We start from the raw sequence: 55978 nt of genomic DNA, 5'->3' as shown, positions 1-55978 counted from the left end.
CCGACGACGACCGCTCCTTTCATGCCGGCGGCCTGGTGGGGCGTACAGGCGTATTTCACCACGCCCTGGCCGTCGAGTTCCAGCGCGTAGGTGTCGCCCTGCGACCCCTGCATCGGGCTCTCGAAGTCGTGGGTCTCGCCGGAGACGTTGTGCTGGCCGCCCTTGCCGGTCCACTCCCAGACGACCTTCGTACCGGGGTCGACCCGGACCGCCGCGGGACCGAACGCGAACGGGCCGCCGTTGCCCTCGGCCCCGACTTTGATCGTCACTTCGTCCTGTCCGGTCTTGTCGACCACGCCGTCGTAGTTGCTGACGCCGTCGAACCAGCCCTCGAAGTCGGGCTCGACGAATTCGCCGCTCGCACCGCCGTCGCCGGCGCTGGTCTCGTTCCCGCTACCGCCCGCGGTGCCCGTGTCGGCCGACGACGACTTGCTCGGGACCGTCACCTCGGCGTCGCCGACGATCACGGCGCCTTTCATCCCCATCCCCTTGTGCGGGACGCAGGCGTACTTCGAGACGCCCTCGCTCTCGAAGGTGTGGCTGAAGGTCGCGCCGGCCTCGGTGATCATGTCGCTCTCGTAGCTACCGTCCTCGGCGACGACGTTGTGCGGGGTGCCCTCGCCGGTCCACTCCCAGATGACTTTCGTACCGGGGTCGACCCGGACCGCTGCGGGCCCGAACGCGAAGGCGCCGTTGTTGCCCTGGACGCCCACTTCGACGGTCACCTCGCTCTTCCCGGTCTCGTCGACCACGCCGTCGACGTTGCCCGTGTTCGAGAACCACTCACTCAGGTCGGTCGACTGCGCGGTCGCGGGCGCTGAGCCGGCCGTCGCGAGGCCCCCCGCCGTCGCCCCGATAGCGAGGGTCTTCATGACAGTGCGCCGTCCCTCGTCGATGCCGTCGTCGGCGTTCATACCTGCCCGTAGCAACCTCATCTAAAAAACCACCCCAGCACGTTCCCGGGAACTGAGAAGCGCGGAGCGATTTCCTGAACATGTTCGCTCCGATCTTCTACCGTCGGGAATCCGCGGCCCGCATATACGTGCTCTCGACCGAGATTCAGGTGAAGCCATGACCCAATCAACGGCCACCCGTCGAACGTTCCTGAAGACCAGCGCCGCGGCGGGCGCCGCCGCGGTCGCCGGCTGTGCCGGCGAGATTCCCGAGGACAAGGTCACCTACACGGAGGCCGACAGCGGCCCGCAGTCGCTCGACGCCCCGAAGACGCCGACCGTCGACCGCGTCGCGGCGGACCCGACCGATATCCCCGCCCCCATCGACCGCGACGAGCCCGCGACGATCGAGGCGGAACTCACCACGAAGGAGGTCACCGCCGAGATCGAGGACGGCGTCACCTTCGAGTACATGACCTTCGACGAGCGGATCCCGGGGCCGATGATCCGCGCTCGCGTGGGCGACACGGTCGACCTGACCGTCCACAGCCACGAGGACAACCGGATGCCCCACAACGTCGACCTGCACGCGGTGCGGGGGCCGGGCGGCGGTGCCGAGGCGACGACGGTCGCGCCCGGCGAGACCCAGCGCGTCCGCTTCAAGGTGACCTACCCCGGCGCGTTCATCTACCACTGCGCCGTCGCGAACATGGACTACCACATCTCCTCGGGGATGTTCGGCATCATCCTCGTCGAGCCCGAGGAGGGCCTGCCCGAGGTCGACCACGAGTTCTACCTCGGCCAGCACGAGGTCTACACCGACGGCGAGACGGGCCAGGAGGGCCACCACACCTTCGACATGGGCGCGATGGCCCGCGAGGACCCCACCTACGTGCTCATCAACGGCGAGAAGTACGCCATCACGCCCGACAAGTACGCCGACATGACCGTCGAGACCGGCGAGACCGCGCGCGTGTACTACTGCGTGGGCGGCCCCAACCTCGCCAGCTCGTTCCACCCCATCGGGAGCGTCTGGGACGAGGCATACCCGCAGGGTGGCATCGGCGGCCAGCCCCAGCAGAACATCCAGACGACGCCGGTGATGCCGGGCAGCACCGCCATCACCACCATGCACTACCCGGTTCCCGGTCCGATCAAGCTCGTCGACCACTCGCTCTCGCGGGTCGCCCGCAAGGGCGCGCTCGCCGTGATCGACGTGCAGGGCGAAGAGAATCCCGAAATCTTCGACCCGAACCCCGACGCCTGAGGGGTCGACGGGCCGTTGGAGTGGGTGTTTCGTCGTGAGCGGCGTTCGACGGTGTCGCTAATTCTCGTTTTCCGACGTGGCGCGCGCTGTCGCGCGTCTCGTCGCGCGACGGACTCGTGCGAGGGATGAGTAGCGCAGGAGCCTGCGACGAGCAGCGAGGGACCGAAGGTCCCTCGGGCCATGTGGGCGACGCTCGGGTCGCCCGCAGACAACGCAATCGGTTGGGGAGGGTGTGGCCGTCTGCGGTGCTGTGGCGGTGCAGTCGCGGTCCTGGCGGACTGAAAGGGCGAGGCGGGATCGCGTTCATCTAGTCGCCTGAGCGGGCGACTATCCGCGTGGGCGGTGCCGAGAGCGCGGATATCCCGCTCAGCGACCGCGAGCGCGCCGAGGGCTTTCAACGCTCAGTGCGCTCTGCGGTAGCGGTTCCAGTCACTCCTAGCGAGCGAACCACAATCCCCGGCCCACGAAGTCCCATAATCAGAACGCCCAAAACCCACCGTCCGGAACTGTAAATACCCGTCCGGACGTCACGTCGGTCGACACAATGGACGCCGACCCGACGATCTACGACGAGCGGCTCGCGGCGGAGATGGACCGCGGCGAGTTCGTCCTCGCGGTCGTCACCGCGACGAAACCGGACTTCTATAAGCAGGCGCCGGTGGTCGCCGCGGCGCGCGAGCGCGGGCTGCCCTGTTTCGTGATCCACACCGGCCAGCACTACGACGACCTGCTCGGCCACGGCCTCGAAGAGTACGATCTGGAAGACGCCATCGCGGTCGACCTGGGCATCCGCGGCGACCTGAGCGAGAAGACCGCTCAGACGATGCTCGCTGTACGGCAGGTCGCCGACCGACTGGAGGAGTGGCCCGACACGACGGTCCTGCCGCTGGTCCACGGCGATACCCACGCCGCCGCCATCTTCCCGCAGGCGTGGCTGTTCGCGACGAACCAGCAGGTCGCGCACAACGAGGCCGGGCTGCGCGGGATGGCGCCCGACTACGACGCCGTGCCGGCCGCGGGAGCGACCCCCGGAAGCGACGCCGGCGACTATCCCGACCCGGAGGCCCTCGTCGAGGAGCAGTGGTCGGGCGAGTGGTCGGTCGACCGGACCGAGCCGTTCCCCGAGCAGTACGACACGTTCGTCGGGTCGGCGGCCGCGCGCTATCACTTCGCGCCAGTCGAACGCAACCGCGAGCACCTCGAAGCCGAGGGCTACCCCCGGACGGTCGACGGGCGCGAGCGCATCCCCGTCGTCGGTAACTCCGTCGTCGACGCGATCCAGATGAAGGAGGGCCACGACGGCGAGAGCGTCTTCGACGTCTATCCCGTCCTCGAGGAACGCGACGACTGGATCCGCGTGGACATCCACCGGCGGGCGAACCTCCTGCCCGGCCGCTTCGAGGCGCTCGTCGAGGGGGTCATCGCGCTCGTCGAGGACGGCCACAACGTCAACTTCGTCGAGCTGACCGCGACGAAACACGCGCTCGAACGCCACGGCTACCGCGACCGGCTCCGGCGGTTGGCCGACGAGCGCGAGAACTTCCTCTTCACCGGCCTCTGGAAGAAACACGCCCACGTCTACGAGTTCCTCGAATCCGGACAGTGTCTCGCCGAGCTGACCGACTCCGGGAGCATGCAGGAAGAACTCAACCACATCGACGAGGCCTGTTGTCTGACCGCGCGGTTCAACACCGACCGCCCGGAGACCGTCTTCGAGGCGAACACCAACCTGCTCGTCCCGCCGGTCTCCGGCGAGTTCGTCCACGAGATGGTCACGCACGTCCTCGAATCCGACGTGCGCGAGCGCCTGCAGTCCGGCCCCGACCTCTACGGCGAGAACGTGGGCGAGCGAATCGTCGACTTCCTCGCCAAGCGCCGCGACGAGGGCGTCTTCGAGTGGTCCCACGAACGGCAGGGCTTCGACGGCGTCGGCGGCCAGACCGTCGACTACCTGTAGCGGAACGGCGCGAAAAACTACTGGGAAAGCGGCGTTAACTCCCGTACTCTTCTTCGAGGTACTCGACGATATCGTCGCTCTCGGGCATCCCCTCGACGTCGTTCTCGGGGTCGACGAGGACGGGGACGCCCGTCTGGCCGCTCACTTCCTCGACTTCGGTCCGCTCGTCGTGCGAGCGCGGGACCATGTGCGACTCGTACTCCAGGTCGAGTTCGTCGAGCTTCTTCGTGACCTTCGCGCAGTAGGGGCAGCCTTCGAGTTCGTACAGTTCGAGGTTCGCCATCACCGACGGTTAGGAGTCGACGGTCAAGAGACCAACGGTAGCGGGGATCGAGGCGACAGGCCCGGTCCGTGCCGAATCGTCGAGTTCGACCGCGTTCAAAGCCACTTTGAAGCTTACGGGAGTGGTATTTGTCCGTCGACCGATCGGAGGAATGCAATGGCAGCCAGACGCCCTGACCGGTCCCCTCCGGACCGCCGTTCCGACCGACGCATCGCCCGCAGACCGCCGACCGACTCCGGTTCGCCCGTGGGGGTGGTCGCGTGACTGCCCGCCGGCTGCTGGCCGCGCTCGTCGTCGCGACGCTGGTGACCGCGCCGATGGCCGGCGTCGTCACCGCCGACCGCGCGGATCAGGCTCCCTCGTTCGAGGAGTCCATCTTCACCGCCCAGCAGGGTGACACGGCCGAGATCGTGATCAACACGACCGGCGCCGACGACACCGCCCGACTCACTATCGGCGACGCCGCGGAGGCCAACTACGAGGTCCGCGCGACGGTCACCGACGCCGACGGCGACGGGACCGTGACGGTCCGCTTCGACACGGGCGCGGCCCACGAGTCCGACCCGTCGTCGTACCTCACCGTCGCCGGCGACGACGCGATCGAGAACCGCACCGAGGTCGCCGGCGTCGACGAACCGCTCGACCCGGCCTCGTACGACCTCTCGCTGGGCGACCCGGACGACCCGCCGTCGATCGCCTCGCTGGCGCTGCTGGCCGGTGACGACGGCGACCAGTCCGACGAGAGTGACGGCGACACGGCAACGCCCAAACCGACGCACAACGGGACGACCCTCGACACGACCGACGGCGAGGTCCGCGTCGCACCGGCCGCCGAGCAGACGATCTCCGGCGAGACGACGCTCGACGCGGGAACGCCCATTTCGATCCGGGTCGTTTCGGAATCGCCGTCGTCGCCGTTCCTCGTGACGGCCGTGACGGAGGTCGACGACGACGGCACCTTCGAGGGAACGTTCGACTTCAGCGATATGTCGTCCGGGACGGAAATCTCAGTGGACGTCCGCACCGACGACCGCTTCCTCGCTCGCGGGACGGGGACGATCACGGACTGTGAGAGCGACTGCCCGACGAGAACGGCGTCCGGTGGCGACGACGGCACGCCCGCGTCGGCGTCGCTCGATGCCGACGAAATCGACGTCGAGAGCGTCGTCGAAGTCGAACAGGGTGCGGTCGCCCGGGTCCCGATCACGTTCGGCGACGCCGACGCGCTGACGATCACCGTCGGCGACGAGGAGTCCGCCAACTACGAGACGACCGCGACGATCCGCGATACCAACGGTGACGGCCGCGCTGTCTTGGTCTTCCGGACGAACGCCACGGACGACTCCGACCGGCCCGCGCTCGCGGTCGCCGAGGCCGGCGAGACCCGCCCGGCGAACGTGACGAGCGAGACGACGCTCGATTCGGTGCTCGACCCCGCGCCGTACTCGATCGACGTCTTCCCGGGGACGGCCACGGACGACCCCGAGGCGATCGGGGCGATCTCCGTGACCGCCGCTGACCAGAGCGCCGGGAGCGACGGCAGCGCCGGCACGGCGACCGACGACGAGCCGCCCGGACCCGGCGACGCGACCGTCGCGGCCGCCGACAGCGGCTCCGGTTCGTTCCTCACCGGCGTCGGCGCGCTCGCCCTCGGCGGCCTGCTCGCGTTCGGCGCCATCGCGATGTTCCTCGGCTTCGTCAGGAGCTGATCCGCACCGCCGAGCGTCACACGTCACTCCCGCTATTTTCGTTTCCCTTCTCCGCTTCCCGTTTCCTGTTTCCCCTTCCCCATCACTGCTTTCCCGTTTTCCTGCTCCCACCGCCCGCCAGCGGCTTTTGCTGCGCTCCTGCCGCAGGCTTTCCGGCGCTCCGCTGTCACATTTCACCTGTCGCTACTCTCCCTACCAGTCGCCATCGAGCAATCGACGACCGCGCCGCTTCCCCCGAGGCGTGCCGCTGGCTGTCTCGGAAGCGTTAGGAAGCGCACTCACGCTCTGACGACCGATTACCAGTCGAGCGCGAGGGCGACGAGCGAGGCGACGGCGAGGCAGGCGAAGAAAAAGAGGACGCCGGGTTCGACGACGTCGAAGACGAGCCAGGCGAGCGAGCCGGGTTCGCCGACGGTGGCGTTCGGGCTGGCCGGGACGGCGCTGCCGCCCTCGACCGTGGGGCGGGCGATCCGCTCGGCGCCCCACTGGACGAGGAGGGCGGCGACCGACAGCATGCCGAGGCCGCCGACCACGTCGGTCAGCGAGCGCTGGACGCGCGGGCGCATCTCGCGGTTGCCGACGATCACGAGGGGATCGCTCGCGGGGCCGTAGACGGTCATCTCGTTGCCCTTCTCGGAGTACCGGGTGTCGATGGCTTCGACGAGGCCCGCGTCTTCGAGGTTCGAGACGTGGTAGTGGACGTTCTGGACGGACGTGTCGATGCGGTCGGCGATCTCCGAGGCGGTGCGGGGCCGCTCGAACAGCGCGCGGTAGACGGCCCGCCGCGTGTCCGTCGCGAGCGCGTCGAGGACGTCGTCTGTCTCCTCGCCCTCGACGTCTAACACCCGCAACTGCTCGTCGCTCGTCGCCGTCCGGTCCTGAATGCGATCGATGAGCCCCGACATCTCTCCGTACGTATCGATCGACAGGCCGGTACTATAGCCCTGTCCGTAGGTTAAATTCTGCTTTGAACGGTCTCGACGGTAGCGTCAGCCCGTCGCGTTCGCGGGGAGACCGACCGCCTGTCGCGGTGCGACCAGCCCGTTCCCCGCGACGGCGTCGGTCCCGTTCGGCCCCACGTCGACGGCCGTTCGTTCGAGGCGGTGTTCGACTCGCTCGGGCGTGAGTCCCGGGCGGTCGTCGAGGACGAGTGCGGCGACGCCGCCGACGTAGGGGGTCGCGGCGGACGAGCCGACGAGGGGTTCGTCGTACCCCCTGATTTCGTGTCGAGCGGGCGCGACCAGGTCGACTCCGAGGCGGCCGTCGATCGTCGGGCCGCGGGAACTGAACGGCTCGATACCGCCGTCTGCGGGGTCGTAGGCGCCGGCCCCGATGACGCCGCGGCCCGTCGCGGGCGCCACGATGCTCCCCTCCGGCTTCGCGCGCTGGAAACGGTGGGTCGGCGAGGCCAGCCGGAGGTGCGCGCCGGTCTCGTTCCCGGGGCCACGGACGGCGACGTAGTAGGTGCCGCCTTCGAGCCGGGCGTTGATCCGCGCGTTCGGCACGTCGTCGCCCCTGTAGGGCTGCGAGCGGGCGACGAGTCGTGACTCGTTGCCCTCGGCGCGGTAGAGTTCGGCCGTGTAGGTCTCGTTTTCGTGCGCGCGGTCCCAGGAGAGCCAGATCCGCGTCCGGCTGCCGCGGCCGGCGACGTAGTTGCGGGTCGTCTCGCCGAAGCGGAGTCGGCCCTCGTCCACGTCGTCGTAGCGGCCGTGCCAGTGGCCGCGGGCGAGGTTGCCCGTCGGCGCGACGAAGACGACGCCCTGCCGGCGCGCCCACTCGCCGAGCCGCGCGACGGCCGCGCTCCCGTCGCCGGGCGTCCCGTAGAACGACACGGGCGCGACGATCACGTCCACGTCAGCGGTGACCAGCCACGTCACCGCCTGGCGGAAGTCCCGCGTCTCGTCGAAGGTCGCCAGATACAGGTCCGCGTCGGGAGCGGTCTGGGAGAGCACGGCCGCCGTCGCGGTGCCGTGGCGGTTGCGGCCGCCGTTGGAGACGGTGGCTCCGTTCCCGAACGCGCGGGCCGCGACGACTCGCTCGGCGATGGCCGGGTGGTCGGTGTCGAAGCCGGTGACGCCGACAACGCCGACGGTGACGTTGTCGCCGGTGACGCCGGCGGCGTGGAGGCGCTGGAGGCCGGTGTCCGACGGTCGCGACTCCTCGTCGGCGGTCGCCGGCGCGCCGGGGACCGACAGCGCGATGGCGCCGATGGCGGCGGTCAGGCAGAGGAGGGCTGCCGCCACGGCCCCGAGCGCTCGGATACGGGCGGTCATGCGGGGGACTGATCGGGAGTCCGACCGGCGTCGAAAAAACGGTATCGGTGCGATTACGCGGTTTCCGCGGCGTCGTCGGTTTCGCCGTCCTCCTCGACGGGCTGGACGGCGTCGTCCGCTGGTCGGTCGATCTGGAGCGCCGAGAGGACGAGGTACCCGCTCGCACCGACGACGAACACACCGGGGATCAGCACGGTCAGCACCGGGTGTACCTCCTCGTCGTAGGCTGCCAACTGGTTGACCTGGATCACGAGCACCGAGAGCGGGATCACGACGAACGCGGTACACCGGCGGACCGTCCGCTGGAGGGCTTCGTCCGGCATCGATAGTGCGTGCGGAGCGACGCGGGAAAAACGGTCGGATGCGATACGCGGTGACGACGGCTTACTCGTCGAGGAAGTCCGGTTCGAGGCGCTTGTCGGCGCGCTCCTCGCGGAGGTGCTCGCGGAAGTCGTCGGGGTCGACGTCGCGGGCCTCCCGTTCGGCGCGGTCGCGGACCGAGACGGTCCCGGACTCCTCCTCGTCCGGGCCGACGATGAGCATGTAGGGGACGTTCTCGTCGTGGGCGCGGCGGATCTTCCGCTGGAGCGTGTCGTCGCCGTCGGCGACCGAGATGCGGAAGCCGTCGTCGTCGAAGTCGTTCTTCAGGCGGTGGGCGTAACCGAGCACGTCCTCGTTGAGCGGGAGCACGCGGACCTGCTCGGGCGCGAGCCACAGCGGGAACCTGCCTGCAAAGTGCTCGATCATGACCCCCATGAACCGCTCGAAGGTGCCCAGCAGGGCGCGGTGGATCATGACCGGCGTGTGTTCCTCGTTGTCCTCACCGACGTAGTTCAGGTCGAAGCGCTCGGGCTGGACGAAGTCGAGCTGGACCGTGCCGACGGTCCACTCGCGACCGATGGCGTCCTCGGCGTCGGCGGCGATCTTCGGCCCGTAGAAGGCGCCCTCGCCGGCCTCGATCTCGTAGCCTTCGCCGAGCGCATCGAGCGAACTGCGGAGGTCGTCTTCGGCGCGCTCCCAGAGTTCGTCGTCACCGAAGGCCTCGTCGGGCTGCGTTTCGAGCTTGAAGGTCACGTCGAGCCCGAAGTCCTCCAGCACGCCGTCGATGACCTCCAGCGTGCGGGTGACCTCGCCCTGGATCTGGTCGCGGCGGACGAACGCGTGGCCGTCGTCCTGCGTGAACCCGCGGACGCGGAGCATCCCCGAGAGTTCCCCGGAGCGCTCGTTGCGGTAGCAGGTGCCGAACTCGGAGTAGCGCTTGGGCAGCTCGCGATAGGAGCGCCGCTGGCGCTGGTAGAGGTGGACGTGGTTGGCGCAGTTCATGGGCTTCAGACCGTACTCGTCGGCGTCGTCGTCGTCCGTCCGAGCGCTGGCCTGCTCCCAGTGGAACATCTCGTCCTCCTCGCAGAAGTGCTCGTAGTGACCCGAGGTCTTCCAGAGGTCGGTCTTGTTGAGTTCCGGCGTCCAGACCTCCTCGTAGCCGAGTTCGTCGTTCTTCTCGCGGATGTAGTCCTCGAGTTCGCGACGGATGGCCATCCCGTCGGGGTGGAAGTGGACGCACCCCGGCGAGTGCTCGGGGATGGAGAAGAGATCCATCTCCTGGCCGATGCGGCGGTGGTCCCGGCGCTCGGCCTCCTCCTTGCGCTCCCAGTAGTCCTCGAGGTCGGACTCGGACTCGAAGGCGGTGCCGTAGACGCGGGTGAGCCGCGCCTCGTCCTCGTCGCCGCGCCAGTTGGTGGCGGCTATCTCTCGCAGGTCGATGGCGCCGATCTCCCCGGTGGAGGCGACGTGTGGCCCGGCACAGAGGTCCTCGAAGTCGCCCTGGCTGTAGAAGGAGACGGTGTCGACGCCGTCGCCGTCACCGGAGGCGTCGCCGTCCGTTCCTCCGGCCGTACCCGCACCGCGTTCGCCCGCGGCGAGGTCTTCCAGAATCTCCTCCTTGTAGGGCTGGCCCGCGACGCGCTCGCGGGCCTCCTCGATGGAGACGTTCTCGCGGACGATCTCCAGATCTTCCTCGACGATGGCCTCCATCTCGGCGACGATGTCCTCGAAGTCGCCCTCGTCGATGTCGACGTCCTCGAAGTCGTAGTAAAAGCCCTCCTCGGTGGGCGGGCCGGTGGCGAGCTTCGCGTCCGGATAGTGCCGGAGGATCGCCTGCGCGAGGACGTGGGCCGCCGAGTGGCGCAGCACCTGCAGGTACTCGTCGGCCGAGGGCGTGACGATCTCGATGGTCGCGCCGTCGTAGACGGGGTCCTCCTTCGAGACGAGTTCGCCGTCGAGTTTCCCCGCGACGGTGTCGGAGCCGAGGCCCGGACCGATCTCGTAGGCCACGTCTTCGACTGTGGCGCCCGACGGAACGTCGAGCGTGTTTCCATCGGGCAGTTCCACCGTGACTGAAGATTCCTGTCGTGACATGTCATCGACCTCCGGATCGCCACGCGTCGCTTGCCAGCCGATTGCGAGCGTGAGAACGTGGCAGTGACTGGTTATGGGGCGGGAAGCCCGCGTGTAAAGCAGTCACCTGCCATCTTGGACTCCGCTAACGCGTAATCGGATAAAAGAGTTGTGACGTGCGCCGACTGACGAACGACCGTGGGAGAGAATAACACGCCCGAGATCGGTCGATCCGGGATCGACCGACGGGAGACGTGTGACGGGAAAACGTATCGCCTTCGCTGGCGGGGATGCCGAATCGGTCAGCCGTCGACGTCGACGTCGTCGGGGGCGTCGGCGAGCAGGTCGGAGGCGGTCACCAGCGATTCGAGTTCGAGGTCGTGGTCGGCGAGGTTCTCGGCGGCGCCCTCCTCGCGGTCGACGACGACGACGACGCGGTCGACGACGGCGCCCGCGTCGCGCAGCGCTTCGGCCGCGTCGACGGCGCTCTGGCCGGTCGTCGCGATGTCCTCGAGGACGACGACTTCCTCGCCCTCCGTGAGGTCGCCCTCGACGAGGTTGGCGGTGCCGTACTCTTTTTTCTGCTTGCGGACGATGACGTAGGGGTTGCCGGACTCGACGCTGGTGACGGCGACCAGCGGGACGGCGCCCAGCGCGACGCCGGCCAGTTTGGTTTCCCCGACGCGTTCGGCGAAGGCGTCGGCGATCAATTCGAGGCAGTGGGGGTCGGTCTCGAAGACGTACTTGTCGACGTAGTAGTTCGAGGTGCCGCCGTGGGAGAGCTCGAACTCGCCGAACTTCACGGCCTCGGCGTCGCGGAGCGCGTCGATGAGTCCCTGCTTGTCCATACCCGTCCCGTTGGCGCCCCGGCGTTTATCGGATTCGGTGTCCATCTGCGGGCAGGAATGTCGCCTCACCCCTGCGGCGCTGGGGTGCCCCGACGTGGACCCGTGATATGCGTCCGGAACCACTATGCGGCCGGACCGCTGAGTAACGCCCGATGAGGGTCTTCGGGTCAAGCGGCGTGCGGGGCGTGGTCAACGACGACCTCACGCCGGCGTACGCCACGGACGTGGCACAGGCGGCCGGTTCCGTCTGGGCAGTGGACGGCGGCGTCGACCGCGTAGCGGTCGCGCGCGATACGCGCGCGACAGGTGGAATGCTCACCGACGCCGTCGCGACCGGCCTCGCCAGCGTCGGCCTCGACGTCGACCGCCTCGGCGTCCTCGCCACGCCCGGCCTGCAGGCCTACGCGGAACGGGAGGGGATCCCCGGCGTGATGGTCACCGCCTCGCACAACCCGCCGGAGTACAACGGCATCAAACTCGTCGGCGCCGACGGCGTGGAACTGCCCCGCGAGCGCCTCGAAGCCATCGAGCGCCGCCTGCTCGACGAGACCGTCCAGCGCGTCCCCTGGAACGAGACCGGCGAGAGCCGCCCCGTCGACGGCGTCCGCCGGGCCTACATCGAGGGCCTGCTCGCCGCCGTCGACCGCGAGGCCGTCGCCGCCGCCGACCTGACCGTCGCCATCGACCCCGGCCACGGCGCGGGCTCGCTGACCAGCCCCGACTTCTTCCGCCGGCTCGGTTGCTCGGTCAAGACCATCCACGCCCAGCCCGACGGCCACTTCCCCGGCCGCGACCCCGAACCCGTCGCCTCGAACCTCGGCGACCTCCAGCGGTTCGTCCGCACCACCGACGCCGACCTCGGCATCGCCCACGACGGCGACGCCGACCGCGCCATCTTCGTCGACGAGCGCGGCCAGTACGTCGAGGGCAGCGCCGCCCTCGCCGCGCTTGCCGCCGCGGCGATCGACGAGGGCGACACCGTCGTCTCCGCCGTCAACGCCTCTCAGCGACTGGTCGACGTGGCCGACGAGGCCGGCGCCGACCTCACGCTGACGCCCATCGGGAGTACCTACATCGTCTCGCGCATCCGCGACCTGCAGGCCACCGGCGAGACGGTTCCGGTCGCCGGCGAGGGCAACGGCGGCATCCTCTTCCCGGGCTACCGCATCGCCCGCGACGGCGCCTACACCGCCGCGCGCTTCTGCGAGTTGCTGGCCCACCGCGGCGAACCCGCGAGCGAGGTCATCGCCCGCTACGACGACTACGTGAACGTCCGCCGCGACGTCGAGTACGACGGCGAGCGCCAGCGCGAGGCGATGCTCGACGCCATCGAGCGGACCGCCCGCGACTCGGTCGCCGACCTCGACACCACCGACGGCTACCGGCTCGACTACGGCGACGGCTGGGTGCTCGCCCGCCCCTCCGGCACCGAGCCCGTCATCCGCGTCTACGCCGAGGCCCGCACCGCCGACCGCGCCGACGACCTCGCCGACCAGCTCTACGGCGCCCTCTCCGGGATCCGGGTCGATTGAGAACGGTCCCCAAACCCCTTCGTTTCAGGTGGAACGAATCGGTTGACACTTTTCGCCGCCTGTGCGCGCGTGGAGTGATTCGAGCCGTCACTGAACCACGATCACCGCCAGGCATCCGTACGGAAAGACGGTCGCCGCCAGACACCGCTCACCGAACGACGGTCACGGTAACGGGGGCTTCGCCGACGACGGTGGTCGCGACGGTCCCGAGGAGTCGCCGGCCGAGGTCGGATCGATCGCCGCCGTGGCCGCCCATCACGACGTGGTCGACGTCGCGTTCGTCGACGGCGTTTAAGATCGTCTCGGCGGGGTCGCCGGTCTCGACCACCGTCTCGACGCGCCGGTCTGCTTCGGCGGCGCGCTCGTGGGCTCGTTCGACCAGTCGCTCCGCCCGTTTGCGGGCCTCGGCCTCGCGCTCGTCGTCGGGTTCGAGGACGCCGCCCTCGCTCATCGAGGCGTCGAGCGGCGTCACGACGTTGAGGACGGTGACCCGACAGTCGAAGGTCTCCAGCGCGTGGGCGAGCGCGCCGTCGGCGAGCGGCGACCCGTCCAGCGGGACGAGCACGTGCGAGGGTGCCATACCGGACAATGCGGACGGAGTCTCAAGTAACCACGGCGGATGCGAGCCCAGGTCGCGAGAAGGCCACGGTTTCGCCGCCGCCGTCGCACTCTTTGGGTTCGGTCGCCCAACTGCGGGTAATGCGAGCCGCAGCCTTCACCGAACTCACCGGTCCAGACGGCGTCGACGTGATCGACCGACCCGACCCCGAACCCGAAGCGGGCGAGGCGGTCGTCGACGTCGACGCGTGCGCTATCAATCGCCACGACCTGTGGATCCTCGAGGGCGATTCGGCGATGGTCGACGCCGACGACCTGCCGTTCGTCACCGGCCTCGACGTGGCGGGCACCGTCCGCGAGGTGGGCGAGGACGTCACGGGCCTCGACGCGGGCGACCGGGTGGTCCTCTGCCCGAACGAGACCTGCGGGACATGCCGCTTCTGCCGTGACGGCCCGGAGAACATGTGCGAGAACTTCTCGCTGTACCACGGCGGACTGGCGGAGCAGGCCCGCGTGACGGCGGACCGACTCGTCCGTCTCCCGGAGGGCGTGGACGCGACGACGGCCGCCGCGCTCCCGACGGCGTACATGACCGCCTACCGGATGCTCGAGCGAGCGCAGGTCGAGGCCGGCGACGCCGTCTTCGTCCCCGGCGCCACCGGCGGCGTCGGCGTCGCCGCGGTCCAGCTCTGTGACGTCCTCGGCCTCGACTCGATCGGCACCTCGCGCTCGGCGGACAAGCTCGACCGCGTCCGCGAGGTCGGCCTCGACCGCGGCGTCGTCTCGGCCGACGTCGACGAGATCCGCGAGTCCGTCGACGGACCGGTCCACGCCGTGATCAACCACCTCGGCGGCGAGTTCTCCGAACTCGGCCAGTCCGTGCTGCGGCGCGGCGGCCGGATGGTCGTCTGCGGCCGGACCGCCGGCGGCACCTCCGAGTTCGACGTCGCCGACCTGTTCCTCGGGCACAAGCACATCGTCGGCTCGACGATGGGCACCCAGACCGATCTCGAACGGCTGGTCGAGTTCGTCGCCGACGGCGAATTCGCCCCGGTGATCGACGAGACCTACTCCCTCGAAGAGACCGGCGCGGCCTTCGCCGCGATGCAAGAGCGCGAGAGCGTCGGGAAGCTCGTGGTGACGCCGTAGTGCACGAGTAGCGACTGTAGACGCTCGAAGTCGATAGAAACGGGAAAACCGCTCCGTTATGTCATAGTCCTGGGAGGATTCGAACCTCCGTCGTAGCCCCCAGAAGGCTACATGATTGGCCACTACACCACAGGACTTCACTCATCTATACCGCGGTGTCGTATTTCAGTGTTGCGGACTCTACTGTGCTGTGCTACCGCATATCAGCCGCGTTCCCGCGGCCGCTATCTGGCGCGGGCGGTTCGAAGTGTTCCGAATGTGACAGGTCGCCCAGCGGATGACACGGTGTTCGACTTCCGCGCAATTGGAGACTGAAAGTGAAATCGAATCCACGACACCATCTGGAAGATGCCCGCCGATCCGGCCAGATACTCCGCTCGGCTGTCGACGTAACGGCTGAATGACAGCTACAGCGAGACGGTCTCCAGCGTCTCGGAGATCTCCGCGACGTGTTCGTTGAACGCGTCGACGAAGCCCGGGAAGTCGTCGGCGTGGGCGCGCAGGTCGTAGGCCGAGGGGGGCTGGTACTGCGAGAGGATGTAGACGCCGCCCTCGCCGCCGACGCGGAGGTAACTCGCGCGTCCTTCTTCCCACTTGAGTTCCCAGCGAGAGCTTCCGACGCGGGCGGAGAAGGTGCCGTAGTCGCCGCCCTCGGCGCGGTGGAGCTGCTGGGCCATCCGGTCACAGGCGTCGCGCATCCGCGAGAGGATGCGCTCGCGTTCCTCGACGACCGAATCGACGGAGGCGATCTCGGGCAGCTCGTCGGAGACGTCGTCGAGGACGCCGTCGAGCGAGCGGACGTACTCGTTGAACGCATCGACGAAGGCGTCGTAGTCGGTCATCGCCTCGGCGAGCGCTTCGGGTTCGGGCGGCTGCTGGGTCGAGACGACGTAGGTGTCGGCGCCGCGGCCCTCGTATCGGAGGTACTGTACGTCGCCGGCTTCGTACTTGAGCGTCCACGTCCCGCGGTCGGTCTCGAACTCCCGCTGGCCGTAGTCGCCGCCCTGGAGGCGGGCGAGTTCGCGGGCGATCCGGCCGGCGTGGTCGGTGACCTCCGCGACCACTTCGTCGCGGCGCTCGGCCGCCGCGTCGGCGCCGACCACGTCCGCATCGAGGCCTGCTGTCATCGACGGATCGAGGGGCGCGAGGGGCATAACCCCCGCGCTCTCGACGCGCTGTCTCCACATCTGGGACGCCGGCCTCCCCATGGATCGACATTTACTTTCGAGGGTGGGACCGAGAGTCGCACATGTACGTCGGACGCTTCGTCGTCGTCGCACCGGAAGTCGGCGCCTACCGTGTCTCCTCGCGCTCGTTCCCGAATCGGGAGGCCACCGGTCGCGAGCCGGGCACGCTCACCGTCGGCCCGACTGACGACGCCACGGAGACGGACAACCCCTACGTCGAGTACAACTGCCTGCGGGAGACCGCCCGCGGCGCCGTGATCGGCAACGGCTCGCACGTCGACCCCATCGCCGAGAAACTCGCGCTGGGCTATCCCGCCCGCGACGCGCTGGCCGAACCGCTGCTCGCGCTCGACTTCGAGAAAGACGACTACGACACGCCCCGCGTCGCCGGCATCGTCGGCGTCGACCCCGAGGACCCGAGCACGAACGCCGACGGTCCCGGCGCCGTGATCGGCACCGTCCGCCGCGACGCCGTCCTCGTCGAGGAAGTCACCGAGCCGACGCTCGTGGCGACCTACGAGAAGGACAGCCCCGAACCCGTCGACTTCGCGGCGACCGACGCGCCCGAGGCTGCCCGGGAGGCCTACGACATGGACTTCGAACACGAGGTCTGTGCCGTCGGCGTCTCGGGGTCGGCCGTCGACGGGTTCGCGACCGCGATCGTCAACGGCAGCGACGAGTAACTGAGTGGCCGGGGACCCGAGTACCCGGTCGCAGACAAATCAGTATCCTGACGTTCGTCTGCCGTGGAACTAAGACGGCGGGGTGCCCACTCCACCGCATGAAAGTGGGTGTCATCTCGGACGTGCACGGGAACCTCGTGGCGCTGGAGGCCGTCCTCGAGGACATGCCGCCGGTCGACCGGCTCGTCTGTGCGGGCGACGTCGTCGGATACAACCCGTGGCACGCCGAGTGCGTCGCGGCCATCCGCGGCGCGGGCGAGACCGGACTGAGCGACGAGGCCGAAGCGATGCTCCCCGACGGCGAGGTGCCGACGGTGATGGGCAACCACGATCGCGCCGTCGCGTTCGACCAGGCCTACGGTTTCAACAGCATGGCCGCCACCGCAGTAGACCACGCTCGCGAGACGTGTTCCGAGGACCAACTGGCGTGGCTCGGCGAACTGCCCGAGCAGCGGCTCGTCTGCGACGGGCGGATGCGGCTGGTCCACGGCCACCCCAGCGACCCCGACCGCTACACCTACCCCGAGGAGTACAACGCCGACATGCTCGGCAGCGAGGAGGTGCTCGTCATGGGCCACACGCACGTGCAGGGCCACGAAATCTTCGACGAGGGACTCGTGATGAACCCCGGTGCCGTCGGCCAGCCGCGCGACGGCGACCCCCGGGCCGCGTACTCGCTGGTCGACTTCGAGACCCAGGAGATCGAGGCTCACCGCGTCGAGTACGACGTCGACCGGGTCGTCGACGCTGTCCGCGAGGCCGACCTGCCGCTGCGCATCGGGACGCGCCTGCGCTCGGGTCAGTAACCCGCCTCGCCACCTGAAAGCGTCGTTTCGGCCGTCGGACCCATTTCTCACACCGCTTCACTCGTCTCTTGGAGCGCCGTCGCCGACCGAGCAGACATACGCAGGCCGATGATTCAGGTCACTGCCGCGCGGATCCGCCGTATCGGCGGCGACAATTCCGTTTGCGAGCCCGGCGGCCGCGCGGACTCGGTTGCACACCCGGGCTGGTCGAGACGGGCGAGTGACACTCACTTCGATGGCCGAGACCTTCGCGCTCCTGGGCGGCGTCCTCCTCGTGTTGAGCGTCGCGGCCGTCGTGCGCGTCGTCGCGGCCCGCACCAGCGAGGCGGCCTATCCGGTGTTGCTCGTGCTCGTCGGCGTCGCGCTGTCGGTCACGGGGCTCGACCCGGACTTCCGGCTGTCCTCCGATCTCATCCTGATGGTGCTGGTCCCGACGGTCCTCTTCCAGGGCTCACAGGAGACGAAATCCGGCGCGTTCGTCCGTGTGCTGCCGATCGGCGTCTTGCTGCCGATCGTCGGCCTGCCGATCGCGGTGGTCCTGCTGGGACTGCTCGGCACCTACGCCTTCGGCCTCCCGGTCGTGGTGACGCTTCTGTTCGCGGTCATCATCTACCCGGTCGACCCGGTCGCCATCGTCGCGCTGTTCCGGGAGGCCGACGCGGCCGAGCGCCTGTCGATCCTCGCGGAGGTCGAGAGCCACTTCAGCGACGGCTTCGCCGTCGTCACCTTCGGCGCGATGATCGGCATCGTCTCCGAGCGCTTCGAGACCGGCGCCGACCTCGCGACGCTGTTGTCCGCGTCGGATCTGGTCGACGTGGCCGTCGAGATAACGGTCGTCAGCTTCGGCGGCGTCCTCGTCGGACTGGCCGCGGGGGCGCTCGCCTTCTTCGTCCTCCGGGCCATCGAAGACCGGATGGCCGAACTGCTGACGACGGTCGTCCTGGCGTACGGGAGCTTCCTGCTGGCGGATCATTACCTCCACGTCAGCGGCGTCCTCGCCACCGTCGCGTCCGGGCTCGTGATCGGTCTCTACGGCAAGGGCGATGCGGTCCACCCCGACAACGTCACGTTCATGGAGCGGACGTGGGACACCGCGGCGTTCATCGTGTTCACGCTCGTGTTCGTCCTCGTCGGGATTCAGGCGCCGTGGCGTCGGCTGCTGTGGAACGCGCCGACGGTCCTGCTCGCCGTCGTGCTCGTCCTCCTCGTCCGGGGGGTCGTCGTCTACGGCATCACGAACGTCCTCCCCGTGACCGGGGCCGAACCCGTGCCGCTGCGCTTCCAGCACGTCCTCGTCTGGGGCGGGATGCACACGGTCATCCCCATCGCGCTCCTGCTCAGCGTCCCGCGGGAGTTGCCCTTCCGGCCCGCGCTGGTCGAACTCGTCTTCGGCGTCGCGCTCGTCAGCATCGTCGCGCAGGGGCTGCTGTTCCCCGTCGCCCTCCGGCTCACCGGCGCGGGCGACGAGCCCGAGGAGGAGTCACCGGGGCTGTTCTGGTGACTGCCGCACGAACACCGGCTCGATCACCACGTCACGAGCCGCGCGAGGACGAACACGAGCAGCGCCGACAGCAGCGAGCCGACGATCGACAGCGACCCGGCGAGGAAGCGCGCCCACGCGCCGATCGGCTGGATGTCCCCGTAGCCGAGCGTCGCGAACGTGACGACGCTGAAGTAGAGGCTCTTGAACAGCACCCGACCGATCCACCACGGCGGCGCGCTCGCCGGGTTCTCGATAGTGTAGGTGATCGCCTGCTCGCCCTGGATCTCCATGATCCCGCCGGTGAGCGGGAACAGGATAGCGCAGGCGAGGATAGCCAGCAGCGACGACGCGAGCACCCGGTACGGGCTGCTCCCGTAGCGCATCACCCACCGCGAGAGCTCCCACTTGAGGGCCGTCAGGCGGTCGCCCCGGCTCCACGCGAGGCGGCGCCGCGCGTCCTTCTCCTGTTCGTAGCTCCGGCGGGCCAGCCCGGGGAGCGCGTTGTCCTGGTAGATCCGCTGGAGCTGGCGGTAGGTCCACGCGGCGGCCTCTAGGGGGTGGTCGTCGCTCAGCGTCGGGCGGATGGGCTCGCGCTCGTAGGCGGAGACCTCGCTGAACCGCGTCCCGGCGCCGACGTGGACGTCGCTGAACACCGCCTCGTTGGTCAGAACGTGTTCCAGCGTCGCCCGCCGGAGGTCGGCGTTGGTGAAGACGGCGCCCTCCAGCGTCGCGCCGGTGAAATCGGCGTCGATGGCGGTGACGTCGGTCATGTTCGCCAGGGTGAGGTCCGCGCCCCCGAGGTCGGCGCCGTTGACGACCGCCCGCCGGAGGTCGGCCCCGACGAGCGACGTCTCGGCCAGCCAGTCGACGCCGACGAGCGTCGCTTCCCGGAGGTAAGCGCCGTCGAGGACGTCCCCCGGCTCCGGCTTCGCGGTCGCCAGCATCTCTTCGGTCTTCCCGTCGACGGTCGCGTGCCAGACGCAGCGGTCGTGGTCCTCCCACGCGGGGCGGCCGCAGGTCTTGGATCGCTCGTCGGCGTCGTCGAGGCCGACTTCGAGGCGATAGCCACAGCGTTCGCTCGTCTCGGCTGTCGCGGATTCCATGGACACGGTAGGAGCGCCGGCAACAAGTTCGTCGCGCCGGGAGCGGGGCCGGCCGGTCAGCGGCTGTCCGTGCGCGCTTCGGCCTCGCCCTCGCCGGTCTGGAAGACGAACTCGTGTTCGGCCTCGGTCTCGAAGTGGGAGATGCCGTCGCCGAGGTACTGTGCGGTCCGCTTCAGTTCGAGCGCGCGGGCGGACACCTCGGCGAGTTCGGCGGCCTGCTCCTCGGCGGCGCCGGCGACCGTCTCGCTCTCGGCCATGACCGTCTCGCCCGCGTCGGCGGCTTCCCCGACGAGCTCCGAGACAGTCCGGACGCGGACGAGCGACTCCTCGAACTCGAGGTCGTCGCGCCCGTCGGCGATCGCTTCGAGTTCGTCGGCGACCACGTCGATCTCCTCTGAGATGGTCGCCAGCCGCTCTTTCTGCTCGTAGGCGTCGTCGGAGACCTTCTGGATGGAGTCGGCGACCTGCTCGCTTGCCTCCCGGATCGTCTCCGAACTGGCGTGGACCTGCTCGCCGCCGTCGCTGACCTCCGCGGCGAAGGTCTCGAGCTGGCCGGTAGTGAGTTCCAGCTCGCGGATCATCTCGTTGAAGTCCTCGGCGATGCGGTCCATCGCGTCGTTCTCGCCGTCGGGATCCATGCGCTGGGTGAGGTCGCCGCGGGCGCAGGCGGCGAGCGTCTCGGAGTACGCCTCGGCCGTCTCGCGGAGGTACTCGTTGGTCTCGACGGCCTCGGCGCGGGCGACTTCCGCCTCCTCGCGCGCTCGCTCGGTCTCCGAAATCTGCTCGTCGAGGGCGTCGCGCATCTCGGCGAAGCCGCGGCTGAGTTGCCCGAACTCGTCGACTCGGTCGCTCTCCAGTTCGACGTCGAGGTCGCCGTCGCGCATCGCGGCGGTCTTCTCGGTCAACTCGTCGAGTTCGTTCCCGGCGCGGCGGCCGATGACGACGGCGACCGCACCGAGCGCGACCAGCGGGACGAGGACGAGCACGGCCGTGCTCGTCCCGACGTCGTTGCGGAGGCTGTAGGCCGCGGACTTCGGGACGTGCGTCAGCACGGTCCAGCCCGTCCCGGCAATCGTCGCATGGCCGAGCACTTCGCTCTCGGCGGTCACGACACCGGAGCCGTCGGTCGACAGCGCGTTCCCGGGCGCGGGGGCGCTGTCCGCACCGTCAGCGCCCGCTCCACCGCAGATCGGCTGGCCGTCGGCGCCGTGGACCGTAGTGTAGGCGCTCTCGTCGGGTTGTTCGAACGACCGGCCGCAGGCCGTGAGGTTCGCCTCGACGACGACGAGGTGTTCGGTGTTCTGCGGCGGCGCACTGACGAACGCGAGGACGCGCTCGCCGGAGGCCGGCGACGTGTAGGGCTCGAACGCGACGTACACGTTCGCCGGGACGTTCGTGACGCTCCCGACCGCCTCCGCCCGGTCGTGCGCCCACGGCACGCCCGCTTCCGAGAGGTTCCTCCCTTCCACGCCGTCGGACGTACTCACCAGTATCTCCCGGCTGTGGGAGTGGACGTAGTGGACGTCCAGGATGTCCTCGCGGAACTGCCGCTGCTGGCGCAGCAGGTGGTAATCGATGTCCGACTCGTTGGCGCGCTGGAACGGCGACGCCTGGGAGATCAATCGCGTCTGGTGGCGCAGCCCGTCGACCCAGCGGTCGAGGCTCTGGGCCTGGAGGTGCGACGTCGACGCCAGCTGGTCCTCCGTCCGGTCGGTCAGCGTCGCCGTCGTCGTCTGGAACATGACGGCGCCGATGCCGGCCGTGAGGACCATGACCAGGACCACCGACAGGAAGAATTTCCGAACGAACCGTTCCCGAACCGCTCGCGGGAGCAGGCCGGCGAGCCCCGACCCGTCCTCCGAAGTCCGTTGACCCATGGGTCGACGTGGTCGATACCGGATTATAAATCACGGTTATATATAGGGTACGAGATAGTCACCCCCGATGGGGAGCGGTACGGACTGCTACGTAGCACTCAGAGACGCGTTTGAGCGGCGGGTCTGTGAGGTGTAGCCACACCCCGGCGGGAGCCGGGAGCAGCGACGGGTGTCTCACAGTGCGAGGAGAGCTACGGAATACGTTCGAGTGACTGTCGAGCGGGAGTCGGCTGTGCGGATGGAGAAGAGCAGCCTCCGAGAGCCGATCAGAAGGCGTCCTGGACGAGCTCGAGCGCCTGCTCGCGGTCGTCCCACGGGATGAACACGGAGACCGACGTCGCGGACGTGACGACGTCGTAGAGGTGGATGTGGGCCTCTGAGAGGGGGTCGATGGTGCGTTTGACCATGCCGGGCTGGTTGGGCAGGTCGCTGCCGGTGACGCGGACCACGGCGATCTCGTCCTCGACGGTGACGCTGGAGAGGGCGTCTTCCTCGACGACGCGGTCGTGCAGCAGCGCCTCGGCGTTCTCGGCATCGTCGGCGGCGACGTAGAAGGTGATCGAGTCCATCCCCGAGGAGTTGGCCTCGATGTTGATCCCCTCCTCGCCGAGCGCGGTCGCGAGTTCACCCAGGATGCCCGGACTGTTGCGGATGGCGCGGCCGGCGACAGTCATGCAGGCGAGCTGGTCTTCCTGCAGGTCGATGAGGTTCTGGAACTCGCCCTCGATGGAGGTCCCGCCCGTCAGGAGGTCGTCGTGCTGGTAGTGGACGACCCGGACCCCCAGATCGGCGTCCTTGTACGACAGGGCCGACGGCGCGACGACCTCGGCGCCCCGGAACGACAGCGAGCGGAGCTCGTCGACGGTGATCTCGCCGACGTTGCGCGCGCCCTCGACGACGCGCGGGTCGCCGGTCATGACGCCCTCGACGTCGGTGACGATGACGACCTCGTCGGCGTCCATGAACTTGCCGAGCATGACCGCGGTGGTGTCGGAGCCGCCGCGACCGAGCGTGGTGACGTTGCCCTGGTGGTCCTCGGCGAGGAAGCCGGTGATGACCGGGACGACGTCGCCGAGTTGCCCCCCGAGCGCGCTGGCGCGCTTGGTCGTCTCGTCGACGTCGACCTCGCCGTACTCGTCGGTGATGATCGGCCAGCCCTCGCTGCCGGGCTCGAAGAACTCGGCGTCGATGCCGCGGGCGGCGAGCGCCCCCTTGAGCATCCGGACGGAGGTGCGCTCGCCCATGCTGACGATCTCGGCGCGGTCCTCGTCCTGAGCCTCGTAGTTGATGTCGTCGAGGAGGTCGTCGGTCGTCGAGCCCATCGCGCTGGCGACGACGGCGACCTCGTGGCCGTTCTCGATAGCTGCGGCGATGGAGTCGGCCGCCCGCGTGACTCGCGAGCCGTTGCCGAGGCTCGTGCCGCCGAACTTCACTACGACCCGCATCGGATCACCCGCTTCGTGTGTGCGTGACGCATGGCTGGTGCAGTGGCGTTGTCCCTCTCCCCGAATAACTGTGTCCATCTCGGGGCGGCGAAACTTCGCTATCGTCCGATTTCTGCGGCAATATCTGCGACAGCGGTGGAACTCTCGCCATCGTTCTCGTAGACCAGCACGTTCTCGCGGTCGGCCAGCAAGTCGCGGTACCGCTGCTGTCGCTCGACGTGGTGGTCCGGGTATCGATCCCGGAGATCAGTCGACCCGCTGGTCGGTCCAATCTGCGACCCGCGCTTCCAGAAAGTCGTGCACTGCGTCGGGCGGCTCCGCGAACCACCGCGCCTCGGCTATCTCGTCGTCGCCGATATCGATCTGGGTCCCCCGCGCGTCACCCTCGAACCAGACCGTGAGCATCTGAAACCGTCGGTCGGGGTCGTCGGTGTGAACGGCGGTCTTCCGGCGCACCCGGAAGACGCCGGTCAGTTCCGCTTCGATTCCGGTCTCCTCGCGGACCTCGCGGCGGGCGGTCTCGGCCATGGTCTCGCCGGGTTCGTGACCCCCGCCGGGTGTCCCCCACTTCTCCGGTTTGCTCTCGTGGCGGATCAACAGCGCTCGATTCTCGTCGTCGGTCACGAACGCGCCGGCGTCGCCGATCCAGCCGTCCTCGACCATCTCGACGCCCGCCTCGAAGAAATCGGGCTCGTTTTCGACCGTTTCCTCGACGACCGGAAACTCGCCGAACTCCGCTTCGAGGCGCGCGAGTCGGCGGTCGACGTCCTCGCGGGTCCGGGATTCGACGTCCATGCTTCCGGACCCGTCGGCTACCGCCTTATCTCTCTCGGGGACCAGTGCCCGGGGACGGTCGACAGCCGGCGGGCGAGACCCTCGATCACGGAACTTCAGGGTCACCCGATCGTTCGACACTTCCGACAGTACCTGCCCGCACGTGCCCGCGCCTACAGACCGAGCGTCTCGACTGCCTCACGCTGTCCCAGCGTCGAATACTCGTCGAATTCGTCGAGTTCGATCCACGCCATCGCGTCGTGTTCGTCGGACAGGTCGCTCTCGTCGAGGGAACTGATCGTTCGCCCGGGAAGGTCCACCAATACGGGCGTGAGTAGGAACTGCTCGTCGACGTGGCTGTGATAGGATTCCCCGATGTCGGTAATCCGTGCCGCGTCCGGCGACACCGATTGTAGTTCTTCGTCCAGTTCCCGACGGGCGGCCTCCCGGATCGATTCACCGGGCTCGCGCTTGCCACCGACGAACTCCCAGTGTCCGTCCATCGTCCGGCGCGCCAGGAGGTACCTGCAGTCGCTACCGCGCTTGGCGCGGACGACCAGTTGGGCCACGCCGATCGTTTCAGACATGGAACGGTCAATAGAATTGAACGACAGGCGGGGACTTCATTATGGGGGTCGATCGCTACCGCGTGAACCGCACAGCGAACCCGCCGTTCTCCGGCACCACGATGTCGAGCGCTTCCTCGCCGGTGACCGGCCACTCCTCGGACGCGAGGGCGCCCCCCGTTTCGTCTCGAACGACGTGGGCCGTCCACGTCTCGCTCGGGTCTGCTTCGCCCGACGCGAGGAACGCGCAGTCGACGGTGACGATGCGCTGCGGACCGGCCGTAATCGTGCCGAGGAACCACTCGTCGCCGTCTCTGCGGGCGACGGTCGCCTCGACGCCAGGGTGGCCGCCGACGAAGCGGGTCTCGTCCCACGCGGCCGGCACGCTTTCGAGGAACCCCTCCGCTTCGGGTCGAGCGGCGTACTCGTCGACGGAGTCGGCGAAGTGCTGGAGCGGCGACTCGAAGACGACCGAGAGCGCGAGTTCGTGGCCCGGCGTGGTCTGTGCGGCGTCGGCCGAGAAGGTGACGGGCGTGTAGTCCATCGGGCCGACGACGTTGCGGGTGAACGGGAGCGTGCAGTTGTGCTCGGGCGTGACGGTGCTCCACTTGTAGTACTCGGCGCCCATGACGCCCTCGTAGGTCATCACGTGGGGATAGCGGCGCTGGAGGCCGGTGGGCACGACGGAGCCGTGGAAGTTGACGAGCAGCTCGTGTTCGGCGGCCTCGGCGGCGAGGTCGTCGTAGAACTGCATCCGGCCCTGGTCGTCGTCGTCCATGAAGTCGACCTTGATCCCGGCGGCGCCCCAGTCGGCCCAGGTGCCGAGGCGCTCTTCTCGCTTGCTTTCGGTGTTCAGGTCGGTCCAGTGCGACCAGAGGAGGATGTCGACGCCGCGGTCGTTTGCGTAGTCGATCAGTTCGGGCATCTCCTCGCGGCGGCGCGGCCACCCGGCGTCGACGAGGACGTACTCCCAGCCGCGGTCGGCCGCGTAGTCGACGTACTCGCGCTGGCGTTCGAAGTCGTCGGGGCTGTCGGACTCGGACCACCACGACCACGCGACGCGACCGGGTTCGACCCAGTCAGTGTCGTACTCGGCGGTACCCGCCAGGTCCGTCACCAGCGTCGACTCGACGACGGTCGCGAGGTCGCCGACGATAGCGACGCGCCAGGGCGTCTCGAGCGGGAAGTGGGCGTTCAGGTGACCGGCGGGGACGCCGAACGTCATCTCCGTCTCACCGGCGACGAGCCGGGAAGCAGCGTAGTCGCCGTCGACGCCCGCTTCGGTGAGGAGGAGCCACTCGTCGTCCACACGAAACAGTCCCGGCGGGCAGTACTCCCCCTCGGTCTCGACGATGGGTTGCTGGCGAGCGCTGGCCTCGTGTGCGTGATCGAAGGGCGTCAGCCAGGTGACGGTGTCGCGAGGGAGCGATAGCGTCGTCCCGTCGCCGGTGAATATCTCCATCGCCTCCCCGGTGACTCGGTATCGGACGGCGACGCCTTCGGCGGCCGCGCGCAGTTGCACCTCGACGACGCCGTCGGCGTCGGGGTGGTCGTACGTGACGGTGCGCTCGACGGCGCGGTGGGTTCGCTCGTGAGCTTTCCCCTTCGGCATCTCGTAGGTCTCCGCGATCTCGGTGGCGTCGCCGACAGACACGTTGGCCCCGGTCCAGTCCACGCCGTGGAGTTCCCGGGAGAGCCTCTCGACGGGGAGTTCGGAGGGCGTTACGAGCGTGGTGCCGTCCCGTTCGACGGCCAGCGTGGCGTCTTCGGGGTCGAACACCGCCGTCGTCGCGCCGTTCGGGCCTGTCAGTTCCATGTTCTGTTCGGGCATCGGGCGTCCCAAATAGGTGCCGGGTCCCGGGGGGTCGCCGCGGGTGGGTCTGTTTCGAGCGCGGGCCGCTCCGGCCACCTCTATCGCCGGGCCGGCGCTTATCCGCCTCGCGGCCCAAGCGAAGCCAATGGCAGCACAGCCCGATTTCCGGTACGACTTCGAGGCCGCCAGCGACCTCCCGGGGGACGTCGACCACGCCGCGCTGCAGCGGATGGATCTCGCCGCGTACCTGCTCGATGACGGGATCGCCGTCCCGGGCACGAAGCGACGGATCGGGATCGATCCCCTGATCGGGATACTCCCGTTCGTCGGTGACGGCGTCGCCGCGCTCGCCTCCCTGATTATCATCGTGCAGGCGGCGCTGCTGGACGTCGAGCGGTCGACGCTGGTCCGGATGGCGGCCAACGTCGCCGTCGACTTCGCCGGTGGCTTGATACCGCTCGCCGGCGACCTCTTCGACGCGGCGTGGAAGGCTAACCGCCGGAACGTGGAACTCGCGGTCGGCGATCTGGCGACCGAGTCCGCGGAGATCGAGGTCGGCCCCGAACCGGCCTGAACTGGCCCAACTCCGTTGCGTAGGTATTTCTGGCGCTCACGTCGGGTTGACGCGGCTACCCAGTCGCGACTCGGCGAGCGCGAAGGCGAACGTGCTGGCAAGGCCGAGGAGCGTCGCGCCGGTGAGGGTAAAGGCGAGGTACGACAGGTCGCCGAACGCGAGGACGAAGCTACAGACGCCGTGGAGGATGAAGGCGATGGCGAGGACGTAGACGGGCGCGTTGAGGTGGCGCCACTCGAACTCGCCGTCGATGTACCCGTCGACGACGCGGCCGAGGCTGCTCGTGACGCCCGCGGCCGCGAACCACCGCAGCGAACCGTAGACCAGTGCCGCGATGACCTCGATGACGTCCAGTGCGTCGTCGGCCTGGGCCTGCAGGTCGGTGACGGTCTCGACGCCGGTGAACCCGCCGATTATCAACAGGAGGCCCGCGACGAGATAGGTCACCAGCGAGACGCGGCCGCCGTACAGCCCTTCGCGAACCTGGTCGACGAGCGTGTCGAGGCGCTCGCCCAGCGCCAGTCCCCGCGAGAGCAGGTAGAAACCGAGCAGTGCGGAGGTCACCCCGAAGACGGCGCCGGGCATGTCGAGGCGCTCGGCGACGATCGAGAGCGGGTAGATGAGCAGGAGGATGCCCATCGGGATGAGGATGGTCCCCCGGGTCTCTGGGTCGTCGAGGACCTGTTTGATGGTGTAGTACATCGACTCCAGGTCCTGTGCCTGACGGACGACGACGCGCTGGACGCCGTCGATGGGGACCCGCGAGCGGATCACCGGCAGGACGGACTCGTCCTGTGCGCCGTCGGTGACGACCATCGCGCGGACGTCTTCGCCGGTGGCCAGCCCCGCGAGCACCGTGTCGAGTTCCTCGCCGACGGCGCGGTTGGCCGCCACGTCGCTACCGTCGACGCCGGTGACCGCGGCGACCTCCACGGATTCGTCCGTGATCCGCTCGGCGATGTGCAGCCCCTCGAAGAGGACGTTCACGTCGCTGTCTTCGGGGTCTGCGGTCGCCAGCTCGACGGCGGCGGCCTCGACGGCGTCGCTGCCGACGACGGGCGTTTCGACGCCCGTCTTGCGTCCGAGGTCGTCGTCGAGGTCCACGCACAGGACCAACAGCATCGGTCGGGGGTAGACTGCCGGCGGGTATCAGTCTTCGGGCCTCCGGGCGGCGGTGACCGCCGGCTCCCCACCGCCGTCGCTGACTCCCGCCGCGTTCCGGACCCTGTACCCGCCCGTTCGCGATCCCCGCGGCGAGCAGCCGACCGCGCCGTCACTCCGGCAACGAGCGGTCGCGCAGTCGCTCGATCCGGCGATTCAGCGAGGGCTCCATCTGCCGCAACGTGGCGATCCGTCCCCACTCCATCGGGGCGTCGTTCAGGTCGGCGAATCGTTGGATCGTCGCCTCGACGGCGTCCCGGCTCGTCCGGGCGGCGGCGTAGGCGTCGGCCCGGTAGACGAGTCGCGTGCCGGCCCACAGTCCGACGGCACCGGCGACGAGGACGCCCAGCGCGGCGACTCCGTCGTCGACGCCGGGCACCGATAGGACCCCTGCGACGAGTCCGGCGGCCAGCGCGAACGTCCCGACGACGACGGCCAGCCGCGCTTCGAGGTGCATGACTCGAGCGCGGCCGGCCTGGAGCGCGAGATACGCCCGGAGGCGGTCGTCGTCGAACTCGTTCAGCAGGTAGTCGGTGACGAAGAGGTGGCGCCGGCCGGGCAGCCCGCGAACGACCGCGAACGCCTGCTTCGCGTCCGCGACTTCGAGGACGCGCACGTTTCGGGGGTCGAGGCCGGCGTCCGCACAGAGGCGGTCGAGTCGCTCGCGCTCGGCGTCGCTCGGGGCGCGCGTCGACTGCGAGAGACGGATCAGCCACGACGAGCCGGCCCACACCGCAATTAGTAGCGCCCCGATCACGCCGAAGAAGCCGGCGCTGGTCGCGAGACCCTCGCCGAGGAAACTCATGCCGACGACGACCACGGCCAGCACGCCGACCATCCCGCCGGCGTAGCGGGCGAGCCGCGCAGCCACCGTCGCGGCCGAGGCCTCGACCGATCGAAGCTCCCTGATCGCCGGGAACGCGCCGAAGTACCCCGCGACGACGGCGACCAGCGGCGCGGCGAGGCCGGCGACGAGCGTCAGGGCGCCGCCGACGGTCGACTCGCCGCCGAAGAGCGCCCCGAAGGCGGCGTCGACCGCGTCGAGCCACCCCATCAGGACCATCGCGACGAGCGCGAGGACGTAGACGAGGGGGAGGCCGAGGCGGAGCGCCCGGCGGATCCGGGTCAGTGCGGCCGTCGTGTCGGCCGCGTCTCGGTAGCGGCGGCTGTACGCGAAGAGCGCGAGCGCGGCGACCAGCGAAACCGCGGCGAGCGCGCCCAGCGAGGCGACCGCGTCGCCGACGCCGGTACTCGGACCCGACTGGAGAACCGTCGGCGCGCGGGGGCGGACGCCCGACTGAAGCGGGTGGAGGGCGAGCATAGCGATGACTGCGAACGGTCTCGCGAAAAGGTTTGTGTGTCGACATCATCGCTCCGTGGGCGCAGCTGCATGTCCGCCGCTACCGCGCTCGACCCCGTCGGCGACCACTTTGTAGAGCAGGCCGAAGGTTCCGCTATACAGTGCGAGGAGACCGCCGATGGAGAGGGTTAGCCCGACGAACAGCCGGCCCCACCGCACGACTTCCCACCCGTCGTAGCCGAAGAAGACGGACCCGTTCGCCATGCTCGTCCCGACGAAAGTACAGACGAGCGCGATCAGCAGGACGAGCCCGAACGAAACCGTCGTCTTGAGGCCGTACGTGATACCGTCCGTCGTACTGACTGCGGTCATAGCAGTCGGTGGTTCGGCCTTCCCGGATAAACGTACGGACGGTAAGGGAGTCGCTCACTGCGGAGAGAGGGAAAGACAGTTGCCCGCGGCCCGTCCAGTGGTGGTATGCGCATCGCCGTCCCCAACAAGGGTCGCCTGCACGACCCCGCGATCGACCTGCTGGACCGGGCCGGCCTCCACGTCGTCGACGGGGCCGACCGCAAGCTCTACGCCCAGACCGTCGACCCCGACGTGACCGTCCTCTACGCCCGCGCCGCCGACATCCCCGAGTACGTCGCCGACGGCGCTGCCGATATCGGCATCACGGGCCTCGATCAGGCCCGCGAGGCCGACACCGACGCGCTCGTCGACCTGCTCGATCTCGAGTTCGGCGCCTGCCGGCTCGTCCTCGCGGCGCCCGAGGACGGCGACATCGAGGCGGTCGAGGACCTCGACGGCGGCACCGTCGCCACCGAGTTCCCGAACGTCACCCGCGACTTTTTCGCCGAGCGCGACGTGGAGGTGGACATCGCTGAAGTCTCGGGCGCGACCGAGCTGACCCCACACGTCGACATCGCCGACGCCATCGTCGACATCACCTCGACGGGGACGACCCTCCGGATGAACCGCCTCGCGGAGATCGCCGACGTGCTGGAGTCGTCGGTCCGCCTGTTCGCCCGCGAGGACGTCGTCGACGACGAGAAGGTCCAGCAGACCCGGATGGCGCTCGAATCCGTCCTCTCCGCGGAGGGCAAGCGCTACCTGATGATGAACGTCCCTCAGGAGCGCCTCGACGACGTCGAGGACGTGCTGCCGGGGATGGGCGGCCCCACCGTGATGGACATCGCCGGGAGCGACGACGTGGCCGTCCACGCTGTCGTCGACGAGCGGGAGGTCTTCGAGACGATCAACGCGCTCAAAGACGTCGGCGCCAGCGACGTGCTCGTCACCGAGATCGAGCGACTGGTGGAATAGCTCGCTCGCCGCGGCTCGCCCGGCTCACCTCCGTTCGTTCTGTTCGCCTCGCTCACCCGTCGACGAGTTCCTGCGGGGTCACGTCGCGCCCGTCGACCTCGATCCGAAAGTCGGCGTTCCCTCCGGTCCGGGTGAAGTCGGTGACGTCGCCGGCGACGACGTAGGTGTCGCCGTAGCCTTCGTTCCCGGTGAATCCGCTGACGGTCCACGTGCCGTCGCCGTTGTCGGCCACGTCGTCGTTGTCCTCCGCCCTCAGCGGTTCGCCGACGTTCGTGACTGCCCAGACGAGGCCGTCGACGGTGAACTCGTACTCGACGTCCCCCGAATCTGTCCCGACGATTCGGAGGAGATCGGTCTCGTCGAGGGAGCTTCGGGTGACTCGCCGCTCGTACTCGCGGACGACGTACTCGCCGTTGCCGGCGGTCTGCTCGAACGACGTGATCTCGCCGTTGACGACGTACGCGTCGCCGTATCCGGTGTTCCCCGTGAACCCGCTGACAGTCCACGTGCCGTCGCCGTTATCGGTGATGTCGTCGTTGTCTCCGGCACCGACGCGGTCGGTGAGCGACGCCGGTTCGACCGGACCGTCGACGGTGAACTCGTACTCGACGTCGCCCGGTCCGGCACCGACGATCTCGACGACCCGTTCAGAGGGCGTCCGCTTGCCGAGGAGGTGTTCGCCGACCTCGCGATTTCGGAGGTAGACGTCCATGTCGTACGCCGACCGTTCGAACTGTATCGCCTCGATAGTCTTGCCCGCGTGTTCGCCCTCGCCGCGATAGGTCGTCGACAGTCCCTCGGAATCCCCGTCGCTACCGATCCCGGTGTGTTCGCCGTTTTCGAGTACTGTCTGAGAGGTCCCGTCCGCGTAGTAGAGCGTGACGCTCGTGGTGTCCGTGATGCCGAGCGCCTCCTCCTCGCCCGCGCCGACGCTCACGGAACTGTCGGTGAACGTCGTTGCTAGCTCTCCGGGATCGCAGTCGGTGTCCGCCTCGAAGTTCTCCTTTTCGCCGGGGCGATCCAACGCGACGCGCTCTACGATCCGACCGGGGGACCTGACCGAGGACGGCGCCCCGTCGGCTGTCCTGACGTAACTCCCGTCGGTGAAATCGACGTGAACCGCTGCCGCGCCGGCCTCGTCGATACTGTAGACCCCCGTACATCTGATGTCCAGTTCCTCCTCCGAGTCCGTCGCGCCTGCGACCGACCCGGCGGCCGTCCCGCCGAGTGTGGCCGCGAGCGCACCGCCCAGCGTCCCGCCGAGGAACCGCCGTCGCGTGTTTCCGCTCTCGTCGAAGCTATCGGATGGCATAATCTATAACGATCTTCCGATCACTTTGTTACTCGCTGATGAGTCGCGATTGTCGTCAGTTAACCGGGCTGTCTCCGCCCCGACTTGACAGTGCAGCGCTCGCTGCCAGCCCGCGTTACGTCGGTCCCATTCCACGGTAGAGAGCCGCTTACAGCGGTGGAACCGAGCACCTTTCGCTCGCAAGCCGACCGAAACGTCGGGTTACCGTCGCCTAACAGCCGCTTAGTTGTGGCGCGTCGGGACGAGCGAGCGGGCAGTCGACGCCGGGGTCGCTCAGACGAACTGGAAGATGTTGTTGAGCGGGATGATGAGTGCGACGGAGAAGGCGAAGTGCAGTGCCGTGAGGATAGCCGTGGGTTTCCACGAGACCCGGTAGGAGACGCTGATCGCGATGGCGTCGGCGACGAGCGTCACGACGAGCGCGAGGACGAACGCGAGTCCGGGCGGGACGAACCCGATGCCCTCCACGCCGTACCGACCGAGCAGGATCGAGACGAGCGCCGGGATGGGGCCGACGTAGGCCGCCCGCTGACTGGGCACGTCGCCGATGAAGAACGTCGCGGCGAGGTGGAGCGTAATCGCGTAGAACAGCGCAGTGATCAGGAACGTGACGACGAGCGCGAAGATCCCGCCACCCGTGGGGTCCGCCTGAAGCGGCCCGGCGGCATCGGGCAGAAGCTGACCGGGACTCGCGGCCCGGAGCGGTGCGAGCGCGTCGGCGAGCGCCGCGGAGGCGTCGGCGAGCGGGGGCTGCGCTGCGAAGTCCATAGCGGCGATAGGGAGAGCGGCCGTTTGTAGGCTGCTATCGCGACCGACAGCGGAAGGCGGCCGATGGCGACTGCAGCGGGCGGCTACTGCCGACGGCGATCCGCGGGTCGGTCAGCGTTCGCGTCGATTACTCGAGCAGGCCGAGGTCTTCGAGCCGGGAGACGATCTTGTCGACGGCCTCCTCGGCGTCCTCGGGCTGTTTGCCGCCGGTGATGACGAGCTTCCCGGAGCCGAACAGCAGGGCGACGACGTCGGGGTCGTCGAGGCGGTAGACGAGACCGGGGAACTGCTCGGGCTCGTACTCGATGTTCTCCAGCCCCAGCCCGATAGCGATGGCGTTGAGGTTGAGATTGCGGCCCAGGTCCGCGGAGGTGACGATGTTCTGGACGACGATCTCGGGGTCCTCGTCGACCTGAATGTTCAGGTCGCGCAGTTTGTCGAAGACGATGCGGAGGCTCTCGTGGACGTCGTCCGTGCTCTTCGCACCGGTACAGACGATCTTGCCCGAACGAAAGATCAGCGCCGCCGATTTCGGCTCCTGCGTGCGGTAGACGAGACCGGGGAACTGCTCGGGGTCGTAATCGGCCCCCTCTAAGTCCATCGCCACGCTCTGCAGGTCGAGCTCCTGCCCGATTCCAGTCGAGGCGACGACGTTTTCGATATTGATTGTCTCCTTGGGGTCAACCATGTCTCGACTTAAACGTTGTATTTAAGGCTTATAAACTTTCATACGCCAGCTTGATAGGTCACGTTCACGAACGGGTCAGATCTGTGAGTTATCGGTCCCGTGTTCCCCGTAAAAATGCCTTTTTGTGGGGGTGAGAGTGCGGTTTATGAGGGGTCGGGGTTTCGCGGGAGCGAGTCCCCTCGAGAGTGGGGGGTCGACGAGTCACCGGTGGGTTCTTGGCCGACGGCGGGCGACTGTCGGGCGTGTACGTCCTCGAACTCGGGGGGCAGGACGACGATTTCGCGGCGTGTGAGGCCGACAGCGCCGCATCCGGGGTCGAAGTAGTCGGTGCGGGGCTGGCGACCGCGCGCGCGGTCACCGAGCGCGTGCGCGATCTCGCGTTCGTCCACCGCGCGAGCGAGCAGGCCGGGCGCGCGGAGCCCGATATCGCGAGCGCCCGCGCGCTCCTCTCGGCGGCGACCCTCGACCGCGAGGGGAGCGTCGCCGTCCGCGCCGTCGACGTGCGGGCGACGACCGGCGTCGATACCCAGCGCGCGGAGCGCGAACTCGGGCAGGTGCTCGTCGACCGCGGGTTCACCGTCGACCTGGACGACCCCGACCACGAACTCCGGGCGCTCTTTGCGGGGCCGCCCGGCGCCGACAGCACCGCCGAGAACGGCGAGCTGGAGGACGGCGTGGGAGAAGACGACGGCGTCTGCGTCCTCGGCTGGCTCGCCGTCGAGAGCGAGCGGGGGTTCGGCGACCGCCGGCCGACGGACCGCCCCTTCTTCCAGCCGGGGAGCATGGACCCGATGCTCGCCCGCGCGCTCGTCAACATCGCCGGTGCCCGCGAGGGAGCGACCGTCGTCGACCCGATGTGCGGGACCGGCGGGCTGCTCCTCGAAGCGGGACTCGTCGGCGCGCGCGCCGTCGGCAACGACGCGCAGGCGAAGATGGCCCGCGGGACGCGCGCGAACCTGCGGGATGCGCTCGGCCCGGACGGCGACTTCGGCGTCTGCCGCGGCGACGTGACGCGCCTGCCGCTCGCGGACGACTGCGCCGACGCCGCCGTCTTCGACGTGCCCTACGGCCGCCAGTCGAAGATCGAGGGCAACTCGCTGGCGGAACTGGTCGGCGGCGCGCTCGCGGAAGCCCGCCGGATCGCGCCGCGGGCCGTGGTCGTCGCCGACCGGCCGTGGGCCGAGGAGGCGCTCGCGGCCGGCTGGACCGTGGAAGAGCACTTCGAACGACGGGTGCACAACTCGCTGGTCCGGCACGTCCTCGTCTTGAGTCGGGAGTAGTCGTCCACCGCTCGACCGACGCACGCGTTCGGGCCCCGGCTACTCGCCTGCGTCCGCGTCTCGCCGCCACCACTCCACGAGATAGCTCGCACCGGAGAGACCGAGGAGTGCGCTCGCGGCGCCGAACCCGGGCCCGTCCGCGGCGACCGTGGTGGACTCGTCGGTGTTCGCCGGGGTCGCAGCGGGGCTGCCAGTCCCGGCTGTTCGTCGGTCTGTCTCGTCCATCGTTTTGGTGGGCTGAGTGGAGGTCGTCGGCTCCGGTCGGGTATCGGTCGTAGCCCCGGGTCCAGGTGCTGCTGTCACAGTCCGCTGGGTCCTGCCGGACTGAACGGTTTCGGTGGTGGCGGTTCCATCCGTTCCCGTGGGCGACGATGGGGTCGGAGTGGGTGTGGGGAGGTCGTCTTCAGTCACGCCGGCGGCAGAGGGCGTACGTCCCGTCTCGCGCCACTGGTCGTGGTGTCCCAGCGTCCCCAAGAGCGCCCGGGACCCTCGGCTCGATCCGTCGACGCCGGCGTCGAGCGCGTACAGATGCCCGTCGTTGCTGCCGACGTAGACGGTCCCGTCCGCGACGGTGGGTGACGACTCCACGGCATCGCCGGTCTCGAAGGCCCACCGTTCGGTACCGTCGGCGGCACCGAGCGCGTACACGGTCCCCGCTCGGTTCCCGACGAAGACAGTCTCGCCCGCGACAGTAGGGGACGACCGGATCTCCTCTCCAGTCTCGAGGGACCATCGCTCGGTCCCCTCGGTCGCGTCGATGGCGTAGACGCTCGTGTCCGTCGGCCCGCAGAGAGTGCGTGACCCCCCGACGAAGACCAGGCCGTGGGCGACCGTCGGCGACGTCATCACGCCGCCCAGGTCGTCGAACGCCCACTGTTTGGTCCCCTCGGTCGCGTCGAGCGCGTACACCTCGTTGCCGCCGTTGGCGACGTAGACGGTGCCACCGGCGACGGTCGGCGACGCGGAGACGAACGCGTTCGTTTTGAACCGCCACTGTTCGGCCCCGTCCGCGGCGTTCACGGCGTACACGCGGAAGTCGTTCGCGCTCGCACCGACGTACACCGTCCCGTCCGAGACCGTCGGCGCGGAGTAGATCCCGCCTTCTTCCGTCTCGAAGCGCCACTCCTCTTGGCCGGTGTGGGCGTCGAGAGCGTACAGTTGCCCGCTCTCCGACTCCGACGGCGGCCCGGTCGCGACGAACACGCTCCCGTCGGCCACCGTCAGGCTGGACCCGGAATCGCCTTCGACGTCGACTGACCAGCGCTCGGTCCCGTCGTCCACGTCGAGCGCGTACGTCCTCGCCCCCGTGACGTAGACCGTACTGTCGACGACGGTCGGTGCTGTCTCGTGGGGGTCTTCGAGGTCTGCGCGCCACCGTTCGGTACCGTCCGCTGCGTCGATGGCGAAGAGCGTCTCCGTCGCGCTGGTGACGTAGACGGTCCCGTCGACGATCGTCGGCGACGAGGACACGCTGTGGCCGGCGTCGAAGCGCCACTCCTCGACCTCCGGCGAGTCGGTGGACTGGGCTGTCGCCGACGCTCCCCCGGCGTCCCCACAATTCCGTGCGCGTGCCGTACGTCCGGAGTCCGCGTCGCGTCCCCCTGCGCTCGAGACACCCGCCGCGAGTCCGAGCCCAGACCCTGCCGCCGCCCGGAGGAACAGGCGGCGACTCACTCGGTCCACTATCGACTCACCCGACTGGGCGTCCAGCGAATCATATGTGCGTCGTGACAGGTGGCTGTAATATGTCTTCTGGCTGTCCGTCGGTTCTCGTCTCGTCGCGACCCGGTCGAGACGACTTGGCACCATTTATCCCCCTCCGCGCTGATTCACGCTACGATGCAGCAGTATCTGGATCTCGTCCGGACGGCCATCGCCGACGGCACGTACAAGCCCAACCGGACGGGCGTGGACACGCTCTCGACGTTCGGGGCGCACTACGAGGTGGACCTCCAGGAGGGGTTCCCGCTCCTCACCACCAAGGATCTCTCGGGGTATCGCTGGAACTCGCTCATCCACGAGCTACTGTGGTATCTCTCCGGCGAGGAGCACATCCGCAACCTCCGCGAGGAGACGAAGATCTGGGACGCGTGGGCAGACGAGGAAGGCCACCTCGACACTGCCTACGGCCGCTTCTGGCGGCGATACCCGATCCCCGAGGAGGGACTGGAAGGCGAGAGCTGGCCCGAGGACAGCCACCGCTGGGTCAACGAGGACGAGCGGACCTTCGACCAGTTCCAGTACGTCCTCGACACGCTGCGGGAGAACCCCCGATCGCGGCGCATCGTCGTCAACGCCTGGCACCCCGCCAACGCGACCGTCAGCACGCTCCCGCCGTGTCACTACACTTTCGTCTTCAACGTCCAGGGCGACCGCCTCAACCTCCACCTCACCCAGCGCTCGGGCGACATCGCGCTGGGGATCCCGTTCAACATCGCCGCGTACTCGCTGGTCACCCACATCGTCGCCCAGCGCACCGGGTTCGAGGTGGGGTCGTTCTCCCACTCCGTCGTCGACGCTCACGCCTACTGCGGCGAGGGCGCCCGCGGCGAGTGGTACGAGGAAAACCGCGAGGAACTGCGCGAGCGGATGCACGCGGTCGACGACCGCGAGGGGTACGCCGGCGTCAGGGACTGGATCCTGACCGAGGCGCCCGAGGAGCCGGAGGCGGAGAACGCCGACCACGTCCCCAATCTGCTGGAGCAGTTGACCCGCGAACCGCGCGAGCGGCCGACCATCGACGTGGCCGACAAGCCCGTCGACGACCTCCAGTACGAGGACATCGAACTCCGCGACTACGACCCCGCTCCGGGACTCGACTTCGCGGTCGCGGAGTGACGATGGCGGACGACGCCGACCCCGAGATCGCGCTGATCGCCGCGGTGGCTGAGAACGGCGTCATCGGGGCAGACGAGGGTATCCCGTGGCACTACCCGGAGGACCTGCAGCACTTCAAGTCCACGACGACCGGCCACCCGGTGATCCTCGGGCGACGCACTTACCGCAGCATCGCCGACCGCATCGGCGGCCCGCTCCCCGACCGGACGAACGTCGTCCTCACCCGCGTCGGCGTCGACGCCCCCGAGGGGGTCGTCGTGGTGGGCGGAGTCGACGAGGCGATCGCGGCCGCCGAGTCGGCGCTCGCCGGAAGCGACCGCTCGACCGTCTACGTCGCCGGCGGCGCGTCGGTCTACGAGCAGTTCCTCCCGCTGGCCGACCGGCTGGTCGTCACCGAGGTCCCCGAAGCGCCCGACGGTGACACCTACTTCCCCGAGTGGGACGACGAGGAGTGGATCGAGGCCGAGCGGCGCGAAGACGGCGAGCTGTCGTTCGTCACCTACGAGCGAGCGTGAGGCTGGTCGGGAGTGTGTTCTCCGCTGGCTGCTGGCGATTGGAGGCGTTGAAAGCCCTCGGCGCGCTCGCTAGCAGTATTAGGATCCACTACCGCAGGAATCAGTGAGCGGTGACAGCCCTGGGCGCGTTCGCTAGCTGGAGCTATTACTGCAGCGAACAACAGGCGTCGAAAGCCCTCGGCGGGCTCGCGGTCGCTGCGGCGGGATATCCGCGCTCTCCGCACCGCCCGCGCGGATAGTGCCCGCGCAGACGACTAGATGAACGCGAGCCCGCCTCGCCCTTTCAGTCCACCAGGACAGCGACCGGCCTGCACAGCACCGCAGACAGCCACAAGCCTCCCCAGCCGATTGCGCTCCGCGCGCCTGCGGCGTGCGGTGCTCGTCCCTCGCACGGTGCCGTCGCGCGCATGAAAGCGCGCGCCAGTGCAGAAATTCGGTCGTCTCGAACCAGTGACTCACCGCAGGTCGAAGCGGGCGGTCAGTCGAGGTCGAGAAGTTCGAACGCGCGGGCGGGGTCGCCGTCCATCCGACCGAGCAGGTCGGTGACGCGCTCGCAGGTGTCAGCGTCGACGGTGACGTGGACGACGCCCTCGCCGGGCTGGCCGTAGAGGACGCTTGCGTCGTCGCCGGCGGCGGCGATGGCGGGCAGGGCGGCCAGATCCTCCTCGCCGTCGACGCGGACGAGCGTCTTCTCGCCGGTCGCGAGCGCGTCGGCGAGCGCGTCCAGCAGCGCGGCGGTAAGCGTCGCCGGCGGGTTCTCAACGGTCACGACGCGGTCGAACTGCGAGTCCTCGATGGCGTCGCTGATCTCGTCGTCGACGGCGGCGCGCTCGGTGCGCTCGTCGACGAACGCCACGTCGGGTGTGTGCCCGGCGTCGAGGGTGTGATAGGTGACGATGTCGCCGACGGTAACGAGCGGGTCGCCGGCCGCGGCGAGGACGGCGGAGGTATCGGTAGAAACGGGCCCGAACGGGTCTTTGAGCTCCGAGCGGAGCGCGGACTGGAGTTCGAGGACGACAGTCACGTTAGCGGACCTTCAGCGCGTAGGCGCCCGGCTCGGTGACGCCCATCTCCTCGGCGATGCGGCTGCGGTCCGGGTGGCCGATGACGACGTAGCCCGCCCAGTCCTCCGTCAGCGACGAGGAGCCACACGAGACGCACGTCTCGGCCTCCTCGGAGTCCTGAACGCGGTGGCACTCGCGACAGACCAGTCTGTCGGCCATCAGTCTTCACCCGGTTCCGTCGCCGTCTCCCGTTTCTGCCGGTCCTGTTCGAGCCAGCCGTGCTTGCCGAGGCCGACCTGCTTTGCCGTCAGCCCGATCTTCGAGTCGCGCGGGTTGCGCTCGTCGATGCTCTTGGTGACGATGCGGGCCCGGACGGCGTCGCCGACTCCGAGCGTCCGATTCGAGTCCCGCGAGGAGAGCATCTGCCCTTCCTCGTCGTACGCGAGGTACTCGTCGGAGATCTGCGAGACGTGGAGCAGGCCGTCGACCGGCCCGATGCCGACGAAGGCGCCGAAGTTGACGACCTCGACGATCTCGCCGTCGACGACTTCCTGCATCTCGGGATCGAAGGTCAGCGCGTCGAACTCGGCGGTGAAGTAGACGCCTTGCTCGCCGGGGACGACCGCCCCTTCGCCGATGTCGTGAACGTCGATGACCGAGACGACCGATCCGACGTCTTCGTCCATGCGCCCTTCCAGCTTGTCCTGCAGGAGCCGTTTGACCAGCCCCGGCGTCACGTCCGCCAGGTGTGCTGGCGGCACTTCGACCGTGTCGCGGAGTGTGACCCGTTTGTACATGTTATGGTTGAGTGACTGTGAGTTTGTTCTCGGCCCGTAAACTAATTACCGGAACGCCCCGAGCGAGCAGCCGGCGTTTGAGCGGACCGTCGTTCGTGACTACGTGCGTTACCCCCTCGCGCTCGGCGACCTCGACGACCGCGTCGTCCGCGTAGGACTCCGCGTGGGCGACCGACTCACAGCGGTCCCGCGCCAAGTCCAGGCCGACGCTCGCGGCGGTCGCTTCTTCCCCGTTACCGTCGGCGAGCTTCTGCAGTTCGTCGACGACCGCGGCGGGGACGAGCCGCTCGCTCGCGCCCACCAGTCGGTCGAGTTCCTCGAACACGCGCACGCCGCATTCGACCGGCATCATCAGTGCGTTCGTGTCCATGACGACGCTCATTCCCGCAGCGTGCCGATGCCGATGAGCCGCCAGCGGCCGCCCAGCCGTCGGTTGATGGCGATCTTCGCGCCCTCGCGGGCACAGACGGGCCGCTGGAGCGCGACCTCGGCCTCGCCGCCGCGCGCGCTGGTGACAGACCCGACCGTCGTGGCCGTGCCGATGGTCATCATCAGCGGCTCGCCCGTCGAGATCTCCTCGACGTCGCCGGCGTTCTCGCCGACGATCCGATCCAACAGATCCACGTCCATCGTGAACTGCTCGTGGGTCGGCGGGAGCGTTCCCGGCGGTCCCGCGACCTGTCCGGCGAGCGCGTCGCCTTTCGTGATCGACGGGTCGAGACCGGTCCCGACGCCGAGCAGGCCGCCCGGCGTCACCTTGTCGACCGTCTGGCCGCCGGCCTGGAGCGAGCGCACCGTCGTCTGGACGGGCTGCCACTCCGTCTGGCCGCCTTCCTCGACTTCGCGACCGGGCCGGAGTTCGATCTCGTCGTCGGCCTCGAGTTCGCCCTGGACGAGCGAGCCGCCGAGGACGCCGCCCGAAAGCGAGTCCCACGTGGTACCGGGGCGGTTGATGTCGAAGCTGCGCGCGACGAGCATCTCTGCGTCGGCCTCGGGGTCCCGTTCCGGCGTCGGGATCTCGCGCTCGACGGCGTCGATGAGGAGATCCATGTTGACGCCCTGCTGGGCGCTGATCGGGACTATCGGCGCGTCCTCGGCGACCGTGCCCTCGACGAACTCCTGGATCTCCCGGTAGTTCTCGCGGGCGCGCTCCTCGTCGACCAGGTCGATCTTGTTCTGGGCGACGACGATGTTGTCGATCCCGATGATGTCCAGCGCCATCAGGTGTTCCTCGGTCTGTGCCTGGGGGACGGGCTCGCCAGCGCTGACGACCAGGACGGCACCGTCCATGATCGACGCGCCCGAGAGCATCGTCGCCATCAGCGTCTCGTGACCCGGGGCGTCGACGAACGAGACCGTGCGGAGCAGATCCGTCTCGACGTCGTGCTCGCCGCAGGTCTCCTCGACAGTGTAGGAGTGAGGCGGCTCCTCCTCCGGACACTCGCGGAACGTCGCGTCGGCGTAGCCGAGGCGGATGGAGATACCGCGCTTCATCTCCTCCGAGTGCTGGTCCGTCCATTCGCCCGACAGGGCTTGCACCAGCGTCGTCTTGCCGTGGTCTACGTGACCGACGAGTCCGATGTTCACCTCCGGTTGTGTGTTCGTCGTCATCTGGAGAGTAATCTTGGGGAATCTTCGCCCTCTGCGACTGATAAACCTACTGTTTGCGCTCGTCGCGTCCCCCACTTCGAGTACTTGCCGACCGATCCTCACCCGTCCAGTGCGCTTTCGACCGCGCCGACCAGTCGATCGAAGGTCGTGGCGGCGCCGTTCTTGTGGACGAACGCGGCGTCGCGCTCGCGCGCCCGCTCGGCGATGCGCTCGTCGTCAGTCGCGGTGAACAGGACGAAGGGCAGGTCCGGGTACCGATCCCGGACGGTGTCGAGTACCGCGATGCCGTCCATCTCGACCATGTCGTAGTCACAGACGACGCAGTCGATCGCCTCGTCCAGCCGAGCGAGCGCCTCCTGGGGATCTGTCTCCGTCAGTACCGAGACGTCGTCCAGTCGACTCAGGTACGCGCCCACCAGCGCTGTCAGCTCCGGATCGTCGTCCACAGCCAGCACCGTTCGATCCTCCCGATACTCGGCCGATCGCAGGACCGCACCGGAGTCGCTCGATGCACACATCACGTCGCCCCCTCGGTCCGCGACCACGGTAACTCCCCCCAAGCGTTTTCTGGCCCTGAAACCGCCACGGATAGTGACACGACGGGAACAAAAAACGGCTTCAGGGAACCCTTTTGGCAGGCGGTTCCGAACGTTCGTGTATGAGCCGAGCTCGGGAAGACGCCGGCGACGAGGGCGACGCCGCGGACGCCAGCGCCGCGGACGTCGACCCCGCGGAGGCGTTCGGCGTCGTCGCCAACGAGACCAGACTCGACATCCTGGAGGCGCTGTGGCGCGCCGACGAGCGGCCGGTGAGCTTCTCCGAACTCCACGACGCGGTGGAGATGCGAGACAGCGCGCAGTTCAATTACCACCTCCAGCAACTCACCGACCAGTTCGTCGCCAAGGGCGAGGACGGGTACGACCTGCGCCACGCCGGCGCACAGGTCGTCCGCGCGATCCGCGCGGGCACCTTCACCCGCCAGCCCGACGTCGACACCTTCGGCGTCGAGGGCGCCTGCACCCGCTGTGGCGGCGGGCTCGAAGCCGGCTACGCCGACGAGCAGTTCCGCATCGACTGCGTCGACTGCGGGAAGTCCCACGGCGAGTACGAGTTCCCGCCCGGCGGACTGGTCGACCGCACGGACGCGGAGATCGCGACCGCCTTCGACGAGCGGGTGCGCCACCTTCACTGCCTGGCCGCCGACGGCGTCTGCCCCTCCTGTGCCGGCCGCATCCACACCGAGATCGTCCGCGGCGGCGACTGCTGTCTCGACGTCTCGCTCCGCGTCGAACACGTCTGCGAGCGCTGTCGCAACGAACTGTGCTCGCCGGTCGGCCTCGTCCTCCTCGACGAGTCGATCGTCTCGGCGTTCTACGAGGACCACGGCATCGACCTCTCTGACCGTCCCTACTGGACGCTCCCGTGGTGCGTCGACGACGAGTACACCAGCGTCGAGAGTGTCGACCCGTGGCGCGTCACCGTGGACATCGTCCTCGCCGAGGACCACCTCACCGTCACGCTGGACGGCGACCTCGACGTAGTCGATACCGACTGTCGAACCTGCGACGGATAGACACCCCGTTCATCGAAGTCGCCGCTACCGCGCCGTTTTCCCGGTAAGCCGGCCCTACTTCCCCTCGAGAGCTACCCGTAACAATGATACTGGTGGACACGAAAGTGGGGCGATACTTGATATGGTGGGTGAGCGGAAACAGGGGAATCCGGGGACCGACGAGCACCGCGGCCGGTTGGGACCGGCCGACCGGATCCGACGGCGTTCGCTCGGGCGCGAGCGGCCGCGATCGGCCGACCGCGGACAGACACTGCACGATTACACGATCGGGATCAGTTTGTTTATCATCACACTCAGTACCGTCCTCGCGGGCCTGTTCGGGTTCGTCGGGCCGCTGTCGACGGGCGTCGGGAGCGAGGAGATCTCCCAGTCCGACCGGGTCGCGACGACGTTGGTCCAGAACCTCTCGACGGGGCGTCAGCCGAACGAACTCGACGCCGACCTGCTGGAGAACACGCTCACTGGGTCCGAGAGCGCCCTCCGAACGCGGTGGGGGATCCAGCAGACGGCGCAGTTCAACGTGACGCTCACCACACTGAACGGAAGTCGAATCGTCAGCCACGACGGCTCGAAACTGGCCGTCGGGGCGCGCTATCGGGGCAACGCCGCGGGGTCGACCGCTCGTATCGTGACACTCGACAGCGGGGCGTGCCGACCGGGCTGTCGACTCGCGGTCAGGGCGTGGTAAGATGGCCGGAACTGACACCCGTGGCCAGGCGTTCACGCTCGAAGGACTGGCGGCCGCGTTCATCCTGCTCGGCGCGCTGTTCCTGGCGATCAGTTCCGTGGTCGTCACCCCGACGAGCAGCGGCAACGTCGACCAGTCGACCCGGACGGACCTCCGACAGCAGGCCGACGACGTCCTCCTGATGACCTCGCGAGCGGATTCGCAGGACCTCTCGTCGCTCGTTCGCTACTGGTCCCAGAGCCAGCGGACCTTCGACGGCGCCGCGAACCCCCGCATCGGCTACGGGTCCGACGAGTTACCGGGGTCGTTCGGCGTCATGCTGAACGAGACGTTCACCCAGCGGTCGAACTTCTTCAACGTCGAGGTCGCCTACCGGCCGCGGAACCTCTCGACGGGGACGCAGACGATCCCGATGGCCTACCGCGGCGAGCCGTCGGACGACGCAGTGACCGCGAGCTACACCGTGACGCTCTACGACAATCAGACGCTGACGGCGACCAACGCCTCGCAGAACGTCGAACTCTGGCAGTACGACACGAACGCGACCAACAGCAAGGACGGCTACTACCCGATCCCGAACGCCGTCGACGGCCCCATCTACAACGTCGTGGAGGTGCGCCTGACCGTATGGTGACCGACGCCGACACCCCCGACCGACCGCTGGTGGACCGGGATCGGGCGCAGATGATCCTCCTCGGCGCGCTCACGCTGGCGGCGGTCATCGTCGCACTCACCGTCGTCGTCAACAGCCACTTCGTCACCGAGAACAGCGCCGTCTCGGAGGTGTCCCCCCAGATCGACGAGGCCCAGGAGTTCGAGTACGAGTCCCGCAAAGGAGCCCGCTCGCTCGTCCTCCGGCTCAACCATCGCCACCGGAACCTGACCGGCGCGGAGCTGGGGACGATTATCGAGCGCAACATGACCGTCTACAGCTCGCTCATGGCCGAATCGTACGCCGGGTCCCGGGGTCAGCACGTCGCGATCTCCTACGACAACGAGAGTTCGCACTTCGGATCCCGGGTCGTTCAGGCGGCCGACGGGAACGTCACGTCCGACGGCGGTAGCGAGGAGTGGACCATCGGAGAAGACGGCGAGTATCGCAACATGGGCTGGTTCACGATGAACGTGAACGTCGACGAGACGAGCGACCGACCGACGTGGATCAACGTCACCAACGCGACGGGCGCTTCGGTGAACGTCTCGATCAACAGGACGACGGTCGGGACCGGCGTCAACCTCGGCGTCTCGTCGAACGTGAGCCACGCCGGGAACTCGTCGACGCTGTGTGACCCCTCGCGCGACCGCGTGCTACTCGATGTCTTCGAAGGCAGCTCGTTCAACGGCGAGTGCGACTTCAACGGGACGCGCTCGATCGCACCGCCCTACCAGGTCGACGTCTCCGGCGGGAAGCAACTCGTCGCGAAGTACGAACTCGTCTACAACGACACTAACCCCTCACATTCGTACTACGGGCCCTGCGAACAGGCCGGTCCGTTACCCGACCAGCCGTGTCGGTCGCCCGCCGTCTGGACCGCGAACGTGACGACCGAGTTCGGCGGGAGCCAGCTCGACTACGCGAACGAGTACAACATCACCGTCTACCGGGAGGCACGATGAGAGCCCACAGTACCGACGACCGCGGTGTATCGACCCAGATCTCCCACGTATTCGGGATCGCGATCACCAGCCTCCTCGTCGTCGTCCTCCTCAACGGGATGGCGGGCTACGTCCAGGACGAGCGGGCCAAGGTCGCGGACTCGCAACTGGAGACGATCGGCAACCAGCTGGCCTCGCAGGTCGAACGCGCCGACGAACTGGGACAGCACGGCGGGGAAGTCTCGGTCAAGACGACCGTCGACTCGACCGTCGTCGGGAACAGCTACAGGGTGTCTCTCGCGGAGGGCGACCCCTGCGATACCGGGGCTTTCCACACCGACTCCTGTCTCGTCCTCGAAGGGGAAAGCGTCGACGCTACGGCGAAGGTTCCGGTGAACCTCACGAGCGACGTCGAACTCGAAGACGAGGGCGGCGGAACGTTCGTGATGACCGTGGTTTCCGCGGGCGGTGTCGCGGACTCGGCCCGCCCCGTCGCGGACCACCACCCCCGCATCGGCGTCGGACGGTCGTTCGAAGTTGACCGCTTCGGGACTGTCGTCAGTCCCGTCAACCGTCCACCCATCGCGAAGTTCACGTTCTCGCCGGGGATGCCCCGGAGCGGCGACGAGACAGAGTTCAAAGCTGGTGAATCGTTCGACGTCGACGGCGACATTGTGGCGTATAAGTGGCGGCTTGGTTCTGACGGCACATTACAGACACTTGGGCAGAATTTCACCCGCGAGCTCGATCCCGGGCCGCAGGAAGTAACTCTACAGGTCGTGGACAATGAAGGTGCGACGAGCAATGTCACGCAACGGGTTCGAGTATCCGGGCTTGCATACGAGGAGGACCTCACGGACAGTGAGGAAGGCGCAGAAGAACGATACGGTGACTCCCGCGAAGGTGCTATCAACTTCACAGTCACCAACGAGTATGCGACCGATATCGAGCTCACGGAAGTGCTCGTGGACCCGAAAGATGATACCCTCCGATCGATCGGCAACAACTGTGACGACGACGATAATTGTCCGTTCGAGGATGAGGCAAACGTCGGCGAGATCGTTGTGGCCAAACACGGAGATAACGGGCGGGCTGATTCAATCACGGATCTGAAGCCCGAAGTTTCGTCCGGTGGAATTGTCGTTGAACTAGAGGAGAGAGTCTCTCTCAGTCACGGCGAAAGCGCGGAAATCTGGACCGGGGCGTTTGCGGGGAACAGCGACCTGACCGGTACGGAGTTCGATATCGGTGTCCGATACCAGGTAGCTGGCCGAATGAACTCGACGGTATTCACGGATACCGCGGGGAGTACGAACGTCGAAGAATTCCGTATTGAGACCGAGCAGGGATCGGACAATGACCGCGTCGATCTCGTCGTCGTTGCGGATCAGAAATTGGACACGATCGAAGCCGATCTCGGCGGCGATCTCAGCGGAACCGAGTCCGGGATCGACAACGTCGTGCAAACGGCATCGGGAGACTATCGGCACGAACTAAACTATGTGGATACGCTCACCAGCGGGACGGTCAAGGCGAATTTGACGGTAGCTGAACGTGACGGGGTTTCGGCCTACGAGACGCTCGGGTCGAAATCGATTAACAGGACGGTGACCCTGTTCGACGGTGACGACTACGTCTGGCAGGACGCCAGCGACTGGGATGACGGGGATTCATATGGCGTTGTTCACCGATCGCTTGGGGATCGGCAGGCTGATCGTGTCACGATCGGTTATCCGGCTTCAGGCAGCGGGCTAATGGGTTATTGGCCGCTAGATGACACTCCCGATGATGCTTCTGGAAACGGCAACCATGCGTCCGAGGAAAATGATCCCGGTACTGGATTAGGGGTCTTTGGAACGCAGGCGTATCGCTTCGACGGGGACGATGATCACCTCACGATCGAGAACGATCCGACGCTCGAGATGAGTGATACCGACGAAGTCACTGTCTCGATGTGGGTTAATAAAGACTCAGAACAGAGTGGGTATCGAGCTCTCTTCCAGCATTCGGATCGGTCGTACAATCTCCACTTAACAGATGGGAACCGCCCCGGATTTACTATCTATGATGATTACTGGCGGTCAAATGCATGGTGGCAGGGTCTTGAATCGAACCGATGGTATCATATTGTTGGTGTTTTCGAAGAGAATTGGCGGAGGCCCGGGGGGACTATAAAAACCTACGTCAATGGTGAGCTAAAGACGACGACATACGCGCAGAAGATTGCCGAGACTCACCGCGATATCGGTATTGCTAGCAATATCGATGATCGTACCGGCGGTCGTCACTTCGACGGCAAGATCGACGAGATTCGCGTTTACGACAGAGCACTGGACGACTCAGAAGTTGAGGGTCTCTACGAACGGAGTGGGATACTGCAAACCGACTGGAAGGGCGGGTCGCAAAATCTCGATTCCTCGAATATGGCGCTACAGTACAACGCGTCGATTCCGGAGGCGACATCGATCAACGTCACAGTCATCGCGGATACGGACGGTGACAGTGACTACGGTGACCCTTCCGACGACGTAAGCGAAAAGATCTCGTTACGTGACGGTCAGCACAGGGTCGCCGTTGACGGTCTCCCTAACGAGGCGAGTAACTTCCGACTGAAGATCGAGTTTGACTCCGCTTCGGTGGTCAAGAGTCCGGTGCTCCACAAGGTCGGACTCGCGGGGGACTCATGAGACTCCACGATGACGAGCGTGCGGTCCGAAATCTCGTCGGATTCACGCTCACGTTCTCGATCATCGTCGTCTCGGTCGGGCTGGTGGCGACGATGGGCTATCCGCAGTTCGACGACCTGAGCCAGCAGCAGCGGCTGGACAACGCGGAGGCAGGGATGGAACAGGTCGCATCGAGCTTCGAGCAACTCCAAGAACAGCGTGCGAACGTCAGGACGAACGAGCTGTCTCTATCAGGTGGGTCACTAGCGGTGGTCGACGGCCCAACGGTGACTGTCGAGGCAGAGAATACTGACTTCGATCGCGAGTTCGATGTCGGCGGACTCCAGTACGAGAGCGACGGGACCACGATCACCTACGAGAACGGAGCCGTCTTCAGGACCTACAGTCAGGACAACATCGCAATCGTCGAGGAGTCGCCGATGACCTGCACGGAAGATCGGGCCGTCGTCTCGGTCGTTCGCGTCGTCTCGGAGTCGACCGACAAGATCAGCGGGGACTACGTGTCGGTCACCGGGACGGCCGAGACACGGGCGCTCCGCTTCCCGAAGAATCGGACTGGCGAGGACAGCATCGAGGAGGCCGAAGAGTTGTTCGTCACTGTCGACTCTTCGCGGTCCAACGCCTGGGATCGTCATTTCGAGAAAACTGGGAACTGGACTGCCGACCCCACCTCGGACGCTTATCGTTGTGACGGCATCGACGCGATGTACGTCCGGGAGACCGTCATTTCGGTGTCGTTCGGTACATAACAGTCGTCTACCGTTTCGAGTGTCGTTTCCGAGTGGCCTCCCGTTCTATCGTGCAAGTCAGTACTTGCAGTACGGACTCTCGGTGTAGAGTACTGTTTGATCGACCGGTGAATAGAAAGATATCCGGGGACTGTGGGTACCAAGAAACTACAGGCTCCCGATGTCGTTGCTCAGGACGAGACCTTGACGTTGTTGACCCTGATGTTGATAACGCCTTCCGGCCGCGCTTCGGATTCGGCGAGCCCAACTTGATAGAGGAGTGCAAGGTGGTTCGTCGAGTTCGTCCCGTCGGGGTAGTTCAGGACGACAAGCGCCTGGTTGCTTTTCATGCTGATAATGTTGCTCGTCGTGTTGAGTCGGACATCGGACCGGGAATCGATGGCATCCGTGACGTTCTCTTGCCACCACGCCGGGTCGTCGCCCTCGAAGAAGTCGGTCATGTTGCTGCCGTCGCGGTAGACATCTACCTCACTCTCTTCGTCTCCGATAGTTGTATCCTGAGTCGTCATGTTCGTACAGCGAGTGACCTGGTACGACGAACCGTTGTGCGACCGCGTGATCCCGGTGCCACGCCATTCGGCGCAGTTGTAGGTCGAGGCGTTGATCGTCAGCGATTCGTTGTCGGCGAGCGCGAACCCGTGACTGAACAGCGTCGGCGCAGTCGGATCGTTAATGTTCAGGTATCGCGCTCCACCGGAGGTATTGACGGCGATCCGGTCGGTGTCGCCGGCGATCTGGGGCGCGTACGTCTGGCCTGCCCCTGTCTGTAGACTCGTTGACGTGGGCATCCGAGCGATCTGACGGGTACTCGAGACTCGACTCGCGATGTTCTGGAACGCATCGTTCAGTTCCTCGGCGTCGTCTGCGTAATAATACTGGCCTCCTGTAGTCTCATTTATGTACCGGAGCAGCGATTCGTCCCTGCCCGGTCCAAAGCCGATTGAATGGATGGTGACACCCATCTCGGCCGCCTTGTCAGCATATATCTCCGTCGCATCGTCGGGATCCTCGGGTCGACCGTCTATTTCGACGGAACAGCCGTCACAGTTGTTTTCCCCGTCAGAAAGAAGAACGACGACGCGCTCTCTCGTCTGGTTACTCTTCAGGTGGTGCAGCTGGTTGGAGTCGCGAAGCCCAGCCCAGACGTACGTGTATCCGTCGGCGATAATTTCGTTCACCGTGTTTGCGTCGAACTGGGCGAAATCGTTCGTCAAATAGTACCCGCCAGTCCGGTAGTAGTGTGCCCGCCCAGAGGCGTCCTCCTGAAAACCGATCAGTCCGACTCGATCTCGTGAACTGTTGAGGGCGTCAGTGAAGTTTTGAGTGGCCTCAATCGCCGCTTCACGCTTCGTTTGGCAACTATCGTCGCAATCGGGGTCGGCAGGATCTCCCATCGATCCCGATTCGTCGAAGACGAACACCACGTCTAGCGGTGCACCGGAGACGTTCTGTGCGTTCTCGATGCGCCTGATCTGCCCGATGTCGATCCGGTTCTTCGACAGCGCCTCGACGTAGGTGCTGTAGTCGTTGGAGGTGTTCTTCGTGACCCGGATCGTGTTCCCGTCGATTTCGACCTCGTCCATGTACGGCGCGCCGGAGACGTTGATGACGTGATTGCGGCTGTCGTCGACGCGTCGCGGGAGCTTGCTCTGGTTGAGGTAGGCGATGGCAGTCCGGTTCGAGTCGTAGACGGAGGTCTCGACGCCTAACTCGTCGCTCAGGTAGGCGCCCCATCCCACGTAGAAGTCGCTCTGGACTTTCACGGTGACGTTGTCGGGCCGGGCGCAGGTCCCGGTGATCACCTGCTGGGAGCGCTCGGTGGACTCGCGCTGGGACGTGCTCGCGTTGTAGAACGCCTGGTTCTGGTCGGTGTTCACGTCGCCCGTGAGGTTCGTCACCGCGACGTCGAGGCTCCCGTTGCGATACCGGACGTCGGGCGCGGTCTGCATCGCGCTCCCGCCGTCGCCGGCCGTCCAGACGCCACCGGCTTCGTAGGCGACGGTCTGGCCCTCGTCGTTCTCGTAGCGGATCGAACTCAGCGTGATGTTTGTCGCACAGGTCCCGTTCCGATTGACCGTGACGTTCAACGAGCCCGAGCGTCGCAACCGGGCGTCGTTCCGTTCGAGGTCGCCGAGCGAGAACCGATCCCGCGCGGAGTACTCCGAACTCGTCAGCGTCGCGAGATCCGAGTCGACTCCCTCCATGAGGACCTGCGAACTCGTGTCCGCCCGGTCCTGCTGGATGTCGTTGATCGCAGTCGAGCCGGTCGCCACGACCAGCACTGCCCCCGCCAGTACCAGTCCGATCAGGATCACCATGCCGATGATGCCGGACTGCCCTCTCCCCGTCGCTTCGATAGTTCCCATTTCCCACGTCACCCTCTGTTCGTTGCCAGTTACTCACCACCGATCAAAAGTGTACCGATGGGGTCACTAGGCTCCTCTCGCCGGATCTGGGTGGTCTCTCGATAGGGACACTCCCCCGACGCGTCGCGCTTATATCCGCTCGCGCCAACCCGTCTCTGTGCAGGAGTTCGCGTTCGAACTCGCGCTGTGCGCCCATCTCGAGCGGCCGGACCGCATCGTCGCGCGGCAACTCGGCGCCGCGATCCACGGTGGGCGGGTCGCCGACGTGGTCTGCGTCGACCCGGGTCGCGAGTTCGACCGCCGCGCGGCGATCACGCCCCAGACCATCCCGCCACTGGCCATCGAGAGTGACGTCGGTCCCGGGACCGCCCGCCCGGCGGCGGACGCCTTCGACTGTCATCCCGAGCGCGCCCGCGCGATCGCGGACCGGGCGGTCGAACTGGGCTTTTTCGAACGCGAACGGGCGGGATCGACCACGGCGGTCCGCCAGACCGTCCGCTATCCCGACTGGTTCGATTCGCTCGTGGGGATCGAGAACAAACCCGACCTCGATCGGCCGGGAGATCTGCGCGACCAGTTGCGTATCGACGTCTCGCTCGGTCTGTTCGACCGGGTGGTCCTCGCGACGGAGACCTACGTCACCGGCGCCCACCTCAACCGCTTCCCCGAGGAGGTCGGCGTCTGGCGGTTCGACCCCGAAACGGGCGAGCGCGAGGTCGTCCGCGAGGCCCAACCGCTGGCGACCGACGGGCCCGGCATCGAACTGATCGACCGGGAGGCGGGCCGGACGAACGTCCGTCCGGTCACTGTCGCCGAGAAGCGCCGCCAGCGCCGCCGCATCGCCGAGCGCGCCTACGGCAAGGGCTGGCGGACCTACGACGCCCCCGACTGCGAGCGCTGGGACGCCAGCGCGGCCGACCCGGCCGAGTACGCCGACGCCGGGCTCCCGTGGTGCGAGTGGAAGGGGGGCGTCGTCCGCCCGGTCGTCGACTGCGGTCCCGAGTGCCCGGGGTACGAACCCGTCGAGGGCGAGCGAGGGGACGACGAAGAGAACGGGGCGGCCGACGAGGGTCAGCAAGCGGTCGACACGGCCGCGATCAGGGCGCGCCGCAGCGCGTGGGAACCGGATCCGGACGGCGTCGCCCGTCGCCAGACCGGGCTGGATCGCTTTCTGGAGTGAGTCACTCGGCGGACTCGTCCGAGAACGAGGCGTCGGACTCGGCATCGGCGCGATCGCGGAGATAGCGAGCGCCGGCGACGTAGACGAGCGTGAACACGAGGACGAACGAGGCGGTTTCGGCAACGGCGACCGAGCCGTCGCCGACGAGCTGGATCCCGGCGTAGGCCACTGTCGCGACGAGCGCGACGACGACCGTCGCCACGACCGGCCGTTCCTCCAGAACGGCGTCCGCTTCCATATTCATACCCCCGAGAAGTGCGCTACCGGCATAATTGTGTGGGGCGGGACGGGAACGGGCGCGGGCCGGCGTCGGAGAGCGTGCGGGGCAGCGTTGTCCGGTCACTCCGGTCGGGAGTAGGCGGTCGCGGAAGCGGTCTTCCGCGAGCGGACGGCGGCGACGACGGCGTAGACGAAGGGCGTGTCGACGACGGCGACGAGCAGCTTGAAGACGTACTGGCCGGCGATGAGCGCGACGGCGCCGGAGGGGGAGGTGCCGCCCAGCAGGACGAAGCCGACGAGGATGAAGATGACCGTGTCGATGAGCTGGCTGGTGGCGGTCGAGCCGATGTTGCGCAGCCAGAGGTGCTCGCCGTCGGTCGCGTCGCGGATCCAGTGGAAGGCGAAGACGTCCCAGTTCTGGCTCACGACGTACGCCGAGAGGCTCGCGACGACGATGGAGGTGCTGGAGCCGAGGACGCTTCGGAACGCCGCCAGATCGATCTGTCCGTCCGCGACCTGCGGGAGCGCGGGCGCCTCGATGGTGCTCCAGACCAGCAGCAGCAGGACGAAGTTCATCGCGAAACCGACGTTGACGACGACGGTGGCGGCCTTGCGGCCGTACAGCTCCGAGTAGCAGTCCGAAGCGAAGAAGGTAAGCGCGTACGCCAGCGCCGCGCCCGGGAGCACCAGCGCATCGCCGGCAAGCGGCAGGTCGACGGGCAACTGGAACTGCAAGAGCTTCGAGGCGGTCACCTGCGCCGTGACGATCGCGGTGACGAACAGGCCGATGAGCCCGACCTGCACCGGCGACGGCGCCGGGCGCGGCTCGCTCATCGCTCCTCCTCCATCCGGCCCTGCCGGGAGTCGATGTCGTCGAGCACGTCGAGCGTCTTCCGCATGGACGCCCGGATGGCCTCGCTCCGGTTGACGAACTTGCCGTCCTCCCCGACGTGCTCGTCCAGATCGTCGAGCAGTTCCTTGGGTACTTCCACGCTTATCTTCGGCATGATATTCCCCAGATACCCCCTGAAGAATATAGGCGGATCGCTTCGGACGGCGCTGGCCGAGCAGTCAGCCGGTTTTCGGCGACGGGGATTCGTCGCGCTCGTCGGACCCGGTCCGCGCGTCGACGAGAGCGGCGACGTTGTAGAACAGGACTCCGACGGAGAGGAGCGTCGTCAGGAGGTACGCGACGAACGCGGGCGGCCCGCCGACCGCCGCGCCGACGGCTCCGCCCGTGATGCCGACGACGGTGAGTTCGAGCCAGGTGATCAGCGTCCGGGAGACAAGCGAGGCGGACCCGTCGGAGACGGCGGCGCTCATCAGTAGGTCTCCCCCGCTTCGATCGGACCGCTGAACGTCGAGTACAGCACCGCGAAGTAGGTGAACACGAGCGGGAGCAACACGGCGGCGCCGATCGACATGAGGTTCAGCGGGAGCGTCGAGACGATCGCGCCGTCGACGGTTGTCCCGACCGCGCGGTCCATGTAGGGGTAGGTCAGGCGCGCGACGACGCCGACGAGGGCGAAAACCAGGCCCGTCGCGGCCGCGAACGCCGGGAGGTGCCGGTCGCGGCGCATCGCGACGGCGTACCCCGCGGCCAGCGCGACCGTCAGGCCGACGAGCGCGAGCGCGAGTGGCGAGGTGAGCGCCGAGCGGACTGCCGGCCTCGTCGCGTAGATCACGCCGAGCGCGAGCACGACGAGGGCGACGTACGCGACGAGCGCACGCAGGCCGGCCCGTTCGAGGTCTGCCTGCAGGTCGCCGCGGGTCTTGAGACGGAGGAACGCCGCGCCGTCGACGACGGTCAGCGCGACGACGGCGAGACCGACGACGAGACCGGGGATCGTGAGGATGTGCGTCGCGCCGAGCACCCAGTTGGCGGCGAACAGCCCGAGGAACAGGGGCGCGGCGACGCTCCCGACGACGAACGCGCGGCCCCACCACCGCCGCCAGACGCCGTCCTCGCGCTGTTCGTACAGTTCGGGTGCGAGCCCGCGGAGGATGAGCGCGCCGAGGATGGCGAACATGAGCAGGTAGTGGCGGCTGAAAAGCGCCGCGTAGACGCTCGGGAACGCGGCGAACATCGCGCCGCCGAAGACGACCAGCCACACCTCGTTGCCGTCCCAGAACGGGCCGATAGCGGCGATCAACTGCTCGCGCTCGTGGGGGTTCGATCGGGTGGCGAACAGCGCGCCGACGCCGAAATCGAACCCGTCGAGGACGAGGAACACGGCCAGGATGAAAAAGAGGAGGCCGAACCACAGGTCGGGCAGTGGCAGCCCGAACAGGGGGCCGTCGGCGAGCGAGAGCGCCGGTGCGGAACCCGCCCCGAGGGCCGCGGCCGCGACGGGCTCAGTCATCGACGGTCACCCCGGGTGCGAGGGGGGCGTCGATGTCGTCCGCATCGACGCTACGCAGGTCGTCGCCGCCGGGCGGGCCGGCGCGGACGATCCGGGCGAAGACGTAGCCGTACAGGGTCAAGAGGCCGAGGTAGACGGCAGCGAACCCGGCCAGAGTCAGGGTCGCCTCGCCGCCGGTGAGGCCGGGTGAGACCCCGTCGCCGGTCTTCAGGACGTTCTGGATCACCCACGGCTGTCGACCGACCTCGGTGACGACCCATCCGAGTTCGACGGCGATGACCCCGAGCGGCGCCGATCCCATCAGCGCCTTGTGCAGCAGGTCGTCATCGAGGAGGCCGCCGCGGTACCACCGGACTGCGCCCCAGAACGCGAGGAGGACGAACCAGCAGCCGAGCGCGACCATGATCCGGAACGACCAGAAGACGACGGCGACTGGTGGAGCGCCCTCGAATTCGTTCAGTCCGGTGATCGTCGCCTGCGCGTCACCCCCGCTGGCGAGCCACGAGGCGCCGCCCGGGATCCCGATGCCGAAGATGTCCTTGGCCTTCGGGTCCGCGATGTCGTCGAGGCTCGTCGGGAACGCGACGATGTACTCGGGGACGTACGAGTCCGTCTCCCAGACGGCCTCCATTGCGGCGAACTTCTGTGGCTGGCTCTCGGAGACGTGGCGGGCGTAGACGTCGCCGTGGACCACCTGGAAGGGGGCGGTGATCACCAGCGCGACGAGCGCGATCTTCAGCGTGCGCTCCCAGAACCGGCGATTCGGGACGTTTGTTCCCCAGA

At 67.7% G+C, this 55978-nt stretch carries 55 protein-coding genes and 1 tRNA gene (2 of these 56 only partly in view); 20 read left to right on the top strand and 36 right to left on the bottom strand.

The features are described 5' to 3' along the window. Positions 1-914, bottom strand: the 5' portion of a protein-coding gene (locus AB2U09_RS14460) for a halocyanin domain-containing protein (protein WP_459193432.1). It extends 172 nt beyond the left edge of the window; only the first 914 of its 1086 coding nucleotides appear in the window; its start codon is at positions 912-914; the stop codon falls past the left edge of the window. Between the two features lie 157 nt (positions 915-1071). Here AB2U09_RS14460 and nirK point away from each other — a divergent pair, with 157 nt between their 5' ends. Continuing rightward, positions 1072-2160, top strand: a complete 1089-nt coding sequence (gene nirK / locus AB2U09_RS14455) for a copper-containing nitrite reductase (RefSeq protein ID WP_459193431.1) — start codon at positions 1072-1074, stop codon at positions 2158-2160. A gap of 544 nt (positions 2161-2704) precedes the next feature. Further along, complete coding sequence (locus AB2U09_RS14450) at positions 2705-4117, top strand: UDP-N-acetyl glucosamine 2-epimerase (RefSeq protein WP_459193430.1); 1413 nt, start codon at positions 2705-2707, stop codon at positions 4115-4117. A 34-nt stretch (positions 4118-4151) separates the two neighbouring features. On the opposite strand, the gene AB2U09_RS14445 is transcribed toward AB2U09_RS14450, so the two are convergent. Continuing rightward, positions 4152-4400, bottom strand: coding sequence for a glutathione S-transferase N-terminal domain-containing protein (locus AB2U09_RS14445; RefSeq protein WP_459193429.1), 249 nt, complete (start codon positions 4398-4400; stop codon positions 4152-4154). Between the two features lie 260 nt (positions 4401-4660). Here AB2U09_RS14445 and AB2U09_RS14440 point away from each other — a divergent pair, with 260 nt between their 5' ends. After that, a complete protein-coding gene (locus tag AB2U09_RS14440; RefSeq protein WP_459193428.1) occupies positions 4661-6109 on the top strand; it encodes a DUF7827 domain-containing protein in 1449 nt (482 codons plus the stop codon). Positions 6110-6405: 296 nt separating this feature from the next. Here AB2U09_RS14440 and AB2U09_RS14435 read toward each other — a convergent pair whose 3' ends face one another. The 5 genes from AB2U09_RS14435 to pyrE all read right to left on the bottom strand — a co-directional run bounded on the left by AB2U09_RS14435 (position 6406) and on the right by pyrE (position 11624). Continuing rightward, positions 6406-7014 (bottom strand): ArsR/SmtB family transcription factor, encoded by a 609-nt coding sequence (locus tag AB2U09_RS14435; protein ID WP_459193427.1) that lies wholly within the window; start codon positions 7012-7014, stop codon positions 6406-6408. Positions 7015-7098: 84 nt separating this feature from the next. Continuing rightward, on the bottom strand, positions 7099-8382 hold the full coding sequence (locus AB2U09_RS14430; protein ID WP_459193426.1) for a S8 family serine peptidase: 1284 nt from the start codon (positions 8380-8382) through the stop codon (positions 7099-7101). Between the two features lie 53 nt (positions 8383-8435). Beyond that, on the bottom strand, positions 8436-8705 hold the full coding sequence (locus tag AB2U09_RS14425) for a hypothetical protein (protein ID WP_459193425.1): 270 nt from the start codon (positions 8703-8705) through the stop codon (positions 8436-8438). Positions 8706-8766: 61 nt separating this feature from the next. Beyond that, positions 8767-10797 carry a threonine--tRNA ligase gene (gene thrS / locus AB2U09_RS14420; RefSeq protein WP_459193424.1) on the bottom strand — a complete coding sequence of 677 codons (2031 nt, stop codon included), beginning with the start codon at positions 10795-10797 and terminating at the stop codon, positions 8767-8769. Positions 10798-11078: 281 nt separating this feature from the next. Further along, complete coding sequence (pyrE, locus tag AB2U09_RS14415; RefSeq protein WP_459193423.1) at positions 11079-11624, bottom strand: orotate phosphoribosyltransferase; 546 nt, start codon at positions 11622-11624, stop codon at positions 11079-11081. 152 nt (positions 11625-11776) lie between these two features. Here pyrE and glmM point away from each other — a divergent pair, with 152 nt between their 5' ends. Continuing rightward, a complete protein-coding gene (glmM, locus tag AB2U09_RS14410; protein ID WP_459193422.1) occupies positions 11777-13156 on the top strand; it encodes a phosphoglucosamine mutase in 1380 nt (459 codons plus the stop codon). A gap of 148 nt (positions 13157-13304) precedes the next feature. On the opposite strand, the gene AB2U09_RS14405 is transcribed toward glmM, so the two are convergent. Further along, on the bottom strand, positions 13305-13736 hold the full coding sequence (locus AB2U09_RS14405; RefSeq protein ID WP_459193421.1) for a universal stress protein: 432 nt from the start codon (positions 13734-13736) through the stop codon (positions 13305-13307). Between the two features lie 119 nt (positions 13737-13855). On the opposite strand from AB2U09_RS14405, the gene AB2U09_RS14400 reads away from it, so the two are divergent. Beyond that, entirely contained in the window at positions 13856-14863 is a 1008-nt protein-coding gene (locus AB2U09_RS14400) for an alcohol dehydrogenase catalytic domain-containing protein (protein ID WP_459193420.1), read from the top strand. A gap of 64 nt (positions 14864-14927) precedes the next feature. On the opposite strand, the gene AB2U09_RS14395 is transcribed toward AB2U09_RS14400, so the two are convergent. Both AB2U09_RS14395 and AB2U09_RS14390 read right to left on the bottom strand, forming a co-directional pair. Further along, a tRNA-Gln gene (locus AB2U09_RS14395) sits at positions 14928-15000 on the bottom strand. Between the two features lie 270 nt (positions 15001-15270). Beyond that, positions 15271-15990 carry a profilin-fold protein gene (locus tag AB2U09_RS14390; protein ID WP_459193419.1) on the bottom strand — a complete coding sequence of 240 codons (720 nt, stop codon included), beginning with the start codon at positions 15988-15990 and terminating at the stop codon, positions 15271-15273. Between the two features lie 122 nt (positions 15991-16112). Between AB2U09_RS14390 and AB2U09_RS14385 the strand changes: the two genes are divergently transcribed. The 3 genes from AB2U09_RS14385 (at position 16113) to AB2U09_RS14375 (ending at position 19040) form a co-directional block, all read left to right on the top strand. Then, on the top strand, positions 16113-16733 hold the full coding sequence (locus tag AB2U09_RS14385) for an IMP cyclohydrolase (RefSeq protein WP_459193418.1): 621 nt from the start codon (positions 16113-16115) through the stop codon (positions 16731-16733). 98 nt (positions 16734-16831) lie between these two features. Next, complete coding sequence (locus tag AB2U09_RS14380; RefSeq protein ID WP_459193417.1) at positions 16832-17539, top strand: metallophosphoesterase family protein; 708 nt, start codon at positions 16832-16834, stop codon at positions 17537-17539. A 220-nt stretch (positions 17540-17759) separates the two neighbouring features. After that, positions 17760-19040, top strand: a complete 1281-nt coding sequence (locus tag AB2U09_RS14375) for a cation:proton antiporter (RefSeq protein ID WP_459193416.1) — start codon at positions 17760-17762, stop codon at positions 19038-19040. Positions 19041-19063: 23 nt separating this feature from the next. On the opposite strand, the gene AB2U09_RS14370 is transcribed toward AB2U09_RS14375, so the two are convergent. The 6 genes from AB2U09_RS14370 to AB2U09_RS14345 form a co-directional block, all read right to left on the bottom strand. Further along, on the bottom strand, positions 19064-20125 hold the full coding sequence (locus AB2U09_RS14370) for a pentapeptide repeat-containing protein (protein ID WP_459193415.1): 1062 nt from the start codon (positions 20123-20125) through the stop codon (positions 19064-19066). A 56-nt stretch (positions 20126-20181) separates the two neighbouring features. Then, positions 20182-22002 (bottom strand): HAMP domain-containing protein, encoded by a 1821-nt coding sequence (locus AB2U09_RS14365; protein WP_459193414.1) that lies wholly within the window; start codon positions 22000-22002, stop codon positions 20182-20184. A 266-nt stretch (positions 22003-22268) separates the two neighbouring features. Next, positions 22269-23447 carry an aspartate kinase gene (locus AB2U09_RS14360; RefSeq protein WP_459193413.1) on the bottom strand — a complete coding sequence of 393 codons (1179 nt, stop codon included), beginning with the start codon at positions 23445-23447 and terminating at the stop codon, positions 22269-22271. 246 nt (positions 23448-23693) lie between these two features. Beyond that, complete coding sequence (locus tag AB2U09_RS14355) at positions 23694-24242, bottom strand: NUDIX hydrolase (protein ID WP_459193412.1); 549 nt, start codon at positions 24240-24242, stop codon at positions 23694-23696. Positions 24243-24394: 152 nt separating this feature from the next. Continuing rightward, positions 24395-24808: an NUDIX domain-containing protein gene (locus AB2U09_RS14350; protein WP_459193411.1), complete on the bottom strand. Its 414-nt coding sequence runs from the start codon at positions 24806-24808 to the stop codon at positions 24395-24397. A gap of 55 nt (positions 24809-24863) precedes the next feature. Beyond that, on the bottom strand, positions 24864-26603 hold the full coding sequence (locus tag AB2U09_RS14345) for a glycoside hydrolase family 97 protein (RefSeq protein ID WP_459193410.1): 1740 nt from the start codon (positions 26601-26603) through the stop codon (positions 24864-24866). Positions 26604-26745: 142 nt separating this feature from the next. Between AB2U09_RS14345 and AB2U09_RS14340 the strand changes: the two genes are divergently transcribed. Further along, positions 26746-27174 carry a DUF4112 domain-containing protein gene (locus AB2U09_RS14340; RefSeq protein WP_459193409.1) on the top strand — a complete coding sequence of 143 codons (429 nt, stop codon included), beginning with the start codon at positions 26746-26748 and terminating at the stop codon, positions 27172-27174. A 36-nt stretch (positions 27175-27210) separates the two neighbouring features. On the opposite strand, the gene AB2U09_RS14335 is transcribed toward AB2U09_RS14340, so the two are convergent. The 3 genes from AB2U09_RS14335 to AB2U09_RS14325 all read right to left on the bottom strand — a co-directional run bounded on the left by AB2U09_RS14335 (position 27211) and on the right by AB2U09_RS14325 (position 30007). Further along, on the bottom strand, positions 27211-28296 hold the full coding sequence (locus tag AB2U09_RS14335) for a DUF373 family protein (protein ID WP_459193408.1): 1086 nt from the start codon (positions 28294-28296) through the stop codon (positions 27211-27213). 151 nt (positions 28297-28447) lie between these two features. Then, positions 28448-29656 (bottom strand): M48 family metalloprotease, encoded by a 1209-nt coding sequence (locus tag AB2U09_RS14330; protein ID WP_459193407.1) that lies wholly within the window; start codon positions 29654-29656, stop codon positions 28448-28450. Between the two features lie 45 nt (positions 29657-29701). Then, positions 29702-30007, bottom strand: a complete 306-nt coding sequence (locus AB2U09_RS14325) for a hypothetical protein (protein WP_459193406.1) — start codon at positions 30005-30007, stop codon at positions 29702-29704. 105 nt (positions 30008-30112) lie between these two features. Between AB2U09_RS14325 and hisG the strand changes: the two genes are divergently transcribed. Next, entirely contained in the window at positions 30113-30961 is an 849-nt protein-coding gene (hisG, locus tag AB2U09_RS14320) for an ATP phosphoribosyltransferase (RefSeq protein WP_459193405.1), read from the top strand. Between the two features lie 52 nt (positions 30962-31013). Here hisG and AB2U09_RS14315 read toward each other — a convergent pair whose 3' ends face one another. From AB2U09_RS14315 to AB2U09_RS14305, 3 genes are all read right to left on the bottom strand, one after another. Continuing rightward, positions 31014-32273 (bottom strand): hypothetical protein, encoded by a 1260-nt coding sequence (locus AB2U09_RS14315; RefSeq protein ID WP_459193404.1) that lies wholly within the window; start codon positions 32271-32273, stop codon positions 31014-31016. Between the two features lie 273 nt (positions 32274-32546). Beyond that, entirely contained in the window at positions 32547-33041 is a 495-nt protein-coding gene (locus tag AB2U09_RS14310) for a DUF7473 family protein (protein WP_459193403.1), read from the bottom strand. Positions 33042-33168: 127 nt separating this feature from the next. After that, positions 33169-33729 carry a TATA-box-binding protein gene (locus AB2U09_RS14305; protein WP_123535123.1) on the bottom strand — a complete coding sequence of 187 codons (561 nt, stop codon included), beginning with the start codon at positions 33727-33729 and terminating at the stop codon, positions 33169-33171. A 242-nt stretch (positions 33730-33971) separates the two neighbouring features. Here AB2U09_RS14305 and AB2U09_RS14300 point away from each other — a divergent pair, with 242 nt between their 5' ends. Next, entirely contained in the window at positions 33972-35009 is a 1038-nt protein-coding gene (locus tag AB2U09_RS14300) for a class I SAM-dependent methyltransferase (RefSeq protein ID WP_459193756.1), read from the top strand. 39 nt (positions 35010-35048) lie between these two features. Here the strand turns inward: AB2U09_RS14300 and AB2U09_RS14295 are convergent, their stop codons facing one another. Further along, positions 35049-36692 (bottom strand): outer membrane protein assembly factor BamB family protein, encoded by a 1644-nt coding sequence (locus AB2U09_RS14295; protein WP_459193402.1) that lies wholly within the window; start codon positions 36690-36692, stop codon positions 35049-35051. Between the two features lie 156 nt (positions 36693-36848). Between AB2U09_RS14295 and thyA the strand changes: the two genes are divergently transcribed. Both thyA and AB2U09_RS14285 read left to right on the top strand, forming a co-directional pair. Then, positions 36849-37847, top strand: coding sequence for a thymidylate synthase (gene thyA, locus AB2U09_RS14290; RefSeq protein ID WP_459193401.1), 999 nt, complete (start codon positions 36849-36851; stop codon positions 37845-37847). 2 nt (positions 37848-37849) lie between these two features. After that, a complete protein-coding gene (locus AB2U09_RS14285; RefSeq protein ID WP_459193400.1) occupies positions 37850-38362 on the top strand; it encodes a dihydrofolate reductase in 513 nt (170 codons plus the stop codon). A gap of 478 nt (positions 38363-38840) precedes the next feature. Here the strand turns inward: AB2U09_RS14285 and AB2U09_RS14280 are convergent, their stop codons facing one another. From AB2U09_RS14280 to AB2U09_RS14255, 6 genes are all read right to left on the bottom strand, one after another. After that, positions 38841-39386 carry a GTP-dependent dephospho-CoA kinase family protein gene (locus AB2U09_RS14280; RefSeq protein WP_459193399.1) on the bottom strand — a complete coding sequence of 182 codons (546 nt, stop codon included), beginning with the start codon at positions 39384-39386 and terminating at the stop codon, positions 38841-38843. A gap of 1 nt (position 39387) precedes the next feature. Continuing rightward, the gene (gene spt4 / locus AB2U09_RS14275) at positions 39388-39588 is read right to left on the bottom strand and encodes a transcription elongation factor subunit Spt4 (RefSeq protein ID WP_459193755.1); all 201 of its coding nucleotides are present in this window, start codon (positions 39586-39588) and stop codon (positions 39388-39390) included. Beyond that, positions 39585-40163: a DNA-directed RNA polymerase gene (locus AB2U09_RS14270; protein WP_459193398.1), complete on the bottom strand. Its 579-nt coding sequence runs from the start codon at positions 40161-40163 to the stop codon at positions 39585-39587. Before AB2U09_RS14270 ends, spt4 begins: the two co-directional genes overlap by 4 nt. A 1-nt stretch (position 40164) precedes the next feature. Further along, complete coding sequence (locus AB2U09_RS14265; RefSeq protein WP_459193397.1) at positions 40165-40545, bottom strand: type II toxin-antitoxin system VapC family toxin; 381 nt, start codon at positions 40543-40545, stop codon at positions 40165-40167. Next, positions 40542-41774: a translation initiation factor IF-2 subunit gamma gene (locus AB2U09_RS14260; protein ID WP_459193396.1), complete on the bottom strand. Its 1233-nt coding sequence runs from the start codon at positions 41772-41774 to the stop codon at positions 40542-40544. The genes AB2U09_RS14265 and AB2U09_RS14260 overlap by 4 nt, the downstream gene beginning before the upstream one ends. 98 nt (positions 41775-41872) lie before the next feature. Next, positions 41873-42292 (bottom strand): response regulator, encoded by a 420-nt coding sequence (locus AB2U09_RS14255; RefSeq protein ID WP_459193395.1) that lies wholly within the window; start codon positions 42290-42292, stop codon positions 41873-41875. Positions 42293-42432: 140 nt separating this feature from the next. Here AB2U09_RS14255 and AB2U09_RS14250 point away from each other — a divergent pair, with 140 nt between their 5' ends. The 6 genes from AB2U09_RS14250 to AB2U09_RS14225 all read left to right on the top strand — a co-directional run bounded on the left by AB2U09_RS14250 (position 42433) and on the right by AB2U09_RS14225 (position 49067). Then, positions 42433-43347, top strand: coding sequence for a DUF7351 domain-containing protein (locus AB2U09_RS14250; RefSeq protein WP_459193394.1), 915 nt, complete (start codon positions 42433-42435; stop codon positions 43345-43347). A gap of 121 nt (positions 43348-43468) precedes the next feature. Further along, positions 43469-44035 (top strand): DUF7287 family protein, encoded by a 567-nt coding sequence (locus AB2U09_RS14245; RefSeq protein ID WP_459193393.1) that lies wholly within the window; start codon positions 43469-43471, stop codon positions 44033-44035. A 1-nt stretch (position 44036) separates the two neighbouring features. After that, positions 44037-44669, top strand: coding sequence for a DUF7288 family protein (locus tag AB2U09_RS14240; protein WP_459193392.1), 633 nt, complete (start codon positions 44037-44039; stop codon positions 44667-44669). Then, positions 44663-45652, top strand: a complete 990-nt coding sequence (locus tag AB2U09_RS14235; RefSeq protein WP_459193391.1) for a hypothetical protein — start codon at positions 44663-44665, stop codon at positions 45650-45652. The genes AB2U09_RS14240 and AB2U09_RS14235 overlap by 7 nt, the downstream gene beginning before the upstream one ends. Further along, positions 45649-48318: a DUF7266 family protein gene (locus AB2U09_RS14230; protein ID WP_459193390.1), complete on the top strand. Its 2670-nt coding sequence runs from the start codon at positions 45649-45651 to the stop codon at positions 48316-48318. Before AB2U09_RS14235 ends, AB2U09_RS14230 begins: the two co-directional genes overlap by 4 nt. Further along, on the top strand, positions 48315-49067 hold the full coding sequence (locus AB2U09_RS14225; RefSeq protein ID WP_459193389.1) for a DUF7289 family protein: 753 nt from the start codon (positions 48315-48317) through the stop codon (positions 49065-49067). Before AB2U09_RS14230 ends, AB2U09_RS14225 begins: the two co-directional genes overlap by 4 nt. Positions 49068-49237: 170 nt before the next feature. Here the strand turns inward: AB2U09_RS14225 and AB2U09_RS14220 are convergent, their stop codons facing one another. Beyond that, positions 49238-51433 (bottom strand): vWA domain-containing protein, encoded by a 2196-nt coding sequence (locus tag AB2U09_RS14220; RefSeq protein WP_459193388.1) that lies wholly within the window; start codon positions 51431-51433, stop codon positions 49238-49240. A gap of 157 nt (positions 51434-51590) precedes the next feature. Between AB2U09_RS14220 and AB2U09_RS14215 the strand changes: the two genes are divergently transcribed. Further along, positions 51591-52613, top strand: coding sequence for a DUF5787 family protein (locus AB2U09_RS14215; RefSeq protein ID WP_459193387.1), 1023 nt, complete (start codon positions 51591-51593; stop codon positions 52611-52613). Between the two features lies 1 nt (position 52614). Here AB2U09_RS14215 and AB2U09_RS14210 read toward each other — a convergent pair whose 3' ends face one another. From AB2U09_RS14210 to AB2U09_RS14185, 6 genes are all read right to left on the bottom strand, one after another. Further along, complete coding sequence (locus AB2U09_RS14210) at positions 52615-52857, bottom strand: hypothetical protein (RefSeq protein ID WP_459193386.1); 243 nt, start codon at positions 52855-52857, stop codon at positions 52615-52617. 95 nt (positions 52858-52952) lie between these two features. Beyond that, positions 52953-53666 (bottom strand): queuosine precursor transporter, encoded by a 714-nt coding sequence (locus tag AB2U09_RS14205; protein ID WP_459193385.1) that lies wholly within the window; start codon positions 53664-53666, stop codon positions 52953-52955. After that, positions 53663-53839 carry a ribbon-helix-helix domain-containing protein gene (locus AB2U09_RS14200; RefSeq protein WP_459193384.1) on the bottom strand — a complete coding sequence of 59 codons (177 nt, stop codon included), beginning with the start codon at positions 53837-53839 and terminating at the stop codon, positions 53663-53665. The genes AB2U09_RS14205 and AB2U09_RS14200 overlap by 4 nt, the downstream gene beginning before the upstream one ends. Before the next feature lie 64 nt (positions 53840-53903). Continuing rightward, positions 53904-54155, bottom strand: a complete 252-nt coding sequence (locus AB2U09_RS14195; protein ID WP_459193383.1) for a hypothetical protein — start codon at positions 54153-54155, stop codon at positions 53904-53906. Next, complete coding sequence (gene cydB, locus AB2U09_RS14190) at positions 54155-55195, bottom strand: cytochrome d ubiquinol oxidase subunit II (protein ID WP_459193382.1); 1041 nt, start codon at positions 55193-55195, stop codon at positions 54155-54157. The genes AB2U09_RS14195 and cydB overlap by 1 nt, the downstream gene beginning before the upstream one ends. Further along, a protein-coding gene (locus AB2U09_RS14185) for a cytochrome ubiquinol oxidase subunit I (RefSeq protein ID WP_459193381.1) crosses the window boundary here: on the bottom strand, positions 55188-55978 show its 3' portion. Its footprint extends 640 nt past the window's final position; only the last 791 of its 1431 coding nucleotides appear in the window; its start codon lies beyond the right edge, outside the window; it ends in the stop codon at positions 55188-55190. The genes cydB and AB2U09_RS14185 overlap by 8 nt, the downstream gene beginning before the upstream one ends.

This window comes from Halosimplex yunnanense, assembly GCF_054504345.1.
Note: the sequence above shows the minus strand (reverse complement) of the source record. Positions and strands in the feature narration are given on the sequence as shown.

Coding starts and splice junctions, on each gene's coding strand:
- AB2U09_RS14435 (WP_459193427.1), bottom strand. CDS start 7,014: ATGTCGGGGCTCATCGATCGCATTCAGGACCGGACGGCGACGAGCGAC.
- AB2U09_RS14450 (WP_459193430.1), top strand. CDS start 2,705: ATGGACGCCGACCCGACGATCTACGACGAGCGGCTCGCGGCGGAGATG.
- cydB (WP_459193382.1), bottom strand. CDS start 55,195: ATGACTGAGCCCGTCGCGGCCGCGGCCCTCGGGGCGGGTTCCGCACCG.
- AB2U09_RS14330 (WP_459193407.1), bottom strand. CDS start 29,656: ATGCTCGCCCTCCACCCGCTTCAGTCGGGCGTCCGCCCCCGCGCGCCG.
- AB2U09_RS14200 (WP_459193384.1), bottom strand. CDS start 53,839: ATGCCGAAGATAAGCGTGGAAGTACCCAAGGAACTGCTCGACGATCTG.
- thyA (WP_459193401.1), top strand. CDS start 36,849: ATGCAGCAGTATCTGGATCTCGTCCGGACGGCCATCGCCGACGGCACG.
- AB2U09_RS14445 (WP_459193429.1), bottom strand. CDS start 4,400: ATGGCGAACCTCGAACTGTACGAACTCGAAGGCTGCCCCTACTGCGCG.
- AB2U09_RS14385 (WP_459193418.1), top strand. CDS start 16,113: ATGTACGTCGGACGCTTCGTCGTCGTCGCACCGGAAGTCGGCGCCTAC.
- AB2U09_RS14220 (WP_459193388.1), bottom strand. CDS start 51,433: ATGGGAACTATCGAAGCGACGGGGAGAGGGCAGTCCGGCATCATCGGC.
- AB2U09_RS14225 (WP_459193389.1), top strand. CDS start 48,315: ATGAGACTCCACGATGACGAGCGTGCGGTCCGAAATCTCGTCGGATTC.
- AB2U09_RS14370 (WP_459193415.1), bottom strand. CDS start 20,125: ATGGAATCCGCGACAGCCGAGACGAGCGAACGCTGTGGCTATCGCCTC.
- thrS (WP_459193424.1), bottom strand. CDS start 10,797: ATGTCACGACAGGAATCTTCAGTCACGGTGGAACTGCCCGATGGAAAC.
- AB2U09_RS14355 (WP_459193412.1), bottom strand. CDS start 24,242: ATGGACGTCGAATCCCGGACCCGCGAGGACGTCGACCGCCGACTCGCG.
- AB2U09_RS14315 (WP_459193404.1), bottom strand. CDS start 32,273: ATGCCATCCGATAGCTTCGACGAGAGCGGAAACACGCGACGGCGGTTC.
- AB2U09_RS14390 (WP_459193419.1), bottom strand. CDS start 15,990: ATGACAGCAGGCCTCGATGCGGACGTGGTCGGCGCCGACGCGGCGGCC.
- AB2U09_RS14230 (WP_459193390.1), top strand. CDS start 45,649: ATGAGAGCCCACAGTACCGACGACCGCGGTGTATCGACCCAGATCTCC.
- AB2U09_RS14325 (WP_459193406.1), bottom strand. CDS start 30,007: ATGACCGCAGTCAGTACGACGGACGGTATCACGTACGGCCTCAAGACG.
- AB2U09_RS14350 (WP_459193411.1), bottom strand. CDS start 24,808: ATGTCTGAAACGATCGGCGTGGCCCAACTGGTCGTCCGCGCCAAGCGC.
- AB2U09_RS14430 (WP_459193426.1), bottom strand. CDS start 8,382: ATGACCGCCCGTATCCGAGCGCTCGGGGCCGTGGCGGCAGCCCTCCTC.
- AB2U09_RS14345 (WP_459193410.1), bottom strand. CDS start 26,603: ATGGAACTGACAGGCCCGAACGGCGCGACGACGGCGGTGTTCGACCCC.
- AB2U09_RS14245 (WP_459193393.1), top strand. CDS start 43,469: ATGGTGGGTGAGCGGAAACAGGGGAATCCGGGGACCGACGAGCACCGC.
- AB2U09_RS14425 (WP_459193425.1), bottom strand. CDS start 8,705: ATGCCGGACGAAGCCCTCCAGCGGACGGTCCGCCGGTGTACCGCGTTC.
- glmM (WP_459193422.1), top strand. CDS start 11,777: ATGAGGGTCTTCGGGTCAAGCGGCGTGCGGGGCGTGGTCAACGACGAC.
- AB2U09_RS14285 (WP_459193400.1), top strand. CDS start 37,850: ATGGCGGACGACGCCGACCCCGAGATCGCGCTGATCGCCGCGGTGGCT.
- AB2U09_RS14335 (WP_459193408.1), bottom strand. CDS start 28,296: ATGCTGTTGGTCCTGTGCGTGGACCTCGACGACGACCTCGGACGCAAG.
- AB2U09_RS14270 (WP_459193398.1), bottom strand. CDS start 40,163: ATGTACAAACGGGTCACACTCCGCGACACGGTCGAAGTGCCGCCAGCA.
- AB2U09_RS14340 (WP_459193409.1), top strand. CDS start 26,746: ATGGCAGCACAGCCCGATTTCCGGTACGACTTCGAGGCCGCCAGCGAC.
- hisG (WP_459193405.1), top strand. CDS start 30,113: ATGCGCATCGCCGTCCCCAACAAGGGTCGCCTGCACGACCCCGCGATC.
- AB2U09_RS14405 (WP_459193421.1), bottom strand. CDS start 13,736: ATGGCACCCTCGCACGTGCTCGTCCCGCTGGACGGGTCGCCGCTCGCC.
- AB2U09_RS14265 (WP_459193397.1), bottom strand. CDS start 40,545: ATGAGCGTCGTCATGGACACGAACGCACTGATGATGCCGGTCGAATGC.
- AB2U09_RS14365 (WP_459193414.1), bottom strand. CDS start 22,002: ATGGGTCAACGGACTTCGGAGGACGGGTCGGGGCTCGCCGGCCTGCTC.
- AB2U09_RS14210 (WP_459193386.1), bottom strand. CDS start 52,857: ATGAATATGGAAGCGGACGCCGTTCTGGAGGAACGGCCGGTCGTGGCG.
- AB2U09_RS14195 (WP_459193383.1), bottom strand. CDS start 54,155: ATGAGCGCCGCCGTCTCCGACGGGTCCGCCTCGCTTGTCTCCCGGACG.
- AB2U09_RS14205 (WP_459193385.1), bottom strand. CDS start 53,666: ATGAGCGAGCCGCGCCCGGCGCCGTCGCCGGTGCAGGTCGGGCTCATC.
- nirK (WP_459193431.1), top strand. CDS start 1,072: ATGACCCAATCAACGGCCACCCGTCGAACGTTCCTGAAGACCAGCGCC.
- pyrE (WP_459193423.1), bottom strand. CDS start 11,624: ATGGACAAGCAGGGACTCATCGACGCGCTCCGCGACGCCGAGGCCGTG.
- AB2U09_RS14240 (WP_459193392.1), top strand. CDS start 44,037: ATGGCCGGAACTGACACCCGTGGCCAGGCGTTCACGCTCGAAGGACTG.
- AB2U09_RS14255 (WP_459193395.1), bottom strand. CDS start 42,292: ATGTGTGCATCGAGCGACTCCGGTGCGGTCCTGCGATCGGCCGAGTAT.
- AB2U09_RS14380 (WP_459193417.1), top strand. CDS start 16,832: ATGAAAGTGGGTGTCATCTCGGACGTGCACGGGAACCTCGTGGCGCTG.
- AB2U09_RS14260 (WP_459193396.1), bottom strand. CDS start 41,774: ATGACGACGAACACACAACCGGAGGTGAACATCGGACTCGTCGGTCAC.
- AB2U09_RS14310 (WP_459193403.1), bottom strand. CDS start 33,041: ATGGACTTCGCAGCGCAGCCCCCGCTCGCCGACGCCTCCGCGGCGCTC.
- AB2U09_RS14400 (WP_459193420.1), top strand. CDS start 13,856: ATGCGAGCCGCAGCCTTCACCGAACTCACCGGTCCAGACGGCGTCGAC.
- AB2U09_RS14250 (WP_459193394.1), top strand. CDS start 42,433: ATGAGCCGAGCTCGGGAAGACGCCGGCGACGAGGGCGACGCCGCGGAC.
- AB2U09_RS14235 (WP_459193391.1), top strand. CDS start 44,663: ATGGTGACCGACGCCGACACCCCCGACCGACCGCTGGTGGACCGGGAT.
- AB2U09_RS14360 (WP_459193413.1), bottom strand. CDS start 23,447: ATGCGGGTCGTAGTGAAGTTCGGCGGCACGAGCCTCGGCAACGGCTCG.
- AB2U09_RS14305 (WP_123535123.1), bottom strand. CDS start 33,729: ATGGTTGACCCCAAGGAGACAATCAATATCGAAAACGTCGTCGCCTCG.